Genomic DNA, 55,893 nt, shown 5'->3' with positions numbered 1-55,893 from the left:
TCCTCGCCGCCGCGCACGCGGCCTTGACCGAAGCAGGCTGATCAAGGACGGCGTCAGGAGGGGGAACTTGCCATTGAGGCTATCCGCGAAGCCCAGGACCGGGCCGAGCTGAAGGTCGACGATGTCCTGGCAGAGCTGATGGACAGTGATGCGGAGATCCTGGACTACCTGAAGTGACCGAAGTGCGCTACCTCCAGATCGACGAGATTCTGGCCATCGCCCGGACGGTCAACGGTACTGCGCACAGCGTGCGTGACATGGGACTTTTGGTATCAGCCATCGACCGGCCCCGCACCGACGTGTTCGGAATCGAGCGGTATCCCACACTGCACGAGCAGGCGGCGGCACTGCTGCGCACAGCGTCTGGCGGCCTGGTTCCCAGCGCCCTGACGTTCGACGTCGTGTCATCCGGCAGCGCTATCCGGGTCCGCGCCGATCTCCGCCGCCGGGATGAGCACCTATACCACTCCGGTCCGACGCCGGGAACTACCAGGCTGCGACAGCCTCTACACGGGCGGGGAGCTGTCCGCCGTTGAAGTTCCTGTTGAGGAGGGGCACCGGAGTGGAACGGTGGGACCGGATGGGGCGGCGCTGGCTCTGACGCCCTATTTTGTAGCTGGACCGGGGCCGGATTCCTCGTGTCGATCCTGCCGTACGCCCTCCTCGGCGCACTGCTGGACGCCGCCCGCAATGGCCCGACGCACAGCAGCGACGACTCCGCCGTGCCCGGCTGGGAAGCCGCTCTGATCCAGTTCAGCTTCATCGGAATGGGCCTGGGACTGACCCTCGCGCTCCCCGCCTACCTGCGGCGGCGCTGGCCGGAAGCATTCACCGCGCCCGTCGCGGACGCTGCCCGTACCACCGCACGGTGGGCCGCCGTCATCGCAGCCGTCGTCGGATACACCTGGACCTACTGGGCAGTTGGCGGCACGTTCGGAATCACCCACCCCGCGGAGCGGGACACCAATGGGTACCTGCTGACGGGCCTGGGCGCGCTCTGGGCGCTCAGTGCAGCCGCCGCCGTCTGGACACTCGCCCGACAACGCCCCGCCCGCGTGCCCCACGGGCTCCTGCTGACACTCGGCTGGCTCGGGTCGGGCTCACTCTTCGCCTGGAGCGGCTGGAAACTGCCCCTCACACTGTTCGTGGCTGTGGCCCATCCCGGCGACGTCACCATGCCGGAGAACGCCGCAGTCGCCGCGGTGCGCCACCTCGCCGCCATCGTGGCGGGCGTGGGCATGCTGAGATCACTCGTCGGCCCACGCCCCAGCGCCCTACCGAACCAACTGAGCCGCATGAATGGACCATTGCTCGGTGTAGCTGGAAAAAGAAGGGGGCCGCCGCCACACTGGCGGCGGCCCCGGGTCGTTGGGGTGCTTCGTTCAGGTGCGGGTCCAGCGCTGGTTGCTGCCGTTCGAGCAGGTGTAGAGCTGGATCTGGGTGCCGTTGGCCGTGCCGGCTCCGACCGCGTCGAGGCAGAGGCCGGACTGGACGCCGACGATGGACCCGTCGGAGTTGAGGCGCCACTTCTGGTTGTCGCCGCCCCAGCAGCCGTAGATCTGGACCTTGGCGCCGTTGCCGGTGCCGGCGGCGTCCAGGCACTTGTTGCCGTAGACCCTCAGCTCGCCGGCGTCGGTCTGGGTCCACTGCTGGTTGGTGTTGCCGTTGCAGTCGTACAGCTGGACCTGCGTGCCGTCGGTCGTGCTCGCGTTGGGCACGTCCAGGCAGCGGCCCGAGCCGACGCCCTTCACCGCGGTGCCGTCGCCGGGCTCCCCCGGGTCGCCGCCGCTGCCGCCGTTGAGGGCGTTCAGCACGGCGGTGTACGCCGCCTTCTTACTGCCGTCGTTGTTGAACAGCAGCGGGGTGTCGCCCGAACGCCACGAGTCGCTGTCCCGCACGCCCCACACGGTGATGCCGAGGCAGCGCGAGACCGCCAGGCAGTCGTTGGTCACGGCCGCGTAGGTCGTCGGGGACGCACCCTGGATGTCGAGTTCGGTGATGGCCACGTCCACCCCGAGGGCGGCGAAGTTCTGCAAGGTGGTGCGGAAGTTGCTGTTGTACGGGCTGCCGCTGTTGAAGTGCGACTGGAAGCCGACGCAGTCGATCGGCACGCCGCGCGACTTGAAGTCCTTCACCATGTTGTACATGGCCTGGGTCTTGGCCCAGGTCCAGTTCTCGACGTTGTAGTCGTTGTAGCAGAGCTTGGCGGACGGGTCGGCGGCGCGCGCGATGCGGAAGGCGACCTCGATCCAGTCGTTGCCGGTGCGTTGCAGGTTGGAGTCCCGGCGGGCTCCCGAACTGCCGTCGGCAAACGCCTCGTTCACCACGTCCCACTGCACGATCTTGCCCTTGTAGTGGGCCATCACGCCGTTGATGTGGTCGATCATCGCCTGGCGCAGCGCGCTGCCGCTGAGGCTCTGCATCCAGCCCGGCTGCTGGGAGTGCCAGGCCAGGGTGTGGCCGCGCACCTTCTTGCCGTTCTGCACCGCCCAGTTGTAGACGCGGTCGGCGGAGGAGAAGTTGAACTGGCCCCGCTGCGGCTCGGTGGCGTCGATCTTCATCTCGTTCTCGGCCGTCACCATGTTGAACTCACGGGAGGCGATCGACGTGTACGCCGAGTCGCCGAGCTTGCCCGAGGCGATGGCGGTGCCGAAGTAGCGGCCGCTCTGCGCCGCCGCGGCACCGAGTGTGCTCTCGGCGGCGTGGGCGGGTTGCGGCGCCACCAGTACGGTGGCCGTCCCGAGGACGCCGACGGCCAGCGCCAGCAGCAGGCTGCGCGCCTTCCGGCGGACATCGGGTCTGGGAAGGGCGTATGAGCCCATGGCTGAGCCTCCAAGGTAGTAGTCACGGGAGGACTGGAGCGCGGGGATGTGCGTCGGCGCACCTGTTCGGCATATCGGTCGGCGAGCGGTTTCCCAGACACGGATGATTGGGGTGTTGACGATGTCCGGTCAATACTCCGCACAAGAAAAGTTTCTGTTTTTCTTCGAAAGTTTCGACATCGGCTGAGCTTGGGCAGGTCCGCGACGGGTGCGGGGTGTCGGTGGCTTGTTCCGTACGGTGTGCAGGATTGCGGGCATTGGTTCCCATAAATATTTCGGAATGAATGGCGAACGTGCGAGAAGTGTTGACGGCGTTCGTCGGCTCCCTATGATGCAGAACGCTCGACATTCCGACCGATGTTCGTTATCTCGAACATGCGGTGTCGCACGGCAAGGAACCACCCACCCAAGTCGAGGGAGTTCCCATGCACAGAGGAAGTTTCCGCCGCGGGCGCGCGTCCGCGGCGCTCGCCGCCGTGGTCGCGGCTCTGGCCGCGCTGGCGGCGATGCTCGTCGCCACCCCGGCCCAGGCGGCCGGCAGCGGCGCCCTGCGCGGTGTCGGTTCGAACCGGTGTCTCGACGTGCTGGGCGGCAGTCAGACCGACGGCGCGCTCTTGCAGATGTACGACTGCTGGGGCGGGACCAACCAGCAGTGGACGTCGACCGACAGCCAGCAGCTCACCGTGTACGGCAACAAATGCCTGGACGTTCCGGGGCACGCCACCGCGCCCGGTACCCGGGTGCAGATCTGGTCCTGCTCCGGCGGCGCGAACCAGCAGTGGCGGGTGAACTCCGACGGCACGGTCGTCGGAGCGGAGTCCGGGCTGTGCCTGGAGGCCGCGGGCGCCGGTACGGCCAACGGCACGGCGGTGCAGATCGGAACGTGCAACGGCGGCAGCAACCAGAAGTGGACCGGCCTGACCGGGACGCCGCCGACGGACGGATCGTGCTCCCTTCCGTCGACGTACCGGTGGTCCTCGTCGGGCGTGCTCGCGCAGCCGGCGAACGGGTGGGCCGCGGTGAAGGACTTCACCACCGTCACGCACAACGGCAAGCACCTGGTCTACGCCTCGAACGTGTCGGGGTCGTCCTACGGCTCGATGATGTTCAGCCCCTTCACGAACTGGTCGGACATGGCGTCGGCCGGCCAGACCGGGATGAGCCAGGCGGCGGTGGCGCCCACGCTGTTCTACTTCGCGCCCAAGAACATCTGGGTGCTGGCGTACCAGTGGGGTGCGTGGCCGTTCATCTACCGCACGTCCAGCGACCCCACCAACCCCAACGGCTGGTCCGCTCCGCAGCCGCTGTTCACCGGCAGCATCTCCGGCTCCGACACCGGACCGATCGACCAGACCCTGATCGCCGACGGCCAGAACATGTACCTGTTCTTCGCCGGTGACAACGGCAAGATCTACCGGGCGAGCATGCCGATCGGGAACTTCCCGGGCAACTTCGGCTCGTCGTACACGACGGTCATGAGCGACACCAAGGCCAACCTGTTCGAGGGCGTGCAGGTCTACAAGGTCCAGGGCCAGAACCAGTACCTCATGATCGTCGAGGCGATGGGCGCGAACGGGCGCTACTTCCGCTCCTTCACGTCCTCCAGCCTGAGCGGCTCGTGGACCCCGCAGGCCGCGAGCGAGAGCAACCCGTTCGCGGGCAAGGCCAACAGCGGCGCCACCTGGACCAACGACATCAGCCACGGTGACCTGGTCCGCAACAACCCCGACCAGACCATGACCATCGACCCCTGCAACCTGCAATTCCTGTACCAGGGCAAGTCCCCGACCGCGGGCGGCCCCTACGACCAGCTGCCGTGGCGGCCGGGCGTTCTCACCCTGCGGCGCTGACCTCCCGCAGGACGCGGGTTCCTGGAGCGTCATCTCCTCGCGGCCGCGGTCGCCGTCGCGGTCGCGGCCGTCTTCGTCGGGCTCGGTGAGTCGTCCGACTTCGTTCCGTGGGAACCTTCGGCCGGGTGCCGGACACGGACGGAGTATGGAACTGAACGACGCTGGTCCCGACGAACCGGTCGGCGGGACGTCCGACCGGGAGCTGTGGGCGAGGGCCGTCGACGGCGATCGCGAGGCGTTCGGCCGGATCTTCGACCGGCACGGGAAGGCCGTCTACAACCACCTGTTCCGGCGGACGGCCGACTGGTCCGAGGCCGAGGACCTCACGTCGACGGTCTTCCTGCACGCCTGGCGACGGCGCTCGGAGACGGTGCTCGACCGCGACTCGGCGCTGCCGTGGCTGCTGGGCATCGCCAACGGCCTGTTGTCGAACACCAGGCGGCGGCTGAGGCGGGCCGAGGCGTTGCTGCACCGGCTCGTCTCGCACGAGGAGTCGGTGGGCGACCACGCGGACCGGGTCGCCGGGCTGGTGGACGACGAGCGCCGTATGTCGGAGATCCACCGGGCGCTGGCCCGGCTGCCGCGGCACGAACGCGAGGTCGTCGAGCTCTGCGTCTGGTCGGGCCTGGACCAGCAGGCGGCCGCCGCGGTGCTGAAGGTGGCGGTCGGGACCGTGAAGTCCCGGCTGCACCGGGCGCGGCGGAGGCTGGGGGCCGACCTCGGCGGAGCCGGGGCCGCGCCGCCGTTCAGTTCCAGGAACCCCGTCAACGCGAAGGAGGTCGCACGATGAAGGACACGCAGGGCGTCCCCGCGGCTCCTTCCGATCGTGATCTGCCGAACCATCGGCGGACCCGAGAGGAACTACTCATGAAGATCGGTCCGCAGCACCACGGGGCTTCGCTGCGACGCAGGTGGGGAGTGCCGCTCGGCGTCGCCACCGGTGTGACGGCGGTGAGCCTCGCGGCCGTGGTCGTCCTGGACGGGACGGGGGACGCCGGGCAGCCCCGGGGCGCCGGTCCCGCGCACAGCGGGGGAGGCCCGGCCGCCGCCACGGCACCGCCGAGTCCCAGCGCGCCGTCCTCGCCCGGCGGGAGGTCGACCGAGGCCGGCTTCACCATCACCGACGCGACGACGACCCCGATCGACGCCGGGACCGTCACCAAGATCCTCTCCTCCTGCCTGGGGTCCGACGCGTCGCGGTACCACCCCGTCGTCGCGGTCCGTACGCCGCTCGCCTCGCCGGACTCGGACGGCGTGGTCGTCGCCGTCGACTCCGCCGGCCAGTACGTGCAGTGCCAGGCGAAGGGCGACAAGGGCACCAGCCCGGACTCCCCGCCCACCTTCATCAACGACCGCCTGTGGGGCACCGGTCGTGTCGTCGAGTACTTCGACTCCATGATGGAGCCCGCCGGTCGGGGGAAGTACCTCATGCTGGGCGCCGGGCACTACTCGTCCGACGTCGCCAAGATCACCATCAGTTACGGTGACGACCCGAAGGAGTACCCGGCCCGCATGGCGGGCGGCGCGTTCGTCTACGGGGCCGCGCTCTCCCCGGACACCCCGCCCGGCCCGCGCTACATGGGCCCGAGCCCCTACGTCCACGCCTACGACGCGTCGGGCAAGGAGATCTACGACCAGGCCGAGGACCCGAAGTTCACCGACGAGCAGTAGGCCGGGTGCCCCACCCCCTACCGCGGTAGCACCGCGGGTTGGCTCCCGGGTATGACGCCCGGTACCCGGCCGTCCCCTCACTCTGCACCTCGCCGCCAGGCACCGCCGAAACCGTGTCGGTGCCTTCCCACGGGCGGCCCATGAAGTGAGGGACGTTCATGACGACAACCCTGGCTCCACCGGTCCCCATCGGGAAGGCCGCTGTCGGGGCGCTCGGCTTACTGGCGCTGTCCACCGGTGCCCTGGAATCGGTGGTGACACCGACGATCCCGCTCCTGGAACGCGAACTGGACATGAGCCAGTCCGAGGGGGCGTTGCTCAGCATCGTCCTCCTGATCACCGGCGCCCTCATCACCCCGCTGGCGGGCAAGTTCGGGGACCGCTACGGCGGGAAGAAGGTGCTGATCCGGCTGATGGCCGTGGTCTCGGTCGGCGGCACGGTGTCCGCCTTGGCGCCGAACCTGCCCGTGCTGCTGCTCGGGCAGGTGTTGCAGGGAGCGATGGTGGGCGCGCTGCCCCTGTCGTTCATCGTGGTCCGCAAGCACCTCCCCGCCGGGGAGTCCAAGGTGGCCATCGGCGTGGTGAGCGGACTTTTCGTCGGCGGGTCGATGGTCGGCATGCTGTCGGCCGGTCCGGTGGCCGAACAGCTCTCCCGGCACTGGATGTTCGCCCTGCCGACGATCGCGGTCGGCGGGGCCACCCTCCTGGTGAACAGGCTGATGCCCGGCGACGTGCCCGGCCGGGCGGACGGTGCCGGGATCGACTGGCCCGGCCTGCTGCTCCTGAGCGGGATGCTGGTCACCCTCATGCTCGTCCTCGCGCTGGCGCCCGAAGCCGCCTCGCAACCGCTCGCGCTCCTCGCCCTCGTCGTGCTGCTGGCCGCCCTCGTCACCGGATGGGTGAGGGTCGAACGGCGCGCCGCCGCACCGATGATCGACCTGCGGATGCTGGCCCGGCCCGCGATCTGGAAGGCGTGCGTGCTGACCTTCGTGATCTGCCTCGGCAGCACGATGGCGGTCTATCTGATCCCGCAACTGCTCGACGAGCGCGGCGACGGCTACGGATTCCGGGCCGACGCCACCGAGATCGGCTTCTTCCTGCTGCCCGGCGCCCTCGCCGCGACGCTGGCCGGGCCGCTCGGCGGGATCGGGGACCGGCGGTTCGGCTCGCGCGCCGTGGTCACCACCGGCGTCGTCCTGATGACCGTCGGCCTGCTCGCCGTGGCGGCCGTCCACACCGAGGTCTGGCACCTCGTCGTCGGCAAGGTGCTGATCGCGCTGGCCAACGGCCTGTGCGTCACCGCGATGATGACCAGCACCGCCACCGCCGTCGACCGGAAGGACACCGGCATCGCCACCAGCCTGATCCTGGTGAGCCGCGTGCTCGGCTCCGCCGTCGGCGGGCAGCTCGGCGGTGCGCTCCTCACCGCCGGAACCCCTGCGGGGTCGGAGGTCGCGGCCGAATCGGCCTACGTCACCGGCTTCGTCGTCGCCGGCGTCGTCGTGTCGCTGGCCCTGTTCGTCACCCGCACCATGAGCAAGGGAGTCACCGCATGACCCGCACCGCACCGAGGCGCACCGTCCTGATCTCCGGGGCCAGCATCGCCGGACCCGCCCTGGCCTTCTGGCTCAACCGCCACGGCTACGAGGTCACCGTGGTGGAGAAGGCCGGCACCCTCCGCCGCGGCGGCTACCCCATCGACGTGCGCGGCGCCGCGCTCGACGTGGTGGAGGAGATGGGGCTCCTGCCGCGGCTGCGGGACGCCCACATCGACCTGCGCCGGCTCACCTTCCTGCACGGGGACGGCAGCGAGGTGGCCTCGCTCCACCCGCACGCCGTGACCGGCGGTGCCACGGGACGGGACCTGGAGATACGGCGCGGCGATCTGACCGACGCGCTGTACGCGGCCGTCCGGGACGACGTGGAGTTCCTGTTCAACGACTCCATCGACACCCTCGACCAGTCCGAGCACGGCGTCGACGTCACCTTCCGCGGCGGCGGCAGCCGCCGGTTCGACCTGGTCTTCGGCGCGGACGGCATGCACTCGCACACCCGGGAGCTGCTGTTCGGCCCCGAGGAGCGGTTCCACCGCTATCTGGGTTACTGCTTCGCCGTGTTCACCCTGCGCAACGCCCTCGGCCTCTCCCACGAGACGGTCATGTGGAACACCCCCGGAAGGGCGGCCGCCCTCTACGCCGTGGGGGACGAGGACGAGGTGCACGCCTTCCTCACCTTCGCCCGGCCCGACCCGCCCTCCGACGCCTTCCGGGACCCGCGGGCCCAACGCGCCCTGCTCGACGCGGCCTTCGCCGACGCCGGGTGGGAGGTGCCGGGCATCCTGGCCGCCCTCCACGACGCGGACGACGTGTTCTTCGACGCGGTCGGCCAGATCCGCATGCCCCGCTGGTCCCAGGGCCGGGTCGCCCTGCTGGGCGACGCCGCGCACGCGCCCTCGTTCCTCACCGGCCAGGGCACCAGCCTCGCCCTCATCGGCGCGTACCACCTCGCCGGTGCGCTGGCCGACCGGGACCACGCCGAGGGCTTCGCCGCCTACGAGCACGCCACGCGGGACTTCGTGACCCAGACCCAGGACCGGGTCGGCGAGGGCGGCGGCACCCTGTTCCCGACCACGGCCGGGGCCCTGGAGCAGCGCAACGAGCGGCTGCGCGGCCTCAGCGCCCGAGGAACCCCGCCCACGCCTCGCGCGACACGCGGATGACGGGGCCGGGCACGGCCTTGGAGTCCCGGACGAGTACGGCTTGCGTGCCCGCGGCTATTTCAAGGCACTGGCCGCCTTCGGTTCCGCTGTAGCTGCTCTTGATCCAGGCGACCTCGACGCAGTCGCCGCCTTCGGCTCCGCTGTAGCTGCTCTTGACCCAGATGAGGCCGGACACGAAAGCCGAGGACTCAGCGGTGTTCATAGCTCTCCCAGCAACCTCTCGATGAACCCCAGTGACTCTCGCGGAGTAAGAGCCTGTGATCGGATGATCCCATAGCGGGCGGCTGCGATCGCCGCCTGTTGAGGGTCGGTCTGGAGGGTGCTGGTTCCCTGCGCCTCCGTATAGGCGAACTTCCTGCCGTCATCTCGGGTGACGACAGTGAACGGCCCGTCCACGCCGGCGCTTTCCTCAGCTGCGAGCGGCATGATCTGAATCTCCACGTTGCGCCGCTGACCCGCCAGCAGCAGATGCTCAAGTTGCCCGCGTTGGATGCCCTTCCCGCCAAGCGGACGCCGTACCACCGACTCGTCCATCACGAAGCTCAGCAGTGGTGCGGGCTGGCGATCGAAGATGCCCTGCCGAGCGAGGCGTGCCACCACCCGTTGTTCGATCGTCTCCTGGTTCAGAGGCGGTCGCCGCATGGCGAGCACCGCCCTCATGTAGTCCTCGGTTTGTAGCAGGCCCTTGACCAACAGAGTGTCGTACGCGAGCAGTTCGATGGCCTCCTTCTCCAGCGTCGCCATCCCCTGGAAGAACACCGGATACTGCGCCCGCTCCACCTGCTCCTTCCACACCGTCAGCAACCCGCCCGCGTCCAGGACCTCGTCCGCCCGCTCGATGGTCCTGGGCGACGGAATGCGCCGTCCCTGTTCGTACGACGCGACCGTGGCCGCCGAGTAGCCGATCCGCCGCCCGAACTCCTCGCGTTCCAGGCCCGCCCGCACCCGCAGCGTCTTCATCGTCTGCCCGAACGCGACGACCACCGGCTGCCCCGACGTGTCCGCACCCTCGCTCATTCCCCACCGCCTCCCTGCCCCAACGCCCCGCACGCGGGCCCGTCACGCCGCGCGCCTCGTACCCGTACCGACACCGCGCGTACAGCGGGCCGCGTCGGTGCGTCACCACTGGTCACGCTACGCGACCGGCGTCACCGTTGTCGGCATGACGAACCAACCCGTCCTCGCCGACGGCACCTTGGGGCGCACGTTCGAGATGCGCTTCACCTCCACCCCGCGCGGCGCCCGCCTCGCGCGCCGACTGGCCGCGCACCGGCTGGACGCCTGGGGCGTCCCGTACGGCACCCGTGCGCACGAGGAGATCGTGCTCGTGCTCGGCGAGTTGACCGCGAACGCCGTGCGGCACGGTCACGTCCCCGGCCGGGACTTCCACCTGCTCCTGCACAGGACCGCGCCCTGCGGCACCGTGCGGATCGAGGTCAGCGGCAGCCGTGGCGAGCGCATGCCGCCGCAGCCGGAGGAGACGCGGGCTCCCGACGACGAGGACACCGGCGGCCGGGGGTTGCTTCTGGTCGCCGCGCTCGCCGAGCGCTGGGGGTGGCACCCGCGGCCCGGGGGGCCGGGCAAGACGGTGTGGGCGGAGTGCGCGTCCCTCGGCTAGGCCCGGTCGGCGCGCGTCCGCAGGAAGAGCGCGGCGACCGCGACTCCGAGGAGGACCAGGGCCGCGTTGACCGCGATGGCGGTCGTGACCCCGTGGTGGACGGCGCCGGCCGTGGCGGCGCCCGCGGTGCCGGCGGTGACCACGGCGGACATGATGGGCGTTCCCATGGTGATGCCGACCTGCTGGGACATCGAGGCCAGCCCGGTGGCCAGGCCCTGTTCCGCGTCCGGCAGCCCGCTGGTGGCCGTGACCATGAAACCGACGATGACGAGCATGTTGCCGACCCCGCCGAAGAAGGTGGCGGGCAGTAGCAGGGCGAGGGACGCGCCGGTGGTCGTGCCGAGGAAGAGCAGCGCCGCGGTGAAGGCCGCCTGGACGAGACCGCCGCCGACGAGCACGGTCACGGTGGACGTTCTGGCGAGCAGGCGGGGGGCGAGCAGGCCGCCGACGACGGTGCCCGCGCCGAGGACGCCGAAGGAGACGCCGGCCGCCAGGGGGGAGAAGCCCAGGGTCTTCTGGAGGTACAGGGTGAGCAGGTAGACCAGCGAGGTCTCGGTGAGGAAGGCGAGCAGGCCCAGCAGGTTGCCCCAGGCCACGGTGCGGCGTCCGAGCGTGGCGAGCGGTACCAGCGGCGCGGCCACCGCGCGCTCGATCAGGACGAACGCGGCCAGGAGGAGCACGCCTGCGGCCAGCCCGCCGAGGGCGTGCGGGTGGGTCCAGCCGTGCTCTCCGGCCTGGGTCATGCCGTAGACGAGACCGAGCAGGCCGAGGGTGACGGTGAGCGCGCCGGGCAGGTCGAGGCGGGGGCGGGTGGCGGGCCGGGACTCCTTGATGACGGCCGGGCCGACGAGCACGACGGCGAGCGCGACGGGCACGTTGACCAGGAACGCCCAGCGCCAGGAGAGCAGGTCGGCCAGGACGCCGCCGAGGATCGCGCCGGTCGTGAAACCGGCCGACATCAGCGCCCCGTTGATGCCGAGCGCCTTCTGCCGCAGGGGGCCTTCGGGGAACGAGGTCGTCAGCAGGGACAGACCTGCCGGGGTGGCGGCGGCGGTGGCCAGGCCCTGGGCGACCCGGGCGGCGAGCAGGGCCTCGGGGCTGGTGGCGAGGCCGCCGAGCAGGGAGGCCAGACCCAGCAGGGCGAGACTGCCGATGAAGATCTTCTTGCGGCCGATCAGGTCGCCGATGCGGCCGAAGAAGAGGGTGAAGCCCGCGGCCGACAGGGCGAACGAGGTGGCCACCCATTGCAGGTCGGCGAGGGAGAAGCCGAGTCCGTCGCCGATCGCGGGCAGTGCGACGTTCAGGATCGAGAAGTCGACGGCCAGCATGAACTGGGCGACCAGCAGGACCGTCAGGAGCAGTTTCGAACGGCCGGTCAGCCGCTGCGGATCGGTCTCGGCGCCGGGCGGGCCGGAGGCCGGGCCCGGACGTGCGGTCGACCGCGGCGCATCTTCTGTCATGGACATGGCGTTCCCCTCGGAGTCACTTACGGATCTGCTGACGAGTCGCTAACGGGTCTGTGGTTCCGTTACGGCTCGGAAGGTAGCACGGTGGGGGCGGTAAGGGAACTGCGGTTCCGATAAGGTGGGTCTTCGCAGTCGGGACAGACGAGAGGGAGCCGTCATGCCGGACACCGCCGCCCCCGGGACCCAGCGCCCCGGAGGCCGCACCGCCCGTATCCGCGAGGCCGTCCTCCGCGTGGCGGGCGACACGCTCGCCGCCGACGGCTTCGACGCGCTGGACCTGGGGGAGGTCGCGCGCCGCGCGGGGGTCGGCAAGACGACGGTCTACCGCCGCTGGGGGAGCCCCGGGGGTCTCGCCGCCGACCTCCTGGCCGACATGGCGGACCAGTCGCTGCCCCGTGCCGACACCGGCACCCTGGAGGAGGACCTCCGGGCGAACGCGCGCCTCGTCGTCAAGACGCTCACCGACCCGCGGCAAGGACGCCTCTTCAAGGCGCTGATCGCGGCCTCCCTCTGCAACGAGCAGGCCGCCGAAGCCCTGCACCGCTTCTACGCCGTACGCGTCGACGAATGGGCCGGCTGCGTGCGGGACGCCGTCGCGCGGGGCGAAGTCCCGGACGGCACCGATCCGCACGGCGTCGTGGCGGCCGTCTCCGCCCCGCTCTACTACGCGCTGCTCAACACCGGCCGGCCCCTCACCGAGGCCGACGCCGACCGGGCGGCACGCGCGGTGGGCACCGCCGCGCGCGCGGGCGTGTGGGTGTCGGAGTGAGCGACGAGTCCTCCGTGCGCGTGGAGGGGGAGGTCAGGGCGTGATTTCCGCCCGGCGGGAAACCTGAGGCGGCATGGCGAGACTCGGAACACCCCAGTCGGCGGACACCCCGGACACCCCGGCGCTCAAGCGGGCGCTGACCACCCCGCTGCTGTACTTCTTCATCCTGGGCGACGTGCTCGGCGCGGGCGTCTACGTGCTGGTCGGGCAGGTGGCCGCCGACGCCGGGGGAGCGGTGTGGGTGCCGCTGGCCGTCGCGCTGCTGCTGGCGATGCTGACCGCCGCCTCCTACGCCGAGCTGGCCACGAAGTACCCGCGGGCGGGCGGCGCCTCCCACTACGCCACCCGCGCCTTCGGACCGTTCGCCGGATTCGTCGCCGGCTTCTGCATGCTCGCCGCCGGCATCGTCTCCGTGGCCGCGCTGGCCCGCGGCTTCGGGGGCGACTACCTGTCCGCCTTCGTGACGCTGCCGGTCGGGCTGGTCGCCGTGCTGTTCCTCGCCCTGCTCGCCCTGGTCAACGCCCGGGGGATCAAGGAGTCGACCCGCGCCAACGTCGTCGCCACCGTCGTGGAGGTCGGCGGCCTCCTCGTCATCGTCGTCCTCGGCGCCTGGCTGCTGCTGCGCGGCGACGGCGACCTGGGCCGCCTCGGGCAGCTCGGCACGCCGGAGAAGGGCGCGGCGGCGGCCGTCCTGAGCGGCTCCGTGCTGGCGTACTACTCCTTCGTCGGCTTCGAGACCTCGGTGAACGTCGCCGAGGAGACCCGCGACCCGCGGCGCTCCTACCCGCGTGCCCTGTTCGGCGCCCTCGTCACCGCGGGCGCCGTGTACGTGCTGGTGGGCCTCGCCGCGTCCGCCGCGGTACCGACGGACCGGCTGGCGGAGTCGAGCGGGCCGCTCCTCGAGGTCGTCGAGGAGGCCGGGGGCGTCCCGACCCGGCTGTTCAGCGCGATCGCCCTCGTCGCCGTGGCCAACGGGGCGCTGCTCACCGGCATCATGTCCTCCCGCCTGGCCTACGGGATGGCCCGGGACGGGCTGCTGCCCGCCGCGCTGACCAGGGTGCTGCCCGGCCGCCGCACCCCGTGGGTCGCGATCGCCGTCACGACCCTGCTGGCGATGCTCCTCGCGCTCACCGGCAGCGTCGCCACCCTGGCGTCCACCCTGGTCCTGCTGCTGCTCATCGTCTTCCTCATGGTCAACACGTCCGTACTCGTCCTGCGGCGCGACGCGGGCGAGGCGGACCACTTCCGCGCCCCGACCGTGCTCCCTGTACTGGGCGCCGCGTCCTGCGTCGCGCTCGCCACGCAGATCGAGGCCCAGGTGTGGCTGCGCGGCCTGCTGACCGTGGCCGTGGGGATGGTCCTGGCCGCGGTCGCGGCCGTCCGGCGCAGCAGGGCCGCGGACCCGGCCGGGCGTAGCTAGGGGTTCACCGTCCCGGCGGGTCCGGCACCGCATCCGGCCAGGGCGAGGCCGACGGCGGGACCGCTCTTCCCGGTGGCGTTCTCGGTGTCCTGCTCGTCGCGCCCCCCGTGCCAGAATGGACGACCACGCTCCCGCCGCCCACCCCCCCCGCACCGTCCCGCCCGAGGTTCCCGTGACCAAGCCCGTCGCCCGTGAGCCGCAGCGCCGCAACGCGCGGTCGAACCGGGCGCGCATCCTGGCCACCGCCCGCCGGGAGCTGGGACGGGACCCGGACACCACCCTGGAGGAGCTGGCCCGCGCCGCCGGTGTCGTACGGCGCACCCTCTTCGGCCACTTCCCGGGGCGCGCGGCGCTCCTGGAGGCCCTCGCCGAGGAGGCGTCCGAGGTGCTGCGTACCGCGATGGCCGACGCGGCCGGACCCGACGAACCGGCCGACCGGGCGCTCGCGCACTTCATGCTGCTGATGTGGCCCGTGGGCGACCGTTACCGCATGCTGCTGGCGCTGGCCCGGCACGATCTGGGCGTGGAGCGGGTGGCCGAGATCCTGGCCCCGGCGCGCGCCGAGGTCACCGCGATCCTGGAGCGCGGCCAGCGGGACGGGGTCTTCCCCGCCCACCTGCCCCCCGCCGTGCTGAGCGCGGGACTCGAAGCGATGGTCGTGGCGCTCCTCGAGCAGGTCAACACCGGAGCCCTGGAGGACGACGGCACCCGGGCCGCCGCCGCGCTTCTCATGGCCGCCGGGGTGCCGGAGGGGCCCGCACGGGCCGTGGTCGAGAGCGTGGGTCCGGCGCAGCCGGCGACATCCCTCCCGGCCGAGTAGGCCACCCCCCCTTTTTTTTGGTCAGTAGGCGCCCCCGGTTGGTGGGCGCCTTATTTGCACGCGCGTGGGCAACAAACTACTCTTTCTCTTGTCTGCTCATCTATGGGCAATTAACTTGCCCCCGCTCGTCTCCGGGAGCCCTCATGCCCCTACTGGCCACCACCCCCGTCGAGAAGATGCCCGGGCCCTACCCCCGGCGCTGGTGGGCTCTGCTGGTGCTCTGCCTGAGCCTGCTGATCGTCGTCATGGCCAACACGTCCCTGATCGTGGCCGCCCCGGACATGACGGCCGACCTGGGTCTGAGCAGCAGCGACTTGCAGTGGGTCATCGACGGCTACACCGTCCCGTACGCCGCGCTGATGCTGGTGCTCGGCGCGATCGGCGACAAGTACAGCCGTCGCGGCGCCCTGGTCACCGGCCTGGTGATCTTCGCGGGCGGTTCGGTGATGGGCAGCCTGGTCCACGAGACGGGGCTGGTCATCGCGGCCCGGGCGGTCATGGGCGTCGGCGCCGCAGTCGTCATGCCGGCCACGCTGTCCCTGCTGGTCGCGGTCTTCCCGAAGGGGGAGCGGGCCCGCGCCATCACGGCCTGGACCGCCACCTCGGGACTGGCCATCGCGGTCGGGCCGCTGGTCGCCGGCTGGCTCCTGGAGAACCACGCCTGGGGCTCGACCTTCCTGGTCAACGTCCCCATAGCGGTCCTCGCCGTGGTCGGCGCGCTGGTCCTCGTACCGCCGTCCCGGGCGGCCGGCATGGGCCGCATCGACTACGTCGGCGGGCTGCTCTCCATCGTCTCCGTCGGCAGCCTGGTCTACGCGACCATCGAGGGCCCGCACTTCGGCTGGGGCGCGGGACCGATCGCCGCGGCCGTCGTCGCCGGGGTCGGCCTGATCGCCTTCGTGGCCTGGGAGCTGCGCCACCCGCACCCCATGCTGGACGTGCGCAGGTTCCTGCTCCGGCCGTTCAGCGGCTCGATGCTGGCGGTGCTGTTCTTCTTCTTCGGCACCTACGGCGCCATCTACTACGCCACGCAGTTCCTGCAGTTCGTGCTCGGCTACGGCGCGCTGGAGACCGGCGTACGGCTGCTGCCGCTGGCCGGTGCCGTGTTCGTCGGCGCCGCGGTGACCGGGCGGCTCACCCCGAAGCTCGGCGTGCGGGCCATGGTCGGCTCCGGCATGGCGATCGGCACCGTCGGTGTCTTCCTGCTGGTCCTGATCGACCAGGGCTCCACCTACGCCGACTTCCTCGCCCCCATGCTGCTGCTCGGCCTCGCCATCGGCCTCAGCGTCTCCCCGGCCACCGACACCATCATGGGCTCCTTCCCGGAGGGCGAACTGGGCGTCGGCGGTGGCGCCAACGACACCGCGCTGGAACTCGGCGGCTCTCTCGGCATCGCCGTCCTGGGCTCCCTGCTCGGCACCGCCTACCGGGACGAACTGGCCGGCCTGGTGGGCGACCGGCTCCCGGCCGCCGCGCTGGACACCGCCCAGGACTCGGTGGGCGGTGGACTGGCCGTCGCCGAACGCCTCGCCGGCAACCCGTCCGCCGGACCCGAGCAGGCGCAGGCCCTCACCGACGCCGTGCACAAGGCCTTCGCCCACGGCGTCTCGACGACCAGCCTCGTCGGCGGCATCATCATGGCGGCCGGCACCCTGATCGTCCTCGCCGTCCTGCCCGGCCGCCGCGCCCGGCAGGCGGCCGAGAACACCGGGGACGACACCGCGGCGAGCGCGGCCCGGGACCAGGACGCCGAGCTGAGCCAGTCCCAGGGCTGAGCCCCTCCCAGGCAGGGTCAGTCCCAGGGCTGAGCCAGTCCCGGGGCTGAGCCACCCCGCCCGCGCCCCGTCACTCCGCCAGCGCCGCCAGCTCCTCCGCCGTACGCGGACCGGTGGCGGAGTCGGGCAACAGCCCCCGCGCCCGCAGCAGTCCGGCCGCCGCGACGCCCCACGGGAGCCGCAGCCCGGCCTGCCGCAGCAGGTCGGCGCGGGCCAGCGTCGGGGCGGTCGGGCCGGTGCGCACACCGTCCGGGGTGAGCAGGGCGGCGTCGTCGGACCAGCGCAGGGCGAGGTCGACGTCGTGGGTGGCCATCACCACGGTGGTGCCGCCCGCGCGTAGCCCGTCCAGGGTGGCCAGCAGCCGCTCCTGCCCGTCCGGGTCGAGACCGGCGGTCGGCTCGTCGAGGATCAGCACCCGGGGCCGCATCGCGACCGCCCCGGCGATCGCGGTGCGCTTGCGCTGCCCGTACGACAGCAGATGCGTGGGCCGGTCGGCCAGCGCCGCGATGTCCAGCGCGGCGAGCGCTTCCCCGACCCGGGACCTGACCTCCGCGTCGGGCAGCCCCAGGTTCAGCGGACCGAAGGACACGTCCTGGCCGACCGAGGCCGCGAAGAGCTGGTCGTCCGGGTCCTGCACCACCAACTGCACCGTGGTCCGCAGCCGGGTCAGACCCTTGCGGTCGTACGTCACCGGCTCCCCGCCGAGCGTCAACGACCCCGTGCGCGGCCGCAGTCCGCCGCTGAGCAGCCGCATCAGCGTCGTCTTGCCGCTGCCGTTGCGGCCGAGCAGCGCCAGCGCACGCCCCTCGCGCACCGCGAAGTCCAGGCCCACCAGCACGTCCGGGCCCTCCTCGTACCCGAACGACGCGCCCCGCAGGGCGACCAGGGCCGGTTGTGCTGACCGCGCCGGTCCGTTCACGACAGGGGTCCTTCCAGTACGAGGGTGAGGCAGGCCAGCGCCGCCAGCAGGGCGACGCTCGCCGCCGTGAACGGCACCGAGACCCGGGCCTCGGGCACCAGCACGCGCAGGGTGCCGTCGTAACCGCGCCCGGCGAGCCCCGACTGGAGCCGCGCCGCCCGGTCGAAGGCCCGCACGAACGCGGTGGCGCCCAGCCCGCCGAGCGAACGCCAGGCCGCCGTCCGGGTGGTGTGCCCGAGCCGCGCGGCCTGCGCCTCCCGGATACGCCGTACGGCGTCCAGCAGCAGGAAACTCATCCGGTACGTCACCAGCGCCACGTCCACGACCGGCGCGGGCACCCCGGCCCGCACCAGGCGCGGCAGCAGGTCGGACATCGGCGTGGTGAACGCGAACAGCAGCACCCCGAGCGAGGCCGCCGAGGTGCGCAGCAGCAGCTCACCCGCGCGCACCGCACCGCCGTCGGCCGCCGACAGGAACCCGTCCGGGCCGCCGACCTGCACCAGCAGCGGCAGCGCCCCCGTCACGCAGAAGCCCAGCGGCACCCGGTACGCCCGCCACAGCCGGCGCCCGGGCACCCCCGCCGGGCCGAGCAGCACCGTGAGCGCCGCCACCAGCACCAGGGCCGCACCCGGCCAGGGCGGCAGCGAGATCGCGAGCACGGTCAGCCCGAGACCGAGCACCGCCTTGTCCACGGGATGGCGGCGCCGCCAGCGACTGGCGTGCGCCGCCGCGTCGATCGGCAGCACTCAGTCCCCTTCGGGGGTGTCTCGCGGTACCGCCGCGGCCCCGGAAGCCGCCGACGCCCGCTCCTCGCCCTGCCGCCGGCCCCGGCGCAGCCCGAAGTAGTACGCCAGCACGCCCGCGCCGAGCGCGGCCTGGAGGGCGAACAGCGCCGACTCGACCTCCCCGGACGGCGGTTCGTACAGCGGGGAGAACCACGGCTCGTAGTCCGGTTCGATCTCGGTGATCGCCGTCTCGGCCTCCGCGTCGGCCCCGGTGAACGGCTCCTTCTTGTGGTCGCCGAGCCCCAGCACCAGCGGCAGCACCGCCAGCGCGGCCACGGCGAGCAGTAGCAGGGCGTTGATCTTCGCGTTGCGGCTCATCGGGCCGCCACCTCCTGCTTCCGCTCGCCGGAACGGGTCAGCAGCACGCCCAGCCGGGTCAGTTCGCCCTCGCTGGACTGCACGAGCAGCCGCATCACGATCACCGTGAGCAGGCCCTCGCTCACCGCCAGCGGGATCTGGGTCACGGCGAAGATGGACCCGAACTTGCCGAGCGCGCCCAGGAACCCGCTGCTCGGGTCCGGAAAGGCCAGCGCCAGCTGCACGCTGGTGACGCAGTACGTGGACAGGTCGGCGACGAACGCCCCGAAGAACACGGTGACCATCAGCGGCACGTCGAAGCGGCGCAGCAGCCGGTAGACGCCGTACCCGGCCCAGGGGCCCACGATCGCCATCGAGAAGACGTTGGCGCCCAGCGTGGTCAGCCCGCCGTGGGCGAGCAGCAGCGCCTGGAAGAGCAGGGTGATGGTGCCCAGGACCGCCATGATCGGCGGCCGGAACAGGATCGCGCCCAGGCCGGTGCCGGTGGGGTGCGAGCAGCTTCCGGTGACGGACGGCAGTTTCAGGGCCGACAGGACGAACGTGAAGGCTCCGGAGGCGCCGAGGAGCAACGTGCTCTCCGGGTGCTCCCTGACCTCACGGGTGAGTGACCGGACTCCGTGGACGACGAACGGCGCGGACGCGACACCCCAGGCGATCGCGTGCGCCGGTGGCAGAAAGCCCTCGGCTATGTGCATGGCTCAGCAGACCCTCTCCAGCACCTCGTGGATGGACGACGCGCCTTGGCCGGTCTCCTGGCTTACGGGTACCACCGCCCGTGCTCCGCCTTCCCGGATCGCAAGCGATCCAGTGGCTGCCCGCGAGGGCCGGAGCCGGACTTCCCGATTCACAGTGGCGAGGGCCGCACCGGCATCACACCGGATTTCCCGTTCACCAAGGCGTGGCGACAGTAGTGCTCCCACGGGGGCGGGCACAAGCGGGCCTCGGGCCCGGCGGGCACCCCGCCGGACCGCCGAACAGGCCTCAGGGCTGCGCGAACGCCCGGCGCCGCCGGTCCGTCAGCTGCCGCCGCTCGTCCTCGTCCATCGTGGCGAAGATCTCCGCGCGCCTGTGGTGCAGGGCACGCAGCTCCTCCTCGCCGAGCGACTCGGCCCAGCGGCGCCGCGCGTCGCTCATGCGGGCCACCTCTTCCGGCGTCAGGGGACGCTCCATGGCCGTCATCTCCTCGATCACCTCCAGATAGGCCTCGGCCGAGCCGTCCACCGCGGTGTCCAGCGCGCCCAGCACACCGAGCAGCCGGGCCCGCAGCTCCGCGGTCCGCCGCAGCCGTTCCTCGACGACGTCGAGCTGCCGCCGGATCAGCTCCGCCGGGTCGTGGTCCGGCTCGGCGTCCAGCACCGCGCGGATCTCGGCCAGCGGGAGCCCGAAGCTGCGCAGCGCGAGTACGCGGTGCAGGCGCCGGACGTCGTCGGCGTCGTAGCAGCGGTGGCCGCCCTCGCTGCGGGCGGACGGGGTGAGCAGGCCGAGCCGGTCGTAGTAGCGCAGGGCGCGGATGCTCAGCCCGGTCTCCCGCGCGAGTTCGCCGATGCGCCGGGTGCCGTCGGTCGCGTGTGTCATGGGGCTCCTCCACGAGTGTGCGACCGAGGCTAGAAGGTGACGCCGCGGCAGCTTCAAGCCCTCGGCCGGGCCGCGCCGCCGTCAGTGGGACCGGCCGCCCCGTTCGGGCCGGCGGACCACCATGCTCCGCATGCGGGTGGTCAGCGCGGTGGCGGCGGCGGTGAGGAAGACGAAGCTGTATGTGATCTGGAGGATGGTCACCACTCGCGCCGCCTGGCCCCGCGGGGTGATGTCCCCGTACCCGACGGTGGCGAGCGTCACGACGGTGAAGTACAGGGCGTCGATCCGGGTGTGCAGTCCGCTGAACTCGCCCGGCGACTTGGCCAGGGCGTAGTACGTGGCCGAGAAGACGTGCACGGACAGGACGATCAGCAGCGAGATGACCACCCCGGGCCGGCTGTCGGGGTGGTCGAGGAGGACGTGCCGGATCTGCCGCAGCAGCAGTACGGCCACGACGGTCAGCAGCAGGGCGAACAGCACCCAGCTCAGCACCGGCCGCCGCGGGCCCAGGTGGTCGAGGGGGAGCAGGAAGTAGGCCACGACCACGGCGGCCGCGATCCCGACCCGTACGAGCCAGGGCCGGAAGGTGTCCCAGCCGGTACGGGGGTGCGGGCGCGGGCTGGGGCTCGGGTTACGGCCCGGGGGTGAGGTCCGGCGGTCCCTCATCCCGCCGCTCCCGTCGTCGGCGCCCCGCTCGGCGCTCCGCCGGACGCCTGGCCGGCCTCCGGCTCCGTCCGCCGCACCAGCTGGGCGACGATGAACGCGACGACCGACGCCATGACGATGAGCGGTGTCTGGTCGTGGGCGTCCCGGCCCATCAGCAGCACCGTCAGGACCGAGGCGGCCAGCGGCAGTCCCGTCACCGCGGCCGCCGCGGCGGCGATGCCGAGGGCGAGGGCCGGGGTCGCGCCGAAGCCGGGCAGCCCGGAGCAGGCCAGCGCCGTCGCCGCGCCCAGCAGAACCGACGGGAAGATCGGGCCGCCGCGCAGCGCGCCCAGCGCGATGCCCCAGGCCAGCCCCTTGCACACGACCAGCGCGACCAGCGCCCCCACGGACCAGGCGTGCGGGTGCGCGGCGAGCTGGGCGAGGGCGGCCTGGCCGGACAGCGCCGCCTCGGCCGGGGAGCGGCCGGTGATCAGCGCGTACGCGGAGACGCAGACGCCGACCGCGGTGGCGCACACGACGGTGCGGGCGGCCGTGCGGTGCCGCGTCCAGGTGACGGTGCGGCGGCCCAGCTCACGGCCCAGCGTGACCAGTACGGCGATCAGGGCGGCGGTGGGCAGGCCCCACAGGAAGTCGCCCGCGTCCGGACCGGCCTGGGGCGGCAGGTCGGGCAGGGCCAGCGCGCCGATCTCGAGGCCCGTCCACTGACCGAAGCCGGTGAAGACCAGGGCACCCGCCGCGCTGGCCAGCAGACAGGGCAGCAGCAGCGCGACCAGCCGGGTGCCGGCCAGTCCCGCCCCCTCGATGAGCAGGACCGCCGCCGCCACCGGACCGCCGAGGATGGTGGAGATCGCGGCGGTGGAGCCGGCCGTGGCGAGGATCGCGCTCGCCCGCTGGTCGCCGCCCGCGCCCGCCCGCCGCACCGCCAGCAGGGCGAGCCCGCTGCCGACGGCCATGAGCGGGGCCTCGGGACCCAGCACCACGCCGAGCGGCAGTGTGGCCAGCGCGGCCAGCACCGCGCCGGGCAGCGCGCGGGGGCCGACGGGTGCCCCGCCCAGGCCGTTCACCGGGAGGTGGCCGCCGCCGCCCGGCATCCGGGTCACGATCGGCGCCAGGATCAGCCCGGCAAGCAGCAGCGCGGGCAGTGGCCACCACCAGGGCGGGGTGTCGTAACCGGCCGCCTTCGGCAGCGAGGTCCACACCCAGTGCTGCATCTCGTGCTGGAGCCCGACGAAGAAGAAGCAGGCCAGCGCGATGGGCACGCCCAGCAGCACGCAGAGCACCAGCAGCCGCCGGTAACCCGGACTGAGCAGCGTCTGCCGCAGCGACTGCTCCGCCCGCCCCGCAGCGGCGCCCACCGACGCGGTCACGAAACCCGCCCGAGCGGCCCGCCCCGCGGCAGCGTGCCCCGCCAGGACAGCGGCTCCTTCCAACACAGCACGCCAAGCCGGAACCCCGGGCTCCGCCGGGACAGCGGGTCCCGCCGGGAGTTCGGGCTCCGCCGGGACAGCGGGTCCTGCCGGGGCAGTGGGTCCCGCTGGGTCAGTGGGCTCCGCCGGGACAGCGGGTCCCGCCGGGACTTCGGGCTGCGCCGGGGCAGCTGGTCCCGCTGGGGGAGTGGGCTCCGCCGGGACAGCGGGTCCCGTCCGGGCAGCGGCCGACTCGTCACACGACCTCCTTTTTTCGCCCCGCGTTCCGTCGGTCGCCGGGGGGCGCGGGTGTCCTCAGTCAACGTGAGGCGGCGGGCGCCCGCATGTGCGCGCCCGGTGCGCGATTCACCCGTACGGCGGGCCCGCGTGGCCGGGGGGCCCGGCTGCGCGCAGGCTCTGAACGACCTGTCGGTGCCGTCGGCGCCGGTGGGCAGCTGCCCCGTACGGGGGACACAGAAAGGACTCCGCTCATGAGCCAGCACGCCGAACCCACTCCCGGCCGGCCGTCCCGCGGCGGCGACGCCTCCTGGGCCCAGCGCTCGGGCGACCGCACCAGCGGCTGGGTGACCGGCGGTGTCGTCTTCGCGGGCGTACTGCTGCTGCTGAACGGCGCGCTCGCCGTCCTCCAGGGCATCGCGGCCATCGCCGAGGACGACGTGTACGCCCGTATCGGCACCTACGTCTACGAGATGAGCCTGACCGGCTGGGGGGTCGTCCACGTCATCCTGGGCGCCCTCGTGTTCGTCACCGGGTTCGGACTGCTCAAGGACATGGCGTGGGCGCGGGTGGCGGGCATCGTCCTCGCCTCGCTGAGCCTGATCGCCCAGTTCCTGTTCCTGCCGTACTCGCCCGTCTGGTCCGTGATCATGATGGCGATCGACGTGTTCGTGATCTGGGCCCTGGCCAGCCGCCAGGACAACCCGTCCCGAGCCTAGACCCCACGCCCACGACGGACGGTCGCCCCGCGCCCGCGGGGTGACCGTCCGTCGTGTCCGGGCTCAGCGGCGGCGCAGGCTCCGGGCCAGTGCCGTCGCCGCCGCCGCGGTGCCCACGGCGGCCGCCGCCGTGCCCGCGAGGGCCAGGGCGCGGGCCCGGGGACCGGGAGCGGCCGGACGGGCGCCCGGCGCGGTGCCGTACGCGCTGCCCGGCGTCCCGGAAGCGGCCCCGGTGCCCGGCAGGGCCGAGGCCAGCAGTTCCGCCAGGTGCACGCCCTCGTGGCCGCCGCTGTCGAACTCGTGGATCTGGGTGCGGCAGCTGAAGCCGTCCGCGAGGACGACGGTCGACTCGTCCTCCTCCCGCAGCCGCGGCAACAGCACCCGCTCCGCGCACGCCTCGCTGACGTCCAGGTGACCGCGTTCGAAGCCGAAGTTGCCGGCCAGCCCGCAGCAGCCGGAGTCCAGGCGCTCCGCGTCCACCCCGGCGCGGCGCAGCAGTTCCTGGTCGGCCTCCCAGCCGAGCACCGCGTGCTGGTGGCAGTGCACCTGGGCCAGCGCCCGCGCGGACCGGTCCGGGACTCGCGGTGGCCGGTACCCGGGGGAGTGCTCGGTGAGCAGCTCCGACAGCGTCACCGTCTGCTCGGCCAGCCGCCGCACGTCCTGGTCGCCGGGGAACAGCTCCCCCGCGTCGGCCCGGAACACGGCCGTGCAGCTCGGCTCCAGCGCCACGACCAGGCCGCCCGCCCGCACATGGCCGGCCAGGCCGCGCACCGTGCGGCCGAGGACCTTCTGCGCCGTGCCGAGCTGTCCGGTGGAGATCCAGGTCAGCCCGCAGCACAGCGGCTCGTGCGGCAGCTCCACCCGCCACCCGGCGTGTTCCAGGACCCGTACCGCCGCCCGTCCGATGTGCGGGTGGAAGTGGTTGGTGAAGGTGTCCGGCCACAGCAGCACCGACCCGCGGTGCCCGTCGCCCTCCGGCTCGTGGTCCGCGAACCACTGCTCGAAGGTCCGCTCCGCGAACAGCGGCACCTCCCGGTCCGCCACCCCCGCCACCAGCACCGCCGCCTTCGACAGCAGCGGGGCGTGGGTGAGCGCGTTGACGACCGGCCCCAGCCGGGTGCGGCCCACCACCCGGGCGAGCGCCGGCAGCCAGCCCATCGACCAGTCCGAGCGCGGCCTGCGCCACGGCCGGCCCTCGTAGTGGTGGGACAGGAACTCCGCCTTGTACGTGGCCATGTCCACGTCCGCCGGACAGTCCTTCTTGCAGCCCTTGCAGGCCAGGCACAGATCGAGGGCGTCCTTGACCGCCTCCGAACGCCAGCCGTCCCGGATCGCGCCGTCCCCGTGCCCGTCCAGCATCTCGAACAACAGCCGGGCCCGGCCCCGCGTCGAATGCTCCTCCTCGCGGGTCACCTGGTACGACGGGCACATCACCGTGCCGTCGCTGGTGTGCTGCCGGCACTTGCCCACCCCGACGCAGCGGTTGGCCGCCTGCGCGAACGAACCCCCGTCGTGCGGGAACCGGAAGCGCAGGTCGCGGGGCTCGAACGGGGCCCAGTCACCGCCCAGCCGGAGATTCTCGTCCAGCCCGTACGGAGCGACGACCTTCCCCGGGTTCATCCGGTTGAGCGGGTCGAAGACCGCCTTCAGCCGCCCGAACGCCTCGACCAGCCGGTCCCCGAACATCCGGGACAGCAACTCGCCCCGGCTCTGCCCGTCCCCGTGCTCGCCGGACAGCGAGCCCTCGAACTCGACGACGAGGTCGGCCGCCCGCTCCATGAATCTCCGGTACGTCGCCACCCCGTCCGCGGTGTAGAGGTCGAACGGGATGCGGGTGTGCACGCACCCCTGCCCGAAGTGGCCGTACAGGCTCGGGCCGGTGTCGCTCAGGTACCCGAACTCGTCGAACAGCGCGCGCAGCCGGCGCAGGTAGTCGCCGAGGCGTTCGGGCGCCACCGCCGAGTCCTCCCAGCCCTCGAAGGTGTCGGGCCTGCCCGGGATGTGCGCGGTGGCACCCAGCCCGGCCTCGCGCACCTGCCACAGGTCCTGCTCGTGCGACGGATCGTCCAGGAACGCGCAGTCGGCGTCGTGCTCGAAGCGGTGCACGGCCGCCAGCAGCCGGTTCGCCCGGCGGTCCGCCTCCTCGACGGTGTCCCCTCCGAACTGCACCATCAGGTAGGCGTTGCCCTCCGGCATCTGGGCCAGTGCCTTCGGGTTCAGGTGCTTGATCCGCTCGTCGCGGACCAGCCGGGCGTCGACGCCCTCCAGCGCGATCGGGTCGTGCGGCAGGATGTCGGGCACCGCGTCGGCGGCCTTGTCGATGGTGTCGAAGCCCAGGACCAGCAGGGTGCGTTCCTGCACCACCGGTACCAGTTCCAGCTCCGCCCGCAATACCGTGACCAGCGTCGACTCGCTGCCCACCAGCAGACCGGCCACGTCGAAACCGTGCTCCGGCAGCAGGGAGTCCAGGTTGTAGCCGGAGACCCGGCGCGGGACGTCCGGGAACCGGCGGCGGATCTCGTCCCCGTAGGTGTCGCGCAGCGCGCGCAGCCGCCGGTAGACGGTCGCCCGCAGATCGCCCTGCCGTTCGATCTCGGCGTACTCCGCGTCGTCCGTCCGGCCGCACCAGAAGCGGGTGCCGTCGTAGAGCAGCACCTCCAGCCGGGCGATGTTGTCGACGACCTTGCCGTGCGCCTGCGCGGTGGCGCCGCAGGAGTTGTTGCCGATCATGCCGCCGAGGGTGCAGTTGGCGTGGGTGGCGGGTTCGGGACCGTAGCGCAGCCCGTGCGGCGCGAGCTGCCGGTTCAGGTCGTCGAGCACGATCCCGGGCTGGACGACGCAGGTGCGGGCGTCGGGGTCCACCGACTCGATCCGGGTGCAGTACTTCGACCAGTCGAGGACCAGGCCCGCGTTGGTGCACTGCCCGGCCAGGCTGGTGCCGCCGCCGCGCGACAGCACGGGCGCGCCGAACTCCCGCGCCACGGCCACCGCCCGGGCCCCGGCCTCCGGGGTACGGGGGACGACCACGCCGAGGGGTGTCTGGCGGAAGTTCGACGCGTCCGTGGAGTAGGCGGCCCGGCTCCCGGCGTCGAACCTGACCTCACCGTCGACCCGCTCGCTCAGCGCGGCCCGGAGCGAGGCGGTGTCGACCGGCGGCGGTGCCCCTTCGCGCGTGACGGGCTCGGGCAGATCCAGCGCACCCATGGGCACTCCTTCGCGGGTCGGCGTACGGCCGTCGGCGCGACAGCGGCGTCCGCGAGGTCCGCGAGGGCACGACGGCCGTCGCTGAGTACCCGGCCCGGTGCCGGACAATCACCGGACACGGAGCGTCGCCAACCGTGTCGCTGTTGGGCCGAACGGGTGACTTGACGTAAGAATTGGCTGGTGCAGGCAATGAAGGCGAGTGGAACGGGGGAGCCGGTGAACAGCCACGACGTCACCGATGAACAGTGGGAAGGGCTCGCCCAGGTCGTGCCGCTGCGTGGGCGCGACGCCTGGCCGTCGGCGGTCGGTCACCGGGCGATGCCGGAGGCGGAGACGGAGCGCCGCCGTCGTTTCGTCGTCCTGAGGGTCAATGTGTTCGCGGACGCCCGCGAGGTCGCCGAGACGCTGATGGCGGGAATCCCGGTGCTCCTGGACCTCACCAGCGCCGAGGGCGAGGTCGCCAAGCGGGTCCTGGACTTCAGCACCGGCGTCGTCTTCGGCCTGGCCAGCGGGATGCACCGGGTGGACCGCAACGTCTTCCTGCTGACCCCGGCGGGCACCGAGGTGAACGGGCTGATGGAGAGCGCGGTGGGGGTCCCGGGAGAGTGACGGTCCCCCGATCGTAGGAAAGCCGTCCGGGCAAAACGGTTCACCGTCCGGCGCGGCCCTACGGTCCGCATATGGCAGCGTCACCTGCGTCCTCCGCGTCACCCGCGCCGTCCGACCCGCCGGGGGCGCCCGCGCCCGCCGCGCCGCTCCCCGGCCGTCCCCGCGTCACCCAGCTGCGGCTGTCCGCCTTCGCCGGGCACCGGCGCGCCGTGCTGACGCTCGGGCCGCTCACCGTGCTCGCCGGGCCCAGCGGCAGCGGCAAGACCAGTGCGCTCAGGGCGTACGACGCCCTGGCCCGGCTCGGCGGCGGCGCGGAACTCGGCGCGGTGTTCCCGGACCCGGCCGCCTGCGTGCCCGAACGGGCCCGGCCCGACGCGCAGCACCGCCGGGGTTTCCGCATCGGCTGCACGGCCGACGGCGCCGAGGGGCCGGTGCACCTGGACGTCGCCGTACAGGCCGAGCCCGAGCTGCGCATCGTGGGGGAGCGGCTGACGGTGGACGGCGTCGTGCTCCTGGAGACGGCGCTGCGCGACCCCGGCCGCCGTGCCGTGCAGGCGGCCTGGCACACGGCCGGGTCGGCGCCCGTCACCCGCGCCCCGCTGCCGGACGACCGGCTCGGCACCCCGCTGCTGCCGCTGCGGGTGGCCGGCAAGACGGACGGGCAGCGCAGGGTGCTCGCGGCGGCCGAGCAGATGGTGGTCGCCCTGCGCTCCGTCTTCGCCTGCGACCCCAGGCCGGGCCGGATGCGGGAGCCCGTGCCCACCGGCTCCGGACGCCTCCTCGGCGGCTGCGACAACCTCGCCGACGTGCTGTGGCGCACCCGCGCCGAGTGCGGCCGGCGGCACGCGCAGTTCGTCGCCGCGGTGCGCACCGGATGCGCGGGCCCCGTCGAGGACGTCCTGGCCGAACCGGTCGTCGGCGGTGTGGTCCGCGCGCTCCTCGACCGGGGCGACGGCGTCCGCACCGGCCTGGCCCGCCTGGGCTACGGCGAGCTGCGCTACCTCGCCCTCGCCCTGGTGCTGTTCACCGGGCCCGGGGTGCTGGAGGTCGACCCGGCCGGCGAGGTGCCCGCCGCGCTCCAGACGCTCACCGTCCTCGCCGACGGCTTCGACCGCGGCCTGGACGTGCGCCAGCGCGCCGAACTGCTCCGGCTGGCGGCGCGGATGTGCGACCGGGGGCACATCCGCTTCGTCGGAGCGGTCGCCGACGCGTCGTGGGTGGCAGGGGCGGCCGGGACGGCGGGGGAGGCGGGGGAGGGAGGGGCGGGCGGCGTCACGGTGGTACACCTGAACCCGTGACCGATCATCCCCGTGACCTCGCGGCACTGCGGCGCAGGCTGGCCGAGTTCGCCGCCGCGCGCGACTGGCAGCCGTACCACACCCCCAAGAACCTGGCCGCCGCGCTGAGCGTGGAGGCCTCCGAACTCCTGGAAATCTTCCAGTGGTTGACGCCCGAGCAGTCGGCCCGCGTCATGACCGACCCGGACACCGCCCCCCGGGTGCGGGACGAGGTCGCCGACGTGCTGGCGTATCTCCTCCAGTTCTGCGAGGTGCTCGGCGTCGATCCGCTGGCCGCGCTGGAGGCGAAGATCGAGCGCAACGAGTCCCGGTTCCCCGTGGCGGGCGCGCCGGAAGACTGACCCCGGGGGAGCCAACCACTCCGTTATCACTCTCCGCAGTCAAAATCCGGCCACAAATCAATATCGTGTCCGAAGATTTCCGCCTTCCTCTGGCTTTTCGTCCCACACGCCTTCACTCTGGGTAGTGAATAACGGAGTTCGGGCGGACGCGTCACGAGCGCGTCGGAACAGACGGGGGCAGCGCATGGACGCTGTGCGGCTCATCGTGACGAGTGGGCGTGCCCTGGCCGCCGGTGGCGAGGTACCGGATGTGCTGAAGGAGGTGTGGCAGGTGCAGGCCCTGGCCCAGGCGATCGGCAGTCGGCTGGCGGTCTACGGCCCGCCCGAACTGCGCGGCGAGGCCATCGGTTTGACCGAGCTGGCGGGCCGCGGCTGCGGAGTGCTGCGCACCCCGGAGCTGGCCCAGGGTGAGCTGCGCGCCGCCCAGCTCACCGAACTGGGCGACGCCCGGCAGGCCCTGATGCGCCTGGGCACCCTGCTCGGCGAGACCGGCATCGCGCTCGTGGGCGTGGCCTGCGCCGCGGCCGACGAGGCGACGTACTGGCAGTGCATGGAGGCCATCGACGCGGCCGACGAGTCACGGGACCGGGTCCTGGAGATGCTGCGCAAACTGGCGGACCGCGACGCACACTTACCCGAGCGGGAGGCAGGCTAGGACGCCCGCGCGCCGCGCGCCGCGACCGGAGCCTGTGCCGGACACCCGCGCCGAGCAGGCAGGATGGGAGACATGGATCTCCGTATCTTCACCGAGCCCCAGCAGGGGGCCACCTACGACACCTTGCTCACCGTGGCCAAGGCCACCGAGGACCTCGGCTTCGACGCCTTCTTCCGCAGCGACCACTACCTCCGCATGGGCGCCGTGGACGGCCTCCCCGGCCCCACCGACGCCTGGATCACCCTGGCCGGCCTGGCCCGGGAGACCAAGCGCATCCGGCTCGGCACCCTCATGACGGCGGGCACCTTCCGGCTGCCCGGCGTCCTCGCCATCCAGGTCGCCCAGGTCGACCAGATGTCGGGCGGCCGCATCGAGCTGGGCCTGGGCGCCGGCTGGTTCGAGGAGGAGCACAAGGCGTACGGCATCCCCTTCCCGAAGGAGAAGATCGGCCGCCTGGAGGAGCAGCTGGCGATCGTCACCGGCCTGTGGGCCACCGAGACGGGCAAGACCTTCGACTTCCACGGCAGGTTCTACGACCTCACCGACTCGCCCGCGCTGCCCAAGCCCGCGCAGGCCAAGGTGCCCGTGCTCATCGGCGGCCACGGCGCCACCCGCACCCCGCGGCTGGCCGGGCAGTACGCCGACGAGTTCAACATGCCGTTCGCCTCGATCGAGGACACCGAGCGGCAGTTCGGCCGGGTGCGGGCCGCCGCCGAAGAGGCCGGCCGCGGCGCGGACGCCCTCACCTACTCCAACGCCCTCGTCGCCTGCGTCGGCAAGGACGACGCCGAGGTCGCCCGGCGCGCCGCCGTCATCGGCCGCCAGGTCGACGAGCTGAAGGCCAACGGCCTCGCGGGCTCCCCGGCCGAGGTCGTCGAGAAGATCGGCCGCTACGCCGAGGCCGGCGCCCAGCGGATCTACCTCCAGATCCTCGACCTCGACGACCTGGACCACCTGGAGCTGATCTCCTCCCAGGTCCAGTCGCAACTGGCCTGAGACCGCCCGCCCGTCGGACGGCCGAATAACCGAAGGCGCCGGTCACCCGCCCTGTGCGAGGGTGTGACCGTCGTCCTGCCGGAGCCCCCGGGGAACACCCCCTGGGGGCTCTCGCGCGCACGGCACCCAGGCAGACGTCCGTTGCACCGCCGACCCGGCCGGAGAGGCCCATGTTCCTGACCATCACCACCACCGGTACCCCCGAGCACCCCGCGACCGACCTCGGTTTCCTGCTGCACAAGCATCCAGACAAGGCGCAGGCGTTCTCCACCTCCTTCGGCACGGCCCACGTGTTCTACCCCGAGGCGGAGGAGCAGCGCTGCACGGCGGCGCTGCTGCTGGAGGTCGACGCGGTGGCGCTGGTCAGGCGCGGCAAGGGCAAGGGCCGCGGCGGCGCCCCCGACGCGGCACTCGCGCAGTACGTCAACGACCGTCCGTACGCGGCCTCCTCCCTCCTCGCCGTCGCGCTGAGCAACGTCTTCTCCAGCGCGCTGCGCGGCGTGTGCAAGGCCCGCCCCGAGCGCGCCGCCCGGCCGCTGCCGCTGCGCGTGGAGATCCCGGCGGTGCCCGCCCGCGGCGGCCCCGACCTGGTACGGCGCCTGTTCGAGCCGCTCGGCTGGGCGGTCGCCGTCGAGGCCGTGCCGCTGGACACCCGGTTCCCCGAGTGGGGCGACTCGCGCTACGTCCGGCTCGTGCTGGAGTCGCGGTCCCTCACCCTCTCGAACGCCCTGCGCCACCTGTACGTCCTGCTCCCGGTGCTCGACGACGCCAAGCACTACTGGGTCTCCCCGGACGAGGTCGACAAGCTGATGCGGGCCGGCGAGGGCTGGCTGCCCGGCCACCCGGAGCAGAAGCTGATCACCAGCCGCTACCTGTCCCGCCGCTGGTCCCTGACCCGCGAGGCGATGGACCGGCTGGAGCTGATCCGGCTGGCCGAGACCGACGACAGCGAGGTCGAGGAGATCGACAACGCCGTCGAGGCGGACGCCGAGCAGGAGGCGAGGCCCACCCCGCTGGCCGTGCACCGCCGCGAGGCGATCCTCACCGCCCTGCGCGAGACCGCCGCCGCCCGCGTCCTCGACCTCGGCTGCGGCGAGGGGCACCTGGTGCGCGAGCTGCTCAAGGAGCCGCGCTGCACCGAGATCGTCGGCGTGGACGTGTCGGTGCGCGCCCTCACCATCGCCTCCCGGCGGCTCAAGCTGGACCGCATGGGCGAGCGGCAGGCCGCGCGCGTCCGGCTCTTCCAGGGCTCCCTCGCCTACACGGACAAGCGACTCAAGGGCTACGACGCCGCCGTGCTCAGCGAGGTGATCGAGCACCTCGACCTGCCGAGGCTGCCCGCCCTGGAGTACGCCGTCTTCGGCTCGGCCCGCCCCCGCACCGTCGTCGTCACCACGCCCAACGTCGAGTACAACGTGCGCTGGGAGAGCCTGCCCGCCGGTCACGTCCGCCACCGCGACCACCGCTTCGAGTGGACCCGCGAGGAGTTCCGCACCTGGGCCCGGGCGGTCGCCGAACGGCACGGCTACGGCGTGGAGTTCCGCCCCGTCGGCCCCGACGACCCCGAGGTGGGCCCGCCCACCCAGCTGGCCCTGTTCACCCTCGGCACGACCGAGGCCCCGACCGAGAAGGAGGCGAAGGCCGCATGAGCACCACCGGCACCACCGACACCGTGCGGGCCCGCGCCCTGCCCGTCACCGACCTCTCCCTCGTCGTGCTGATCGGCGCCTCCGGCTCCGGCAAGTCCACCTTCGCCCGGCGCCACTTCAAGCCGACCGAGGTCATCTCCTCCGACTTCTGCCGGGGCCTGGTCGCCGACGACGAGAACGACCAGAGCGCCAGCCGCGACGCCTTCGACGTCCTGCACTACATCGCGGGCAAGCGGCTCGCCGCCGGCCGCCGCACCGTCGTCGACGCGACCAACGTGCAGCAGGACGCCCGGCGGCAGCTGATCGACCTGGCCAGGAAGCACGACGTGCTGCCCATCGCCATCGTCCTCGACGTGCCCGAGCAGGTCTGCGCCGAGCGCAACGCCACCCGCACCGACCGCGCCGACATGCCCCGCCGGGTCATCCAGCGCCACACCCGCGAACTCCGCCGCTCCCTGCGCCACCTGGAGCGCGAGGGCTTCCGCAAGGTGCACGTGCTGCGCGGCCCGGCGGAGGTGGAGCACGCCACCGTCGTCACCGAGAAGCGCTTCAACGACCTCACCCACCTCACCGGGCCCTTCGACATCGTCGGCGACATCCACGGCTGCGCCGCCGAGCTGGAGACCCTGCTCGCCAAGCTCGGCTACACCGACGGCGTCCACCCCGAGGGCCGCACCGCCGTCTTCGTCGGCGACCTCGTCGACCGCGGCCCGGACAGCCCCGGCGTGCTGCGCCGCGTGATGTCCATGGTCAGGTCGGGCAACGCGCTGTGCGTGCCGGGCAACCACGAGAACAAGTACGGCCGCTTCCTGAAGGGCCGCAACGTCCAGCACACCCACGGACTCGCCGAGACGATCGCGCAGATGGACGGCGAGAGCGAGGAGTTCCGCGCCGAGGTACGGGAGTTCATCGACGGCCTGGTCAGCCACTACGTCCTCGACGGCGGCCGGCTCGTGGTCTGCCACGCCGGTCTGCCCGAGAAGTACCACGGCCGCACCTCCGGCCGGGTCCGCAGCCACGCCCTCTACGGCGACACCACCGGCGAGACCGACGAGTTCGGCCTGCCCGTGCGCTACCCGTGGGCCGAGGACTACCGGGGCCGCGCGGCGGTGGTCTACGGCCACACCCCCGTCCCGGAGGCCACCTGGCTGAACAACACCATCTGCCTGGACACCGGCGCCGTCTTCGGCGGCAAGCTCACCGCGCTGCGCTGGCCGGAGCGCGAGCTGGTCGACGTACCCGCCGAACGGGTCTGGTACGAACCGTCCAAGCCGCTGCGGACCGAGGCGCCCGGCGGGCACGACGGCCGCCCGCTGGACCTGGCCGACGTCCAGGGCCGCCGGACGGTGGAGACCCGGCACGCCGGGCGGATCACCGTGCGCGAGGAGAACGGGGCGGCGGCCCTGGAGGTCATGAGCCGCTTCGCCACCGACCCTCGCCTGCTGCCGTACCTCCCGCCGACCATGGCACCGACCGCCACCTCCGGGGTGGACGGCTACCTGGAGCACCCGAAGGAGGCCTTCGCGCAGTACGCGGCGGACGGCGTGGCACGGGTGGTGTGCGAGGAGAAGCACATGGGCTCGCGGGCGGTGGTCCTGGTCTGCCGCGACGCGGACGCGGCCCGCGCCCGCTTCGGGGTCGACGGCCCCACCGGGTCCCTCTACACCCGTACCGGCCGCCCCTTCCTCGACGACGCGTCGCTCACCGAGGAGATCCTCGACCGGCTGCGCACCGCGATCGGCGAGGCCGGCCTGTGGGACGAACTGGCCACCGACTGGCTGCTCCTGGACACCGAGCTGATGCCCTGGTCGCTCAAGGCGTCCGGCCTGCTGCGCTCCCAGTACGCCGCCGTGGGCGCCGCCTCCGGCGCGGTGTTCCCGGGCGCGCTGGCCGCACTGGAGGGCGCCGTGGCGCGCGGCGTCGAGGTGCGGGACCTCCTCGGCCGCCAGCGCGACCGGTCCGCCGACGCGGCCGCCTTCACCGACGCCTACCGCCGCTACTGCTGGCCCACCGACGGCCTGGACGGCGTCCGCCTGGCCCCGTTCCAGATCCTCGCCGTCCAGGGCCGCAGCCTGGCCGCGCTGCCCCACGACGAGCAGCTCGCCCTCATCGACCGGCTCGTCGAGCACGACGGCAGCGGCCTGTTGCAGACCACCCGCCGTCTCTACGTCGACACCGGCGACCCCGAGTCGGTGGCGGCGGGCATCGACTGGTGGCTGGAGATGACCGGCCGCGGCGGCGAGGGCATGGTCGTGAAGCCCGTCGGCGCCCTGGTCCGCGACGGCAAGGGCCGTCTGGTGCAGCCCGGCATCAAGTGCCGCGGCCGCGAGTACCTGCGGATCATCTACGGCCCCGAGTACACCCGCCCCGACCACCTCGCCCGGCTCCGGCACCGGTTCCTGAACCACAAGCGGTCCCTGGCGATCCGCGAGTACGCGCTCGGCCTGGAGGCCCTGGACCGCCTCGCCGACGGCGAGCCGCTGTGGCGCGTGCACGAGGCGGTGTTCGGGGTGCTGGCCCTGGAGTCGGAGCCGGTGGACCCGCGGCTGTGACCCTCACTCGCCCCGTCCCGGTCCCTCGGCACCGCCCTCGGCGGCCGCGTACGGCTGCACGGCGGTGGTGCCGGGGACGACCGGTACCGCGGGGCGGTCGCGTGCCGCCAGGTGGCGGGTCAGCGCGAGCAGCGGCTGGGTCAGCAGGGTCGTGGTGAGCGCCATGAACACCAGGACCGTGTAGAGCGGCGCGCTGACCAGTCCCGCCTCCAGGCCGGCGTTGAGGGCGATCAGCTCGGTCAGGCCCCGGGCGCTGAGCAGCACCCCGACGGTGCGGGCGTCGTGCCGGTCGAGACCGCCGAGCCGGGCCGCCACCAGCCCGCTGCCGACCTTCGTGGTGACCGCGAGCACCGTCACCACCAGCAGCACCGTCCAGCCGGTGCCGGTCATGCTGTTCAGGGCCACGGACTGCCCCGAGAGCACGAAGAAGAACGGCAGCAGCAGGGAGCTGATCTCGTGCAGCGGGCGCAGCAGGTCCGGGTCGAGGGTGCCGCTCTCCTCCCGCGGCGTCACCAGACCGGCGAGCAGCGCCCCGAAGATCACGTGCAGCCCGAGCCAGTGCGTCACCCAGGCCGACCCGAGGGCGAAGCCGATCAGCAGCGCCAGCCGCAGCGAGGGCTCCAGGCGCGTCCGCCACAGCAGTCTGCGCAGCACCGGCCGGGCCGCCAGCGCCATCACGGTGACGAAGCCGACGGCGAGCGCCGCACGCCACGGCCAGTCCAGTGCCGCCTCGCCCGCCCCGCTGTCGATCATCGCGCCCGCCAGCACCGTCCAGCACACCGCGTCGAGGACCCCGGCCGCCGAGACCGCCACCACCCCGGGCACGGTGCGGGTGAGGCCGTTCTCCCGCACGATCGCGGTCAGCACCGGCACCGCCGTTATCGACAGGGCGATGCCCGCGAACAGCACCGTGGCGGTCGACGGTTCCCAGCCGCCGCCCAGGTCGCGCACCGTGTTCCGGAACAGCAGGGCGGCGCCGCAGCCCACCGCCATCGGCACCGCGAACGAGGCCAGGGCCACGGTCACCGAGACCCGCGCCCGGTCGCCGAGGATCTTCAGGTCCAGCTCGTAGCCCACCGCGAACAGGAACACCACCAGGGAGAACTGGGAGAACCCGGTCAGCGCCGGGCCGATGGCCGCCGGGAAGAGGGCGTCGTACGCCCGGGGGGCGAGGCTGCCGAGGAGGGAGGGGCCGAGGGCGATGCCCGCCGCCAGCTGGCCCACGATGTAGGGCTGCCCGAGCCGCCGGGCCAGCCCGCCGCCCGCATGCGCGGCGACCAGGATCAGAGCCGATGCGCCCACCAGGTGGGCGATCAACGCGTCAGGACTCAAAGTGTCTCCGCACGCTCCGGTGTCCGATGCCGGCCTCGTCGGGAGCCGGCCGGCACTGCCAACCTCCCCAGGATGGTCGCGGCCCGGCGTCGCATCGCAGGTCGTACACCGGCCCCCGCCCGGAGCACGGGAAGCACGGACGGCGGCCGTCCGCACACGGTGCACCGGCGTTCGCGCCGTGGACCTCGCCGCGCCCGAGGGGCGCCTCCCGGCCGGCGCGTAAGGGCCCGGAGCGCACAGGCCCGCGAAAGCGGGGGGTGAACAGGCGCCCGAGTGGTCAGGATGGAGGCATGGGATTCCACGTCGACTCCGAAGCCGGGCGGCTCACCCGCGTCATCCTGCACCGGCCGGATCTCGAGCTCAAAAGGCTCACCCCCAGCAACAAGGACGCCCTTCTCTTCGACGACGTGCTGTGGGTGCGCCGGGCGCGCGCCGAGCACGACGGGTTCGCCGACGTGCTCCGCGACCGCGGGGTGGCGGTGCACCTCTTCGGCGACCTGCTCACCGAGACCCTGGACGTCCCGGCCGCCCGGCGGCTCGTCCTGGACCGGGTCTTCGACGAGAAGGAGTACGGAGTGCTGGCCACGGACCACCTCCGGGCCGCCTTCGAGACCCTGCCCGCCCACGAACTGGCCGAGTGGCTGGTCGGCGGCATGACCAAGCGGGAGTTCCTGGACGCGCACCCGGAGCCGACCTCCGTGCGCTTCCACGCCATGGAGCTGGACGACTTCCTGCTCGGCCCGCTGCCCAACCACCTCTTCACCCGGGACACCTCGGCCTGGATCTACGACGGCGTCTCCATCAACGCCATGCGCTGGCCCGCCCGGCAGCGCGAGACGGTCCACTTCGAGGCGATCTACCGGCACCACCCGCTGTTCCGCGACGAGACCTTCCACCTCTGGTCCGAGGGGCAGGCCGACTACCCCTCCACCATCGAGGGCGGCGACGTCCTGGTCATCGGCAACGGCGCCGTGCTCATCGGCATGAGCGAGCGCACCACGCCCCAGGCCGTCGAGATGCTCGCCCACAAGCTGTTCGCCGCCGGGTCCGCCCGGACCATCGTGGCCCTCGACCTGCCCAAGCGGCGGGCCTTCATGCACCTGGACACGGTGATGACCATGGTCGACGGCGACACCTTCACCCAGTACGCCGGGCTCGGCATGCTCCGCTCCTACACCATCGAGCCGGGCGCCGGGGAGAAGGACCTGAAGGTCACCGACCATCCGCCGGAGCACATGCACCGCGCGATGGCCGCCGCCCTCGGCCTCGGCGAGATCCGGGTCCTCACCGCCACCCAGGACGTGCACGCGGCCGAGCGCGAGCAGTGGGACGACGGCTGCAACGTCCTGGCCGTCGAGCCGGGCGTCGTCGTCGCCTACGAACGCAACGCCACCACCAACACCCACCTGCGCAAACAGGGCATCGAGGTGATCGAGATCCCGGGCAGCGAACTGGGCCGGGGCCGGGGCGGGCCGCGCTGCATGAGCTGCCCGGTCGAACGCGCTGCCGTATAAGAATTCGGCAGCTCGTATATACTTCCAGGCGTCCCTCGTTCCCGTCCCGCACCTCTGGAGCGCCCTCATGGCGACAGTCCCGACCGCCCTCGCCGGCCGCCACTTCCTCAAGGAGATCGATTTCACCGAGGAGGAGTTCCGCGGCCTGGTCGAGCTGGCCGCCGAGCTGAAGGCCGCCAAGCGCGCCGGGACCGAGACGCGGTACCTCGCCGGCAAGAACATCGCGCTGATCTTCGAGAAGACCTCGACCCGCACCCGCTGCGCGTTCGAGGTCGCCGCCGCCGACCAGGGCGCCTCCACCACCTACCTCGACCCGGCCGGCTCCCAGATCGGCCACAAGGAGTCCGTGAAGGACACTGCCCGCGTGCTGGGCCGGATGTTCGACGGCATCGAGTACCGCGGCGACAGCCAGGCCAAGGTCGAGGAGCTGGCCGCCTTCGCCGGAGTCCCCGTCTACAACGGCCTGACCGACGACTGGCACCCCACCCAGATGCTCGCCGACGTGCTCACCATGACCGAGCACAGCGACCGCCCGCTGCGGGAGATCGGCTTCGCCTACCTCGGCGACGCCCGCTTCAACATGGGCAACTCCTACCTGGTCACCGGCGCCCTGCTCGGCATGGACGTGCGCATCGTCGCCCCGAAGGCCTACTGGCCCGCCCAGGAGGTCGTCGACCGGGCGCAGCGGCTCGCCGCGGCCAGCGGGGCGCGCGTCACCCTCACCGAGGACGTGGCCGAGGGGGTGCGCGGTGCCGGGTTCGTCGTCACCGACGTCTGGGTCTCCATGGGCGAGCCCAAGGAGGTCTGGGCGGAGCGGATCAAGGCGCTGGCGCCCTACGCCGTGACCATGGACGTGCTGCGCGCCACCGGCAACCCGGACGTCAAGTTCCTGCACTGCCTGCCCGCCTTCCACGACCTGGGCACCAAGGTCGGCCAGGAGATCTTCGAAGCGCACGGGCTCGACTCTCTGGAGGTCACCGACGAGGTCTTCGAGTCGGAGCACTCGGTCGTCTTCGACGAGGCGGAGAACCGCCTGCACACCATCAAGGCCGTCCTCGTGGCCACGCTGGCCTGACCAGCACCGTTATGCTGACCGGCGGCTCCGGAGCCACCCCTTCCGGTGCCGCCCGCGCGACCACCCCCGCGCCCCGCACCACCAGAAACGAGCACCACCCGCCATGCCCGCTTCCCGCGTCAAGTCCCCCCACCTCCTCGTCGCCGAATCCGGCGCCGACCGCGAAGGCCACGGCCTGAAGCGCACGATGGGGCTGTTCCAGCTCGTCTGCTTCGGCGTCGGCGCGATCGTCGGCACCGGCATCTTCGTCGGCCTGTCCGACTCGGTCGCCGAGGCCGGCCCGGCCGTCGTCGTCTCCTTCGTCCTCGCCGCGATCACCTGCGTGTTCACCGCGTTCGCCTTCGCCGAGCTGGGCGGCGCGATCCCGGTCTCCGGCTCCTCGTACTCCTTCGCCTACGCCGGGCTCGGCGAACGCACCGCGTTCCTCGTCGGCTGGTGCCTGCTCCTGGAGTACGGCGTGTCGGTCTCGGCGGTCGCGGTCGGCTGGAGCCAGTACGTCAACGAACTGCTCGACAGCGTCCTCGGCGTCCAGCTCCCGCAGGCCCTGTCCGCGGGCCCCGGCGACGGCGGCGCCGTCAACCTCCCCGCGGTGATCGTCATCGCCCTGGCCTGCGTGCTGCTGGTGCGCGGCGTGCGGGAGAGCGCCCGCGCCACGGCCGCCATGGCCGTCCTCAAGCTGGCCGTCCTGCTCGCCTTCTGCGCCATCGGCTTCTACGCCTTCGAGGACGGCAACCTCACCCCGTTCTCCCCGGCCGGTCTCGGCGGCATCGGCGCCGGCACCACCGCCGCCTTCTTCTCCTACATCGGCTTCGACGCCATCACCACGGCAGGCGAGGAGGCCAAGAACCCGCGCCGGGACATCCCCGTCGCGATCCTGGTCTGCATCGGCCTGGTCACCCTGCTGTACTGCGCGGTCGCCGTCGCCGCGATCGGCGCCGTCGGCGGCGACCGGGTCGCGGACCGGCCCGCCGCGCTCTCCTACGTCGTCGACCGGGTCACCGGCTCCGCGATCGGCGGCGGCGTGGTCGCCTTCGGCGCGGTCGTCGCCATCGCCTCGGTGGTGCTCGCCGTGATGTACGGCCAGACCCGCATCCTGATGTCGATGTCCCGGGACGGACTGATCCCCCGGGTCTTCGAGAAGGTCTCCCCGCGCACCGCCACGCCCGTCGCCGGCACCCTGATCGTCGGCGTGGTCTTCGCCCTCCCGGCGGCCTTCGCCCCGCTCGACGCGGTGGTCAACCTGTGCACCATCGGCACCCTCGCCACGATGGCCGCCGTCAACGTCTCGGTGATCACCCTGCGGCGCCGCGAACCGGGCCTCGCCCGCACCTTCCGCGTCCCGCTCTACCCGGCGACCCCGCTGCTCGGGGTCGGCTTCTGCCTGTACCTGATGTACGAGACGGGCGGCGCCACCTGGCTCCAGTTCGCGGTGTTCCTCGCGGTGGGCCTGCTGGTGTACACGGCCTACGGGCGCCGGCACTCCCGCCTGGCCGCGGGCGCCCCCGTCACTCCTGAGGGCGACGCGGAGCGGGTACCGCAGGAAGCCTGAACCAGACCGCCTTGCCCGCCCCGGTGGGCCGGTGACCGCAGGACGAGCTGAGGGCGCGGATCAGAAGCAGGCCGCGCCCGTCCTCGCGCCACGGGTCGGGCGGCTCCACGTCCGGCCGGGTGAGATCGGCCGGCGGCGACGGGTCCGGGTCGTGCACCTCGACCTGGCAGCCGGTCGGCCGCAGCTCCACCACCAGCTCGATCGGCGTCGGGCCGACCGGCGTGTGCTCCACCGCGTTGGCGACCAGCTCGGCCGTGAGCAGCTCCGCGGTGTCGCCGTCGGCCGTGTGGTCCAGCTCGGCCAGGGCGTTGCGCACCAGGGCACGCGCCACCGGCACGGCCGCGGCGGAGTGCGGCAGTGCGATGCGCCAGGAGGCGGGGGCGGGGGAGTGATCGTGCACGGCAGTCCGTTTCGTGGAGCAGGGGAGTCCTGTCCTGCTTTCAACCTTATGAATGGTACGGGGCGGCCCGGCAGAGCCGTTCGACGGGCGCCCCCGGGACCTTCGGCCCGAGCCGCCGAGCCCCGAGCCTTGTCGCCCCCGACTGTTATCGCGTACCCGTGACGACAGTGACAGATGAGTGATAACTTCGAGTGTCATGAGTCCCTTCACCGGCTCCGCCGCCCCCACCTCCGACTGGCGGCACCTGCGGGTCGAGATCACCGACGGCGTCGCCACCGTCACCCTCGCCCGCCCCGACAAGCTCAACGCGCTCACCTTCGAGGCCTACGCCGACCTGCGCGACCTCCTCGCCGAGCTGTCCCGCGGCCGGTCCGTGCGGGCCCTGGTGCTGGCCGGTGAGGGGCGCGGCTTCTGCTCCGGCGGCGACGTGGACGAGATCATCGGCGCCACCCTGTCCATGGACACCGCCCGGCTGCTGGACTTCAACCGGATGACCGGCCAGGTGGTGCGGGCGGTACGGGAGTGCCCGTTCCCGGTGATCGCCGCGCTGCACGGGGTCGCCGCGGGCGCGGGCGCGGTCCTCGCCCTGGCCGCCGACTTCCGCGTCGCCGACCCGTCCGCCCGCTTCGCCTTCCTCTTCACCCGCGTCGGCCTCTCCGGCGGCGACATGGGCGCCGCCTACCTGCTGCCCCGGGTCGTGGGCCTCGGCCACGCCACCCGCCTGCTGATGCTCGGGGACACGGTCCGGGCACCCGAGGCCGAGCGCATCGGCCTGATCAGCGAGCTGACCGAGGAGGGCCGCGCCGACGAGGCCGCCCACACCCTGGCCCACCACCTGGCCGACGGCCCGGCCCTGGCCCACGCCCAGACCAAGGCCCTCCTGACGGCCGAGCTGGACATGCCGCTGGCGGCAGCGATGGAACTGGACGCCTCGACCCAGGCCCTGTTGATGACAGGCGAGGACTACGCCGAGTTCCACGCGGCCTTCACGGAGAAACGCCCCCCGAAGTGGCAAGGGAGGTAAGGGGATGCTCTCGTCCCAGGGGAGTCCAGTTGCCCTAGGGGCGCGGGGAACTGCGCGAGCAACCACGACGAACCCGCAGCCGCCCGCGAAGACAAGCCACCCCCTACGAGTCGCGATCATCGGCGGAGGCCCCGGCGGCCTCTACACCGCCGCCCTCCTCAAACGCCTCGCCCCCGACCGCGAGATCACCGTCTACGAACGAGGCGCCCCCGACGACACCTTCGGCTTCGGCGTCGTCCTCTCCGACGAAACCCTCGGCGGCATCGAACACGCCGACCCGGTCGTCTACGAGGCCCTCAGGACGCACTTCGTCCGCTGGGACGACATCGACATCGTCCACCGAGGCACCCGCCACACCTCCGGAGGACACCGCTTCGCCGCCCTCGGCCGCCGCCGCCTCCTGGAGATCCTGCACGAGCGCTGCCACGACCTCGGCGTGGACCTCCGTTTCCGCACCGAGGCACCGCCCCCGGACCGCCTCGCACGGACCCACGACCTCGTCGTCGCCGCCGACGGAGTGCACAGCGCCACCCGCGAGGCGTACCGCGACGTCTTCCGGCCGCACCTCACCCCCCACCGCTGCCGCTACATCTGGCTCGCCGCCGACTTCGCCTTCGACGCCTTCCGCTTCGAGGTCGCCGAGACCGAGCACGGCGTGATGCAGCTGCACGGCTACCCCTTCGCGCCCGACGCGTCGACCGTCATCGTCGAGATGCGCGAGGAGGTCTGGCGGGCGGCCGGTTTCGACGCACTGGACGAGGCCGAGTCCATCGCCCGCTGCGCCAAGATCTTCGCCGACGCGCTCGGCGGCCGGCCGCTGCGCTCCAACAAGTCGGCGTGGACCACCTTCCGCACGGTCGTCAACGAACGCTGGTCGCACGGCAACGTCGTCCTGCTCGGCGACGCCGCCCACACCGCCCACTTCTCCATCGGCTCCGGCACCAAGCTCGCCGTGGAGGACGCCCTCGCGCTCGCCGCCTGCCTGGAGGAGCGGCCCACTCTCCGGGAAGCGCTCAGTGCGTACGAGGAGGAGCGGCGTCCCGTCGTCGCCTCCACCCAGCGGGCGGCCAAGGCCAGCCTGGAGTGGTTCGAGGACCTGGACCGCTACCTCGGCCAGCCGCCCCGCCAGTTCGCCTTCAACCTGCTCACCCGCAGCCGCCGGGTCACCCACGAGAACCTGCGGCTGCGCGACGCCGGCTTCACCGGCGCGGTGGAGCGCGAGTTCGGCTGCCCGCCCGGCACGCCCCCGATGTTCACCCCGTTCCGGCTGCGCGGCCTGACCCTGCGCAACCGCGTCGTCGTCTCCCCGATGGACATGTACTCCGCCACCGACGGCGTCCCGGGCGACTTCCACCTGGTCCACCTCGGCGCCCGGGCCCTGGGCGGCGCCGCACTGGTGATGACCGAGATGGTGTGCGTCAGCGCGGAGGGCCGCATCACCCCCGGCTGCGCGGGCCTCTACACCGGCCGGCACGCCGAGGCGTGGCGGCGGATCACCGACTTCGTGCACGACGGCGCGCCCGGCACCGCGATCGGCGTGCAGCTGGGTCACAGCGGCCGCAAGGGCTCGACCCGGCTGATGTGGGAGGGCATGGACGAACCGCTGCCCGACGGCAACTGGCCCCTCGTGGCGCCCTCCCCGCTGCGGTACCGCCCCGACAGCCAGCTCCCGCGCGAGCTGTCCCGGGCGCAACTCACCGATGTGCGCCAGCAGTTCAGGGCCGCCGCCGAACGGGCCGCGCACGCCTGCTTCGACCTGCTCGAACTGCACTGCGCCCACGGCTATCTGCTCTCCGGCTTCCTCTCCCCGCTCACCAACCACCGCACCGACGCCTACGGCGGCTCACTGGAGAAGCGGCTGCGCTTCCCGCTGGAGGTCTTCGACGCGGTACGCGAGGTGTGGCCCGGTGAGCGGCCCATGACCGTACGGATCTCCGCCACCGACTGGGCCGAGGGCGGCACGAGCGCCGAGGAGGCGGTGGAGATCGCGCGGGCCTTCGCCGCGCACGGGGCCGACGCCATCGACGTCTCCACGGGCCAGGTCGTCGCCGGTGAACGGCCGGAGTTCGGGCGGTCCTACCAGACGCCGTACGCGGACCGCATCCGGCACGAGGCGGGCGTCCCGGTGATCGCCGTCGGCGCGATCTCCTCCTGGGACGACGTCAACTCGCTGATCCTGGCCGGACGCGCCGACCTGTGCGCCCTCGCCCGCCCCCACCTCTACGACCCGCACTGGACCCTGCACGCCGCCGCCGAGCAGGGGTACGACGGTCCGGGCGCCCGGTGGCCGGCGCCGTACCGGGCGGGCAGCCGCCCACCGCGCACCGGGCGCACCGACGCCCCCAAGCCGAGGCTCACGCTGCACGGCCCGCGTCAGGACGGGTAGCCCCGGGCCGCGGTGCAGTTCCTCCCACGTCGCGTGCGAGCGCGACTCACTTTCCGGAGGGTGTGGCCGGCCCCATCGCCGCGTAGTGCGCGCCCGCGTCCCGCAGCCGCTCGTGCAGTGCCCGGAAGACGGCCGCCGACCGGGTGCCGGGCCAGCCCTCGGGCAGCAGCCGGGCGGGCAGCCCGGGGTCCGTGTAGGGCAGGTGGCGCCAGGAGTCCAGGGCGAGGAGGTAGTCGCGGTACGCCTCCTCGGGCGGCGTGTCCGTCCGCCGCTCCCAGGCGCGCAGCACGCGCGCGTGGCGGTCGAGGAACGCCTCGTGCTCCTTGGCGATCGCGGCCAGGTCCCACCAGCGGGCCACCGCCTCGGCGGTCGGCGTGAAGCCCAGGTGCTCGCCGCGGAAGAAGTCCACGTAGGTGTCCAGGCCGAGGCGGCCCAGGGTGTGCCGGGTCTCCGCGTACAGGCGGGCCGGGGCGATCCACACGCCGGGGGCCGCGGTGCCGAAGCCGAGACCGGCCAGGCGCGAACGCAGGACGTGCCGCTTCTGGCGCTCCGACTCGGGCACGGAGAACACGGCGAGCACCCAGCCCTCGTCCCCGTGGGGCGCGGTGGCGTAGACGCGCCGGTCCCCGTCGTCCAGCAACTGACGGGCCTCGGCGGAGAGTTCGTAACCGGCCGCACCCTCGGTCGTACGGGCCGGCAGCAGCAGCCCGCGGCGCTTGAGCCGGGACACCGACGAGCGCACGGAGGGCGCGTCCACCCCGACGGCCGCCAGCAGCCGGATCAGCTCGGCGACGGGCACCGGGCCCGGCGCGAAACGGCCGTACGCGCCGTAGAGCGTGACGATGAGGGACCTCGGAGCGTGCTGTACGTGCTGGTCGGACACGTTGATCATCTTATGTCGTCGGCGTCGCGCCCGGCCGCCCAGGGGACCCGGACGGATCGAGGAGGCGGTAGCGCTGGAGCTTGCCGGTCGCCGTGCGCGGCAGCGCGTCCAGGAAGACGATCTCCCGCGGGCACTTGTACGGCGCCAGCTCCGACCGCAGGAACGCGCGCAGCGCGTCCGCGTCCCGCTCCGCACCCTCCCGCAGCACTGCGTGCGCCACCACCACCTGCCCCCGGCGCGGGTCGGGACGGCCCACCACCGCCGCCTCCACCACGTCCGGATGGCGCAGCAGCGCGTCCTCCACCTCGGGACCGGCGATGTTGTACCCGGCGGAGATGATCATGTCGTCGGCGCGTGCCACGTACCGGAAGTACCCGTCGGGCTCGCGGACGTAGGTGTCCCCGGTGATGTTCCAGCCGTCGCGCACGTACTCCCGCTGGCGCGGATCGGCCAGGTACCGGCAGCCCACCGGCCCGCGCACCGCCAGCAGCCCGGGCTCCCCGTCGGGGACGGGCGTGCCGTTCTCGTCCTGCACGCGCGCCTGCCATCCCGGCACCGGGACGCCCGTCGTGCCGGGCCTGATGGCGTCGTCCGCCGCGGACACGAAGATGTGCAGCAGCTCGGTGGCGCCGATGCCGTTGATGATCCGCACTCCGGTGCGCTCGTGCCAGGCCCGCCAGGTGGCCGCGGGCAGGTTCTCGCCCGCCGAGACGCAGCGCCTGAGGCTGCTCACGTCGTACCCGTCCAGCTCGTCGAGCATCGCGCGGTACGCCGTCGGCGCGGTGAACAGCACCGACACCCGGTGCTCGGCGACGGCCGGCAACAGCTGTTTTGGGCCCGCCTGTTCCAGCAGCAGCGCGCTCGCCCCGGCCCGCATCGGGAAGACCACGAGGCCGCCGAGTCCGAAGGTGAAGCCGAGCGGCGGGCTGCCCGCGAAGACGTCGTCCGGGCGCGGCCCCAGCACGTGCGCGGAGAAGGTGTCGGCGATCGCCAGCACATCGCGGTGGAAGTGCATGCAGCCCTTGGGCCGCCCGGTGGTGCCGGAGGTGAACGCGATCAGCGCCACGTCGTCCGCGGCGGTGTCGACGGCCCGGTACGGCGTCCCGGGCACCCCGTCGGACGCCGTACGGCGGTGCAGGTCGTCCGGCGCGTCCCCGCCGTACGTGGTGACGGCCAGGCCGGCGATCTCCGCCTTGGCGAGGTCGTCGACGGCCCGGACGTCGCACAGCGCGTGCCGCACCCGCGCGATCTCGCAGATCGCCCGCAGTTCGTGCGGACGCTGCTGGGCCAGCACCGTGACCGCCACCGCGCCCGCCTTCAGCACCGCCAGCCAGCACGCGGCCAGCCACGGGGTGGTGGGGCCGCGCAGCAGCACCCGGTTGCCCGGGACGACACCGAGGTCCCCGGTGAGCACGTGCGCGATCCGGTCGACGCGCTCCCGCAGGCCGCCGTAGGTCCAGGTGTCCCCGGACGCGGTGCGGAAGACCGGGCGGTCGTCGGGCGGGCCGGTGAGCAGCTCGGCGGCGCAGTTCAGCCGCGCCGGGTAGCGCAGCCCGGGCAGGTCGAAGAGGAGCCGGGGCCACTGCTCGGGGGGCGGCAGGTGGTCGCGCGCGAAAGTGTCGACGTGGGCGGAGCGGTGCGGGTCCGCGTGGCGCGGATCGGCCATGGCGGTTCGCCCCCTTTGTCGTGGTGGGCTCGCGCAACGAGCGTATCGTGTTGGTGACGGCAGTCAACGGGGCGCGATAACCTCGGTCGTGGCCCGGCGGCGCGTCCGGTGGGCAGGGGCAGCAGGGGAAGGGACCGGCGATGACCGCATTCTCGCTCGAACCGGCACAACTCACCTGGTGCGACGAGCTGCGCACCCTCGCCGCCGAACGGCTGCGCCCGCTCGCGGAGAAGGGCGAGCCGGGCCGCGTCAACCGCGCCCTGGTCGCCGAACTGGGTGCCCTCGGCCTGCTGCCCCGCCTGTTCACCTCGGGCGCGCTCGACCTGTGCCTGATGCGCGAGTCCCTCGCCCACGCCTGCACGGAGGCCGAGACCGCCCTCGCCCTCCAGGGCCTGGGCGCCCACCCCGTGCACGCCCACGGCACCGCGTCCCAGCGCGCCCGCTGGCTCCCCCGGGTGAGCGCGGGCACCGCGGTGGCCGCCTTCGCCCTCAGCGAGCCCGACGCCGGCTCGGACGCGGCGGCCCTCTCCCTCCGGGCGGAACCGGAGGCGGAAGACGCACCGGACGCCGGGCGGGACCCCGCCGGTCGCGGCGGGGAGACCGGTCCACCCTCGCCGGACGCCGGGCCACGCGCCGCCGCGCAGGCGGGGCCCCGCTACGGTGGGCGGCCCGGCGACGGCGAGGCGGGGCCCGGCGCCGGGCGGGCCGCGGCGGCGCGCACGCCCGGTGCCGGGACGGCCCCCGTCCCCCTGGCCGCCGATGCCGACGGGCCCTCCGCCTGGCGGCTCACCGGTGAGAAATGCTGGATCTCCAACGCCCCCGAGGCCGACTTCTACACCGTGTTCGCCCGCACCACCCCCGGCGCCGGAGCCCGCGGCGTCACCGCCTTCCTCGTGCCCGCCGACCGCCCCGGCCTCGGCGGCACCCCGCTCGACATGCTCTCGCCGCACCCCATCGGCGCCCTCGCCTTCGACGCCGTGCCCGTCACCGCGGACGACGTGCTCGGCGCACCGGACCGCGGCTTCCGGGTGGCCATGGACACCCTCAACCTGTTCCGCCCCAGCGTCGGCGCCTTCGCCGTCGGCATGGCACAGGCCGCCCTGGACGCGACCCTCGCGCACACCACCGCCCGCGACGCCTTCGGCGGCAAGCTGCGCGACCTCCAGACCGTCTCCCACCAGGTCGCCGAGATGGCCCTGCGCACGGAGGCGGCCCGGCTGATGGTGTACGCGGCGGCGACGGCGTACGACGCGGGCGCGCCGGACGTCCCCAAGCGCGCCGCGATGGCGAAACTCCTCGCCACCGAGACCGCCCAGTACGTCGTCGACCAGGCCGTCCAGCTGCACGGCGCCCGCGCCCTGCGCCGCGGCCACCTCCTCGAGCACCTCTACCGCGAGGTGCGCGCCCCGCGCGTCTACGAGGGCGCGAGCGAGGTGCAGCGCGGCATCATCGCCAAGGAGCTGTACCGCACGCCGGACGCGACGACGAAGGAGCCCGGAGCATGACCGCCGAACGGGTCAACCCACCCGAACTGTCCCCGCCCACCGGCTTCTCCCACGCCGTCGTCGCCACCGGCACCCGCGTCGTGTTCCTGGCCGGGCAGACCGCCCTCGACCCCGACGGCAAGGTCACCGGCGACACCCTCCCCGCCCAGTTCGAGCGGGCCCTCACCAACCTCCTCACCGCCCTGCGCGCCGCCGGCGGCACCCCCGCCGACCTCGCCCGCGTCACCGTCTACGCCACCGACGTCGCCGCCTACCGCACCCACGCCGCCGAACTCGGCCGCATCTGGCGCGAGCTGGCCGGCCGCGACTACCCGGCGATGGCGGTCGTGGAGGTCGTACGGCTCTGGGACGAACGGGCCTCGGTGGAACTGGACGGGTTCGCCGTACTGCCGTAACCCGCCCGCGGCCCCTACCATTCGGGCATGCCGGCCATCGAACTGAGCGCGGGAAGCATCGAGTACGAGGACACCGGCGGCGACGGCCCGGTCGTCGTCCTCCTCCACGGCCTCGTCCACGACGCCACCGTGTGGCGCAAGGTCCTCGCCGACCTGCGCACCGACCACCGGGTGATCGCGCCGACCCTGCCCTACGGTGCCCACCGCCGCCCGATGCGCCGGCCACCCACCCCCGACCTGGTCGTCGAGCTGATCGCCGAGTTCCTCGACCGCCTCGACCTCACCGACGTCACCCTCGTCGAGAACGACTGCGGACGGGCCCAGACGGTGGCCGCCCGGCACCCGGAGCGGCTCGCGCGGCTGGCGCTCGTCGCGTGCGAGGCGTTCGACAACTACCCGCCGGGACTGCCCGGGAAGCTGATCGGCCTCGCCTGCCGGTCCCCCGGCGGCGTCTCCCTGCTGGTGCGCACTCTCGGCCTCAAGCCGCTGCGCCGCCTCCCGGTGGGCATCGGCGCCCTCACCAAACGGCCCGTGCCGGACGCGGTCGTCGACGGCTGGCTGCGCCCGCTGCGCACCGACCCGGCGATCCGGCGCGACTTCCGCCACTACGGCACGCACGTCCGCCGCGACGAACTGCTCGAAGCCGCCCAGGGCCTGCGGACGTTCGACCGGCCCGCGCTCGTCGTCTGGGCGACCGAGGACCTGATGATGCCCCGCGCCCACGGCCGGCGCCTGGCCGAACTCCTCCCGCAGGGGCGGCTGGTGGAGGTCGAGGACAGCCGGACGCTGATCCCCGAGGACCAGCCGGAGCTGCTCGCCTCCCTGCTGCGGGAGTTCGTCGCCGAGAAGCACTGACCCCGCCGGCTCCGCCGCACGCCGCCGGACTCGATGGTGCGGAAGCGGTCAGGCCGCCATGGCCAGGCGCCCGCCCGGCACCCGGTGCGGGGCGACGACCAGACCGTCGGGGCGCAGCTCGCCGGTGTCGTCGAAGACGATCGTGCCGTCGCACAGCAGGTTCCACCCCTGCTCCGGGTGGGCGGCGACGGTGTGCGCGGTGACGGCGCGCGCCGCGGGGGAGTCGGCTGCGGGGCAGGAAGGCCGGTGGGTACACATGGCGCACCTCCACGTCGGGAGACCGTCCCTTCGTCGGGACCGTCGCATGGACAGACGGTGCGCCCGCCGGGAAGTCATCGCCAAGACCCGGGCGGCAGGCGTGACAACACCCGGACACGTCGGCGACGGTTCCACGACGGCCGACGCGGACTCGCCACCGAAGGGGTGACGGTCACCGCCGTCGGCCCCTTGGCCCGGTACCAGTGGAACCCCTCGTTCCGAACTACCGGGAGGTTCCCATGCCCGTACGGTCCGCCGCACTCGCCACGGCCGCCGGCGCCGCCCTGCTCCTGCCGGCCGCGCCCGCCGCCACGGCCGCACCCCACGACGCCCGCCTCGTCGCGGAGTCGGTGACGGTCGACCCGACCGGCCGCCTCGCCGCCGACGGCAGCGTCACCCTCTCCGGCACCTACCGCTGCACCGGCGGCACCGGCCCGGTCTACGTCAGCTCCACCGTGAGCCAGAGCGACCCGTCCGTCCGGTACGGCGTCGGCGGCACCCGAGCGGTCTGCGACGGCCTGGAGCACCGCTGGGTCAACACCGGCACGCCCGACACGGTCGCTTTCAAGCCCGGCGCGGCCCACGTCGAGGCCACCCTGATGGAGCTGCGCCCCATGGGCATCGTGCCGCTCCCGACCTTCCACGCCCGGCAGGCACAGGACGTGACCCTGACGGCGGGCTGACCCCACGCGGGTGGCCTTCCGGACCCGGCCCGGGCACGATCCGCGACGCATTCCGCATTCCCTTTTCCGTGCATCCTCCGGAGGGAATGGAAGCCCGTTTCGGCCCCCGTGTTCCGCTCCGGGTCAGGTTCGTTTTCCGGGGCCGGTGCCGGGCCGCGGGGAACGGACCAGATTCTGCCGCTGCTGCGGAAGCGACACCGGATCGGCGGCCGCCTTGCCCGCCGGATCATCACCCTGCGTGACCGCGGCGCGTTGCCGGTGGCGCGGCACCGCACGCCGGGGCGGGCGGGTGAGCGTGATCTGCCGGATGACCTGCTGGAAGCAGACCAGCGAGGCCAGGCCGGGCAGGGCGGCCGCCGCGGCGTCGCTGACGGTTCTGGGCGCCTCCGCGACGCACAGCAGCATCGCGATGGCCGAGAACAGCAGGACGACGGCCCAGGAGTGCACCGCGCGGCGCTGGTGCAGCGCCGCCCGCAGCACCGCCAGCGAGGCCACCAGCCAGGGCCCGTAGACCAGCAGCGGCCACCAGGACACGACGCTGCCGCGGGTGCGGGTCACGGCGGCCAGACGCAACGGCTCGTAGGCCACCATGCCGCCGAACAGGCTCACGGAGGCCGCGATGACCGCGGCGAGCGCGGCGACGAACAGGCTCGCGGCCCGCAGCCGGCTCACCTTTCTCCCTCTGCGGACCCTGCGGTGACTCGTCGGGGACTCCCTCAACGGGGGCAACTCCGCCGTGATCTCCTGCAAATTGCTCAGCGGGGTGCCCGGGACGGGTGCGAGCGCCGAGGTGTCCGTCGCGTGCGGGACGCCCGTCTGCTGCTCCCTCGCATCCTGGAGCAGGAACGCGAGTTCCTCGGCAGGGTCCCAACCGGGTTCGGGCGGAACCAGGGTCTCCTGGAAGGCCGCTTCGGCCGCACGGTGCCGGCCGGTGCCCGTGGTGCGGAACGGACCTTCGCCGTACGGCATGTCGGGGTGAGCCTGTTCTTCGTACACGAGGCGCCGGTCACTCCGCCCGGGTGTACGTCAAGGAGCCCTGCGTACGGCCCCACCGTTCGGCGAGGCCGGTCTCCAACTCGGTCATGACGTCCAGGAAGCGCTGCAAGACGGGTTCGGTCACCCGGAGCGGGACGGGGTGGCCGCCTCTGGTCAGAGTCCCGTCACCCGGTGACGGACAGTGATCTCTGCCGGGCCTGTAGGTGTACGGGCCGAGCGCCGTCAATTCCCCGTTTTCCTCGGTCATATCCGAAGTAACGTCTGCCTACTCCGTCGGATGCGCGGCAGTCGAGTGAACGATTCCTGCGATCCTTACCCAATCCAGAATTCACACCGGTCCGCCCGGGTCGTTGTGCGAAAAGCGCGAACGGGTGCGCACTCCGCGCGGCGCCTCGACCGGGGGGGGGGGACTCCCGCATGTGCGCCGCGTGTGCGTCCGTCCGTCCCTGTGCTGTGCGGCGGTTGAACATGCGCGGCGAAGGATGGGCGCACGGGCCACGGGATGTGAGCGACGTCCGGCGGCCCGGACGACACGACGGACAAGGGGAGGAGGTGACAAGCAAATGAACCTGGTTCGCGCCTGGAAGGACCCGGAGTACCGGGCCACTCTCAGCGAGGCCCCGGCCAACCCCGCCGGACTGGTCGAGCTGGAGGACGACCAGCTCGACGGAGTCGCGGGCGGCACCACATGGGCCTGCGCCACGATCACGCTGACCGTGACGGTGTGCTCGCCCACCGGAACGCTCTGCGGCAGTTGCCAGATGGGCACACGCGGCTGCTGCTGAGCCGCCGCAACCCACTTCAAGGAGTGATGTCAGTGGACATAGTCAGGTCCTGGAAGGACGCCGACTACCGGCTGTCCCTCGGGAGTGAGGCCCCCGCCCATCCGTCGGGCGACGGCCTCACCGCAATCACCGATGAGGAGTTGACCGAGGTCAACGGAGCCGGCTCCGGAGTCCTCGGCACCCTCGGGTGCTGCTCGTGCCTGCCGTGGTACTCGGGTTGGACCGTCTGCGGTCTGGCCTGCAACCCCGGCAAGCCCTGCCAGAACTAGCAGCAGCTTACCGAAGAAACGACGCGACCGGCAGGGCAGTCGTCCGACCCCTGCCGGTCGCGTTCATGCTCAGGAGGGGAACCAGCAGATGTCCGCTGAGGCAACCGATGGCACCACCGTCCCGCCGGGCAGGGCAGCCCTGCCGTGGCAGCGGGCGGCGACCCTGGCAGAGAGACTGGGCGGACGTCCGTCACGGACGGACCCGATCCGCGGCGACAAGCGCCTGGCCATGTGGACGGAGCTGGCACCCTTCAAGGGCGAGCGCGCCACGCTGGACGAGCGGCTGTCCCCCTTGGGAGCGACGGCCGGCGAACTGGCCGCGCTGCTCGGCGAGACCGAGCCGTCCCTCACCGCACGGCTGGGGGACGAGCCGGAATGGCACCGGACGTTCACGCGCTGGTGGGCCGTCGGCCGGGCCGCCACCGGGACCACCCGGCGGCTCGACGCCGACATGGGCCTGCTGGAGGTGATGCGGCCGCTCGTCGAGGGTGCCGTGCACGAACTCGACGCACTCGTGCTGCGCTGCCTGGAGGGCTCCGACGACCCCGTGCTGGCCGACGCGGGGCACGTCCTCGACGTCGTACGGGCCACGGCGCCCGCGGCGGATCTGCTCAGCCAGGTGCAGCGGACCCTCGTCCTCGAACTCAACATCGCCCGGGTCGAGGACCGGCTCGACGGAGACACACCCGAGGCGCGCTTCACGTCGTACGTCCACCTGCTGCGCGACGAGGGGAACGCGCTGGCGATCTGGCGCGAGTACCCGGTACTGGCCCGCCTCGTCGTCCACCAGTTGCGGTTCTGGATCGACACCCGCGTGGAACTCGTCCGGGCGCTGGCCGCCGACCTGCCCGTGCTGCGCACGAGCATGCCGGCCCACCGGGCGCCCCGGCGGCTGGAGCGCCTGGAGTTCGGCGCCGGCGACAAGCACCGCCGCGGCCGGTCCGTCGCCATGGTGACCTTCGACACCGGCACGGTCGTGTTCAAGCCCCGGTCCCTGGCCATGGACGTCGCCTTCGACGGACTCCTGGAGTGGGTGAACCGACGACGCCCGCCACACGCACTCGCCCGCATCACCGTCCTGGACCGCGGCGAGCACGGCTGGGTCGAACTCGTGGACACCTCCGCGACCACCGACGCGGCCGGCGGCGACCGCTACGCGTGGCGGCTGGGCGCGCTGACGGCGCTGCTCTATCTGCTGCACGCCACCGACTTCCACTTCGAGAACGTCCTCGCGGCGGGCGAGCACCCGGTCCTGGTCGACCTCGAAGCCCTGCTGCACAGCGACAAGACGGCCGCGGTCGTCAAGATCGACGGCGAGACCGACATCGCGGCGGTCACGCTCGCTGGCTCGGTCCAGTCGGTCGGCATCCTGCCCAACCACCTTCTGGTGCGGGGCGAGGACGGCACCTTCGGCCTCGACGTCAGCGGTCTGGCCGGGCACGGCGGCCAGCTGACGCCCATGCCGGTGCCGACCTGGGAGGACAGCGGCACGGACCGGATGCGGCTGGTCAAGCGCCGCATGGAGATGGACGCCGAACGCAACCACCCGATGACCGCCGACGGCGAGCCCATCGATCTGGTGAGCCGCGTCGACGCGTTCGTCGACGGCTTCACCCACGTCTACCGGCTGCTGGAGGCGGGGCGGGACGAACTGCTCGCCCCGAGCGGCCCCCTCGCCGCGTTCGCGCCCGTCCGTACCCGGCTGATCGCCCGCCCCACCCACATCTACGGCCGGCTGCTGCTGGAGAGCACCCATCCGGACTTCCTGCGCGACGGACTCGACCACGCCAGGTCGCTGGCCCGGCTGGCCGGCGGCCACATCGAGATGCCGGAATCCCGCGACGCGATGATCCTCGACGAGATCGCCGAACTGTCGGTCGGGGACATCCCGCTGTTCACCGTCGACGCCAGGACCGGGACCCTGCGCGGGGGCCCGGAGGGGACCCCCATGGGCACCCGGCCCTCGCCCCTGACCGCCGTACGCGACCGGCTCGCCGCACTGGGGGACGACGACCTCGCCTTCCAGGAGCGCGTGATCCGGTCCTGCGTCGCGGCCACGGCCATGGGCGAGAGCGAGGCGCGCTGGCCCAACTGGCACCGGGCACGCCTCGACACCGGAGCCGACCCCGGGGCGTTCGCGGAGGAGGCCCTGCGCGTGGCCCGGCGACTGGCCCACCTGTGCGTCCGGGACGACCACGGGCTGGGCTGGATCGGCCTCGACCTGGTCGACGAGACGTACTGGCAGTACGCTCCCGCCCCGATCGGCCTCTACACCGGAACCGCCGGCATCGCGCACGCCCTGGACGCGGTCGCCGCCGTGACCGGCGACGCCGAGACCGGCGAGCTGGCGCGGGCCGCGTTCGACCAGGTCGCCAAGCGGGCGATCCTGATAGCCGAGACGCTGGCCGGGCTGGACAAGAAGCCGGGAGCCGCCGAGTTCGGGATCGGCGCGTTCGGCCCCTTCGGCGGAACGATCTACGCCCTGGCGCACGCCGCCGTGCGGCACGACCGCCCGGACTACGCGGCGGCCGCCACCGCACTGCTGCCCGCGATCGGCGAACTCGTCGACGAGGACCCCCTGTTGGACGTGGTGTCCGGGTCGGCGGGAGCCATCCTGGCGCTGCTGTCCCTGGAGGCCGCCGTACCGGACGGCGGCGCACTCCGGCTCGCCGCGCGCTGCGCCGACCGGCTGCTCGCCGTACGGCAGCCGGCCGGCGACGGCTGGGGCTGGGTCACCCCGATCAACCCCGAGGCGCCGCTGGCCGGGTTCTCCCACGGCGCGTCGGGCATCGCCTACGCGTTCGCGCGGCTCCATCAGGCGGCGCCCCGCCCCGAGTACGTGGAAGCGGTGCGGCACGCGCTGCGCTACGAGGCGACCGTGTACGACGCGGAGCTGCGCACCTGGCGGGACCTCAGGCCGGCCAACCTCGGCGGGCGGACCGTGATGAACGCCTGGTGCCACGGTGCCCCGGGCATCGCGATGGCACGCGCCGAGCTGGAGCGGACGGGCATCGTGCCGGAGACGGCCGAGCTGATCGAGCGGGACCGGCACCGGGCGGTGCTCGCCTCCATCTCCACGGGACTGGACCTCGACCCGGTGTCCGGCCTGGGCAACCACAGCCTGTGCCACGGAGACGTCGGCAACCTCCTCGTGATCGGGACGTCCTGCAAGCCCGACGCGGAACCGGAGGTGGCCGAACTGCTGCCCCGGGTGTGGCACACCCTGCTGCACGAGGGCCGTGAGAACGGCTGGCTGTGCGGCGTCCCGAACGGAGTGGAGACACCCGGCCTCATGACCGGACTCGCCGGCATCGCGTGGGGCCTGGCGCGGATGGCCGATCCCACGCGGGTGCCGGACCTGCTGCGGCTCGCCGGCCCCGCCACGGCGGGGAGCGCGCGATGAGTTCCGCGACCTCGCCGCCCGCCGGGACGGACGGAGCGCTCGCCGAGGGCGTGTAC

51 protein-coding genes and 1 riboswitch (2 of these 52 running past the window's edge) are annotated in these 55,893 nt (G+C 73.0%); of the genes, 33 read left to right on the top strand and 18 right to left on the bottom strand.

Translation table 11 applies throughout. From position 1 onward, the window contains the following. Window positions 1-41, top strand: partial view of a TetR/AcrR family transcriptional regulator gene (locus tag ACIRGB_RS28455; protein WP_403870960.1) — the 3' end only. 520 nt of this gene lie to the left of the window's left edge; 41 of the gene's 561 nt are visible here — the last part of the coding sequence; its start codon lies beyond the left edge, outside the window; the stop codon is at window positions 39-41. A gap of 132 nt (window positions 42-173) precedes the next feature. Beyond that, window positions 174-536, top strand: a complete 363-nt coding sequence (locus tag ACIRGB_RS28450; protein WP_403870957.1) for a hypothetical protein — start codon at window positions 174-176, stop codon at window positions 534-536. Between the two features lie 846 nt (window positions 537-1,382). Here the strand turns inward: ACIRGB_RS28450 and ACIRGB_RS28445 are convergent. Next, entirely contained in the window at window positions 1,383-2,822 is a 1,440-nt protein-coding gene (locus tag ACIRGB_RS28445) for an endo-1,4-beta-xylanase (protein WP_403870954.1), read from the bottom strand. Window positions 2,823-3,247: 425 nt separating this feature from the next. Between ACIRGB_RS28445 and ACIRGB_RS28440 the strand changes: the two genes are divergently transcribed. The 5 genes from ACIRGB_RS28440 to ACIRGB_RS28420 all read left to right on the top strand — a co-directional run bounded on the left by ACIRGB_RS28440 (window position 3,248) and on the right by ACIRGB_RS28420 (window position 9,062). Beyond that, window positions 3,248-4,672, top strand: coding sequence for a non-reducing end alpha-L-arabinofuranosidase family hydrolase (locus ACIRGB_RS28440; protein ID WP_403870951.1), 1,425 nt, complete (start codon window positions 3,248-3,250; stop codon window positions 4,670-4,672). A gap of 145 nt (window positions 4,673-4,817) precedes the next feature. Continuing rightward, window positions 4,818-5,462: an RNA polymerase sigma factor gene (locus ACIRGB_RS28435; RefSeq protein WP_403870949.1), complete on the top strand. Its 645-nt coding sequence runs from the start codon at window positions 4,818-4,820 to the stop codon at window positions 5,460-5,462. 77 nt (window positions 5,463-5,539) lie between these two features. Next, complete coding sequence (locus ACIRGB_RS28430) at window positions 5,540-6,343, top strand: hypothetical protein (RefSeq protein ID WP_403870946.1); 804 nt, start codon at window positions 5,540-5,542, stop codon at window positions 6,341-6,343. A gap of 158 nt (window positions 6,344-6,501) precedes the next feature. Continuing rightward, window positions 6,502-7,899: an MFS transporter gene (locus tag ACIRGB_RS28425; RefSeq protein WP_403870944.1), complete on the top strand. Its 1,398-nt coding sequence runs from the start codon at window positions 6,502-6,504 to the stop codon at window positions 7,897-7,899. Continuing rightward, the gene (locus ACIRGB_RS28420; RefSeq protein WP_403870941.1) at window positions 7,896-9,062 is read left to right on the top strand and encodes an FAD-dependent monooxygenase; all 1,167 of its coding nucleotides are present in this window, start codon (window positions 7,896-7,898) and stop codon (window positions 9,060-9,062) included. Before ACIRGB_RS28425 ends, ACIRGB_RS28420 begins: the two co-directional genes overlap by 4 nt. On the opposite strand, the gene ACIRGB_RS28415 is transcribed toward ACIRGB_RS28420, so the two are convergent. Together ACIRGB_RS28415 and ACIRGB_RS28410 are read right to left on the bottom strand one after the other, a co-directional pair. Then, on the bottom strand, window positions 9,016-9,264 hold the full coding sequence (locus ACIRGB_RS28415; protein WP_403870938.1) for a DUF397 domain-containing protein: 249 nt from the start codon (window positions 9,262-9,264) through the stop codon (window positions 9,016-9,018). The genes ACIRGB_RS28420 and ACIRGB_RS28415 overlap by 47 nt on opposite strands. Next, window positions 9,261-10,079, bottom strand: coding sequence for a helix-turn-helix domain-containing protein (locus ACIRGB_RS28410; RefSeq protein WP_403870935.1), 819 nt, complete (start codon window positions 10,077-10,079; stop codon window positions 9,261-9,263). Before ACIRGB_RS28410 ends, ACIRGB_RS28415 begins: the two co-directional genes overlap by 4 nt. Before the next feature lie 145 nt (window positions 10,080-10,224). Here ACIRGB_RS28410 and ACIRGB_RS28405 point away from each other — a divergent pair, with 145 nt between their 5' ends. After that, window positions 10,225-10,680: an ATP-binding protein gene (locus ACIRGB_RS28405; protein ID WP_403870932.1), complete on the top strand. Its 456-nt coding sequence runs from the start codon at window positions 10,225-10,227 to the stop codon at window positions 10,678-10,680. On the opposite strand, the gene ACIRGB_RS28400 is transcribed toward ACIRGB_RS28405, so the two are convergent. After that, on the bottom strand, window positions 10,677-12,140 hold the full coding sequence (locus ACIRGB_RS28400) for an MFS transporter (protein WP_403871381.1): 1,464 nt from the start codon (window positions 12,138-12,140) through the stop codon (window positions 10,677-10,679). The genes ACIRGB_RS28405 and ACIRGB_RS28400 overlap by 4 nt on opposite strands. 163 nt (window positions 12,141-12,303) lie before the next feature. Here ACIRGB_RS28400 and ACIRGB_RS28395 point away from each other — a divergent pair, with 163 nt between their 5' ends. From ACIRGB_RS28395 to ACIRGB_RS28380, 4 genes are all read left to right on the top strand, one after another. Then, on the top strand, window positions 12,304-12,915 hold the full coding sequence (locus tag ACIRGB_RS28395) for a TetR/AcrR family transcriptional regulator (protein ID WP_403870930.1): 612 nt from the start codon (window positions 12,304-12,306) through the stop codon (window positions 12,913-12,915). A 73-nt stretch (window positions 12,916-12,988) separates the two neighbouring features. Beyond that, window positions 12,989-14,335: an APC family permease gene (locus ACIRGB_RS28390; protein ID WP_403870927.1), complete on the top strand. Its 1,347-nt coding sequence runs from the start codon at window positions 12,989-12,991 to the stop codon at window positions 14,333-14,335. Between the two features lie 172 nt (window positions 14,336-14,507). Then, window positions 14,508-15,155 (top strand): TetR/AcrR family transcriptional regulator, encoded by a 648-nt coding sequence (locus ACIRGB_RS28385; RefSeq protein ID WP_403870925.1) that lies wholly within the window; start codon window positions 14,508-14,510, stop codon window positions 15,153-15,155. Window positions 15,156-15,298: 143 nt separating this feature from the next. Continuing rightward, window positions 15,299-16,930 (top strand): MFS transporter, encoded by a 1,632-nt coding sequence (locus tag ACIRGB_RS28380; protein ID WP_403870922.1) that lies wholly within the window; start codon window positions 15,299-15,301, stop codon window positions 16,928-16,930. Between the two features lie 70 nt (window positions 16,931-17,000). Here ACIRGB_RS28380 and ACIRGB_RS28375 read toward each other — a convergent pair whose 3' ends face one another. The 7 genes from ACIRGB_RS28375 to ACIRGB_RS28345 all read right to left on the bottom strand — a co-directional run bounded on the left by ACIRGB_RS28375 (window position 17,001) and on the right by ACIRGB_RS28345 (window position 22,560). Continuing rightward, window positions 17,001-17,849, bottom strand: a complete 849-nt coding sequence (locus ACIRGB_RS28375; protein ID WP_403870919.1) for an ATP-binding cassette domain-containing protein — start codon at window positions 17,847-17,849, stop codon at window positions 17,001-17,003. Further along, on the bottom strand, window positions 17,846-18,595 hold the full coding sequence (gene cbiQ, locus ACIRGB_RS28370) for a cobalt ECF transporter T component CbiQ (RefSeq protein WP_403870916.1): 750 nt from the start codon (window positions 18,593-18,595) through the stop codon (window positions 17,846-17,848). The genes ACIRGB_RS28375 and cbiQ overlap by 4 nt, the downstream gene beginning before the upstream one ends. Beyond that, window positions 18,596-18,952: an energy-coupling factor ABC transporter substrate-binding protein gene (locus ACIRGB_RS28365; protein WP_403870913.1), complete on the bottom strand. Its 357-nt coding sequence runs from the start codon at window positions 18,950-18,952 to the stop codon at window positions 18,596-18,598. Beyond that, the gene (locus ACIRGB_RS28360) at window positions 18,949-19,647 is read right to left on the bottom strand and encodes an energy-coupling factor ABC transporter permease (RefSeq protein WP_403870910.1); all 699 of its coding nucleotides are present in this window, start codon (window positions 19,645-19,647) and stop codon (window positions 18,949-18,951) included. The genes ACIRGB_RS28365 and ACIRGB_RS28360 overlap by 4 nt, the downstream gene beginning before the upstream one ends. Before the next feature lie 29 nt (window positions 19,648-19,676). Further along, window positions 19,677-19,863, bottom strand: a riboswitch (cobalamin riboswitch). 70 nt (window positions 19,864-19,933) lie between these two features. Then, on the bottom strand, window positions 19,934-20,527 hold the full coding sequence (locus tag ACIRGB_RS28355; protein WP_403870907.1) for a MerR family transcriptional regulator: 594 nt from the start codon (window positions 20,525-20,527) through the stop codon (window positions 19,934-19,936). A gap of 81 nt (window positions 20,528-20,608) precedes the next feature. Next, a complete protein-coding gene (locus tag ACIRGB_RS28350) occupies window positions 20,609-21,193 on the bottom strand; it encodes a potassium channel family protein (RefSeq protein WP_403870905.1) in 585 nt (194 codons plus the stop codon). Then, entirely contained in the window at window positions 21,190-22,560 is a 1,371-nt protein-coding gene (locus ACIRGB_RS28345; protein ID WP_403870902.1) for a chloride channel protein, read from the bottom strand. The genes ACIRGB_RS28350 and ACIRGB_RS28345 overlap by 4 nt, the downstream gene beginning before the upstream one ends. 530 nt (window positions 22,561-23,090) lie before the next feature. On the opposite strand from ACIRGB_RS28345, the gene ACIRGB_RS28340 reads away from it, so the two are divergent. After that, window positions 23,091-23,555 (top strand): hypothetical protein, encoded by a 465-nt coding sequence (locus ACIRGB_RS28340; protein WP_403870899.1) that lies wholly within the window; start codon window positions 23,091-23,093, stop codon window positions 23,553-23,555. 63 nt (window positions 23,556-23,618) lie between these two features. Here ACIRGB_RS28340 and ACIRGB_RS28335 read toward each other — a convergent pair whose 3' ends face one another. After that, window positions 23,619-26,759: an FAD-binding and (Fe-S)-binding domain-containing protein gene (locus ACIRGB_RS28335; protein ID WP_403870897.1), complete on the bottom strand. Its 3,141-nt coding sequence runs from the start codon at window positions 26,757-26,759 to the stop codon at window positions 23,619-23,621. A 216-nt stretch (window positions 26,760-26,975) separates the two neighbouring features. Here ACIRGB_RS28335 and ACIRGB_RS28330 point away from each other — a divergent pair, with 216 nt between their 5' ends. From ACIRGB_RS28330 to ACIRGB_RS28300, 7 genes are all read left to right on the top strand, one after another. Further along, complete coding sequence (locus ACIRGB_RS28330; RefSeq protein ID WP_398913800.1) at window positions 26,976-27,368, top strand: cell division protein SepF; 393 nt, start codon at window positions 26,976-26,978, stop codon at window positions 27,366-27,368. A gap of 71 nt (window positions 27,369-27,439) precedes the next feature. Further along, complete coding sequence (locus ACIRGB_RS28325) at window positions 27,440-28,666, top strand: ATP-binding protein (protein ID WP_403870893.1); 1,227 nt, start codon at window positions 27,440-27,442, stop codon at window positions 28,664-28,666. Further along, window positions 28,663-29,007, top strand: coding sequence for a nucleotide pyrophosphohydrolase (locus ACIRGB_RS28320; protein WP_403870890.1), 345 nt, complete (start codon window positions 28,663-28,665; stop codon window positions 29,005-29,007). Before ACIRGB_RS28325 ends, ACIRGB_RS28320 begins: the two co-directional genes overlap by 4 nt. 184 nt (window positions 29,008-29,191) lie before the next feature. Then, a complete protein-coding gene (locus ACIRGB_RS28315) occupies window positions 29,192-29,662 on the top strand; it encodes a DUF6099 family protein (RefSeq protein ID WP_403870888.1) in 471 nt (156 codons plus the stop codon). A 72-nt stretch (window positions 29,663-29,734) separates the two neighbouring features. Next, complete coding sequence (locus ACIRGB_RS28310; protein WP_403870885.1) at window positions 29,735-30,658, top strand: LLM class F420-dependent oxidoreductase; 924 nt, start codon at window positions 29,735-29,737, stop codon at window positions 30,656-30,658. Window positions 30,659-30,828: 170 nt separating this feature from the next. Continuing rightward, window positions 30,829-32,307: a 3' terminal RNA ribose 2'-O-methyltransferase Hen1 gene (locus ACIRGB_RS28305; RefSeq protein WP_403870882.1), complete on the top strand. Its 1,479-nt coding sequence runs from the start codon at window positions 30,829-30,831 to the stop codon at window positions 32,305-32,307. After that, complete coding sequence (locus tag ACIRGB_RS28300) at window positions 32,304-34,859, top strand: polynucleotide kinase-phosphatase (RefSeq protein WP_403870880.1); 2,556 nt, start codon at window positions 32,304-32,306, stop codon at window positions 34,857-34,859. Before ACIRGB_RS28305 ends, ACIRGB_RS28300 begins: the two co-directional genes overlap by 4 nt. Before the next feature lie 3 nt (window positions 34,860-34,862). Here the strand turns inward: ACIRGB_RS28300 and ACIRGB_RS28295 are convergent, their stop codons facing one another. Next, a complete protein-coding gene (locus ACIRGB_RS28295; RefSeq protein WP_403870878.1) occupies window positions 34,863-36,191 on the bottom strand; it encodes a cation:proton antiporter in 1,329 nt (442 codons plus the stop codon). Window positions 36,192-36,481: 290 nt separating this feature from the next. Here ACIRGB_RS28295 and ACIRGB_RS28290 point away from each other — a divergent pair, with 290 nt between their 5' ends. The 3 genes from ACIRGB_RS28290 to ACIRGB_RS28280 all read left to right on the top strand — a co-directional run bounded on the left by ACIRGB_RS28290 (window position 36,482) and on the right by ACIRGB_RS28280 (window position 40,329). Then, the gene (locus tag ACIRGB_RS28290; RefSeq protein WP_403870875.1) at window positions 36,482-37,705 is read left to right on the top strand and encodes an arginine deiminase; all 1,224 of its coding nucleotides are present in this window, start codon (window positions 36,482-36,484) and stop codon (window positions 37,703-37,705) included. Window positions 37,706-37,772: 67 nt separating this feature from the next. After that, complete coding sequence (gene argF, locus ACIRGB_RS28285) at window positions 37,773-38,780, top strand: ornithine carbamoyltransferase (RefSeq protein ID WP_403870872.1); 1,008 nt, start codon at window positions 37,773-37,775, stop codon at window positions 38,778-38,780. A gap of 103 nt (window positions 38,781-38,883) precedes the next feature. After that, window positions 38,884-40,329, top strand: a complete 1,446-nt coding sequence (locus ACIRGB_RS28280; protein ID WP_403870869.1) for an amino acid permease — start codon at window positions 38,884-38,886, stop codon at window positions 40,327-40,329. Here the strand turns inward: ACIRGB_RS28280 and ACIRGB_RS28275 are convergent. Further along, window positions 40,286-40,729: an ATP-binding protein gene (locus ACIRGB_RS28275; protein WP_403870866.1), complete on the bottom strand. Its 444-nt coding sequence runs from the start codon at window positions 40,727-40,729 to the stop codon at window positions 40,286-40,288. The two genes, ACIRGB_RS28280 and ACIRGB_RS28275, sit on opposite strands and share 44 nt — an antisense overlap. A 196-nt stretch (window positions 40,730-40,925) precedes the next feature. Here ACIRGB_RS28275 and ACIRGB_RS28270 point away from each other — a divergent pair, with 196 nt between their 5' ends. Both ACIRGB_RS28270 and ACIRGB_RS28265 read left to right on the top strand, forming a co-directional pair. Beyond that, complete coding sequence (locus ACIRGB_RS28270) at window positions 40,926-41,753, top strand: enoyl-CoA hydratase family protein (RefSeq protein WP_403870863.1); 828 nt, start codon at window positions 40,926-40,928, stop codon at window positions 41,751-41,753. Between the two features lie 4 nt (window positions 41,754-41,757). Then, window positions 41,758-44,139, top strand: a complete 2,382-nt coding sequence (locus ACIRGB_RS28265; RefSeq protein ID WP_403870860.1) for a bifunctional salicylyl-CoA 5-hydroxylase/oxidoreductase — start codon at window positions 41,758-41,760, stop codon at window positions 44,137-44,139. Window positions 44,140-44,185: 46 nt separating this feature from the next. Here the strand turns inward: ACIRGB_RS28265 and ACIRGB_RS28260 are convergent, their stop codons facing one another. Together ACIRGB_RS28260 and ACIRGB_RS28255 are read right to left on the bottom strand one after the other, a co-directional pair. Next, on the bottom strand, window positions 44,186-45,031 hold the full coding sequence (locus ACIRGB_RS28260) for a PaaX family transcriptional regulator C-terminal domain-containing protein (RefSeq protein WP_403870857.1): 846 nt from the start codon (window positions 45,029-45,031) through the stop codon (window positions 44,186-44,188). A 1-nt stretch (window position 45,032) separates the two neighbouring features. Next, window positions 45,033-46,751: an AMP-binding protein gene (locus tag ACIRGB_RS28255; RefSeq protein ID WP_403871378.1), complete on the bottom strand. Its 1,719-nt coding sequence runs from the start codon at window positions 46,749-46,751 to the stop codon at window positions 45,033-45,035. Between the two features lie 77 nt (window positions 46,752-46,828). On the opposite strand from ACIRGB_RS28255, the gene ACIRGB_RS28250 reads away from it, so the two are divergent. From ACIRGB_RS28250 to ACIRGB_RS28240, 3 genes are read left to right on the top strand one after another with little or no spacing between them, the layout of a single operon-like run. Further along, window positions 46,829-48,193, top strand: coding sequence for an acyl-CoA dehydrogenase family protein (locus ACIRGB_RS28250; protein WP_403870854.1), 1,365 nt, complete (start codon window positions 46,829-46,831; stop codon window positions 48,191-48,193). Next, a complete protein-coding gene (locus ACIRGB_RS28245; protein WP_403870851.1) occupies window positions 48,190-48,588 on the top strand; it encodes a RidA family protein in 399 nt (132 codons plus the stop codon). Before ACIRGB_RS28250 ends, ACIRGB_RS28245 begins: the two co-directional genes overlap by 4 nt. 27 nt (window positions 48,589-48,615) lie before the next feature. Continuing rightward, window positions 48,616-49,443 (top strand): alpha/beta fold hydrolase, encoded by an 828-nt coding sequence (locus ACIRGB_RS28240; protein WP_403870848.1) that lies wholly within the window; start codon window positions 48,616-48,618, stop codon window positions 49,441-49,443. A gap of 48 nt (window positions 49,444-49,491) precedes the next feature. Here the strand turns inward: ACIRGB_RS28240 and ACIRGB_RS28235 are convergent, their stop codons facing one another. After that, window positions 49,492-49,701 carry a DUF5999 family protein gene (locus ACIRGB_RS28235; protein WP_403870845.1) on the bottom strand — a complete coding sequence of 70 codons (210 nt, stop codon included), beginning with the start codon at window positions 49,699-49,701 and terminating at the stop codon, window positions 49,492-49,494. Window positions 49,702-49,940: 239 nt separating this feature from the next. Here ACIRGB_RS28235 and ACIRGB_RS28230 point away from each other — a divergent pair, with 239 nt between their 5' ends. Next, a complete protein-coding gene (locus tag ACIRGB_RS28230) occupies window positions 49,941-50,384 on the top strand; it encodes a DUF6299 family protein (RefSeq protein ID WP_403870842.1) in 444 nt (147 codons plus the stop codon). 123 nt (window positions 50,385-50,507) lie between these two features. Here ACIRGB_RS28230 and ACIRGB_RS28225 read toward each other — a convergent pair whose 3' ends face one another. Continuing rightward, window positions 50,508-51,353 carry a hypothetical protein gene (locus ACIRGB_RS28225; RefSeq protein ID WP_403870839.1) on the bottom strand — a complete coding sequence of 282 codons (846 nt, stop codon included), beginning with the start codon at window positions 51,351-51,353 and terminating at the stop codon, window positions 50,508-50,510. Between the two features lie 590 nt (window positions 51,354-51,943). Between ACIRGB_RS28225 and ACIRGB_RS28220 the strand changes: the two genes are divergently transcribed. The 4 genes from ACIRGB_RS28220 to ACIRGB_RS28205 all read left to right on the top strand — a co-directional run. Next, window positions 51,944-52,165 (top strand): mersacidin/lichenicidin family type 2 lantibiotic, encoded by a 222-nt coding sequence (locus ACIRGB_RS28220; RefSeq protein ID WP_356364645.1) that lies wholly within the window; start codon window positions 51,944-51,946, stop codon window positions 52,163-52,165. A gap of 26 nt (window positions 52,166-52,191) precedes the next feature. Next, complete coding sequence (locus ACIRGB_RS28215) at window positions 52,192-52,434, top strand: mersacidin/lichenicidin family type 2 lantibiotic (RefSeq protein ID WP_403870835.1); 243 nt, start codon at window positions 52,192-52,194, stop codon at window positions 52,432-52,434. Between the two features lie 88 nt (window positions 52,435-52,522). Continuing rightward, window positions 52,523-55,837, top strand: a complete 3,315-nt coding sequence (locus ACIRGB_RS28210; RefSeq protein ID WP_403870832.1) for a type 2 lanthipeptide synthetase LanM family protein — start codon at window positions 52,523-52,525, stop codon at window positions 55,835-55,837. Next, window positions 55,834-55,893, top strand: the 5' portion of a protein-coding gene (locus tag ACIRGB_RS28205; protein ID WP_403870830.1) for a hypothetical protein. Its footprint extends 456 nt past the window's final position; the window shows 60 of its 516 coding nt (coding positions 1-60); its start codon is at window positions 55,834-55,836; its stop codon lies beyond the right edge, outside the window. The genes ACIRGB_RS28210 and ACIRGB_RS28205 overlap by 4 nt, the downstream gene beginning before the upstream one ends.

The organism is Streptomyces sp. NPDC102490, assembly GCF_044765285.1.
GTDB lineage: Bacteria > Actinomycetota > Actinomycetes > Streptomycetales > Streptomycetaceae > Streptomyces.
The sequence above is the reverse complement of the archived record's forward strand: the minus strand, read 5'-3'. Positions and strand labels throughout refer to the sequence as shown.

Bases quoted from the DNA above. Each gene is read 5' to 3' on its own strand.
- ACIRGB_RS28445 (WP_403870954.1), bottom strand. From the start codon at position 2,822: ATGGGCTCATACGCCCTTCCCAGACCCGATGTCCGCCGGAAGGCGCGC.
- ACIRGB_RS28440 (WP_403870951.1), top strand. From the start codon at position 3,248: ATGCACAGAGGAAGTTTCCGCCGCGGGCGCGCGTCCGCGGCGCTCGCC.
- ACIRGB_RS28435 (WP_403870949.1), top strand. From the start codon at position 4,818: ATGGAACTGAACGACGCTGGTCCCGACGAACCGGTCGGCGGGACGTCC.
- ACIRGB_RS28430 (WP_403870946.1), top strand. From the start codon at position 5,540: ATGAAGATCGGTCCGCAGCACCACGGGGCTTCGCTGCGACGCAGGTGG.
- ACIRGB_RS28425 (WP_403870944.1), top strand. From the start codon at position 6,502: ATGACGACAACCCTGGCTCCACCGGTCCCCATCGGGAAGGCCGCTGTC.
- ACIRGB_RS28420 (WP_403870941.1), top strand. From the start codon at position 7,896: ATGACCCGCACCGCACCGAGGCGCACCGTCCTGATCTCCGGGGCCAGC.
- ACIRGB_RS28415 (WP_403870938.1), bottom strand. From the start codon at position 9,264: ATGAACACCGCTGAGTCCTCGGCTTTCGTGTCCGGCCTCATCTGGGTC.
- ACIRGB_RS28410 (WP_403870935.1), bottom strand. From the start codon at position 10,079: ATGAGCGAGGGTGCGGACACGTCGGGGCAGCCGGTGGTCGTCGCGTTC.
- ACIRGB_RS28405 (WP_403870932.1), top strand. From the start codon at position 10,225: ATGACGAACCAACCCGTCCTCGCCGACGGCACCTTGGGGCGCACGTTC.
- ACIRGB_RS28400 (WP_403871381.1), bottom strand. From the start codon at position 12,140: ATGACAGAAGATGCGCCGCGGTCGACCGCACGTCCGGGCCCGGCCTCC.
- ACIRGB_RS28395 (WP_403870930.1), top strand. From the start codon at position 12,304: ATGCCGGACACCGCCGCCCCCGGGACCCAGCGCCCCGGAGGCCGCACC.
- ACIRGB_RS28390 (WP_403870927.1), top strand. From the start codon at position 12,989: ATGGCGAGACTCGGAACACCCCAGTCGGCGGACACCCCGGACACCCCG.
- ACIRGB_RS28380 (WP_403870922.1), top strand. From the start codon at position 15,299: ATGCCCCTACTGGCCACCACCCCCGTCGAGAAGATGCCCGGGCCCTAC.
- ACIRGB_RS28365 (WP_403870913.1), bottom strand. From the start codon at position 18,952: ATGAGCCGCAACGCGAAGATCAACGCCCTGCTACTGCTCGCCGTGGCC.
- ACIRGB_RS28360 (WP_403870910.1), bottom strand. From the start codon at position 19,647: ATGCACATAGCCGAGGGCTTTCTGCCACCGGCGCACGCGATCGCCTGG.
- ACIRGB_RS28355 (WP_403870907.1), bottom strand. From the start codon at position 20,527: ATGACACACGCGACCGACGGCACCCGGCGCATCGGCGAACTCGCGCGG.
- ACIRGB_RS28350 (WP_403870905.1), bottom strand. From the start codon at position 21,193: ATGAGGGACCGCCGGACCTCACCCCCGGGCCGTAACCCGAGCCCCAGC.
- ACIRGB_RS28340 (WP_403870899.1), top strand. From the start codon at position 23,091: ATGAGCCAGCACGCCGAACCCACTCCCGGCCGGCCGTCCCGCGGCGGC.
- ACIRGB_RS28335 (WP_403870897.1), bottom strand. From the start codon at position 26,759: ATGGGTGCGCTGGATCTGCCCGAGCCCGTCACGCGCGAAGGGGCACCG.
- ACIRGB_RS28325 (WP_403870893.1), top strand. From the start codon at position 27,440: ATGGCAGCGTCACCTGCGTCCTCCGCGTCACCCGCGCCGTCCGACCCG.
- ACIRGB_RS28315 (WP_403870888.1), top strand. From the start codon at position 29,192: ATGGACGCTGTGCGGCTCATCGTGACGAGTGGGCGTGCCCTGGCCGCC.
- ACIRGB_RS28310 (WP_403870885.1), top strand. From the start codon at position 29,735: ATGGATCTCCGTATCTTCACCGAGCCCCAGCAGGGGGCCACCTACGAC.
- ACIRGB_RS28305 (WP_403870882.1), top strand. From the start codon at position 30,829: ATGTTCCTGACCATCACCACCACCGGTACCCCCGAGCACCCCGCGACC.
- ACIRGB_RS28300 (WP_403870880.1), top strand. From the start codon at position 32,304: ATGAGCACCACCGGCACCACCGACACCGTGCGGGCCCGCGCCCTGCCC.
- ACIRGB_RS28290 (WP_403870875.1), top strand. From the start codon at position 36,482: ATGGGATTCCACGTCGACTCCGAAGCCGGGCGGCTCACCCGCGTCATC.
- argF (WP_403870872.1), top strand. From the start codon at position 37,773: ATGGCGACAGTCCCGACCGCCCTCGCCGGCCGCCACTTCCTCAAGGAG.
- ACIRGB_RS28280 (WP_403870869.1), top strand. From the start codon at position 38,884: ATGCCCGCTTCCCGCGTCAAGTCCCCCCACCTCCTCGTCGCCGAATCC.
- ACIRGB_RS28270 (WP_403870863.1), top strand. From the start codon at position 40,926: ATGAGTCCCTTCACCGGCTCCGCCGCCCCCACCTCCGACTGGCGGCAC.
- ACIRGB_RS28265 (WP_403870860.1), top strand. From the start codon at position 41,758: ATGCTCTCGTCCCAGGGGAGTCCAGTTGCCCTAGGGGCGCGGGGAACT.
- ACIRGB_RS28260 (WP_403870857.1), bottom strand. From the start codon at position 45,031: ATGATCAACGTGTCCGACCAGCACGTACAGCACGCTCCGAGGTCCCTC.
- ACIRGB_RS28250 (WP_403870854.1), top strand. From the start codon at position 46,829: ATGACCGCATTCTCGCTCGAACCGGCACAACTCACCTGGTGCGACGAG.
- ACIRGB_RS28245 (WP_403870851.1), top strand. From the start codon at position 48,190: ATGACCGCCGAACGGGTCAACCCACCCGAACTGTCCCCGCCCACCGGC.
- ACIRGB_RS28240 (WP_403870848.1), top strand. From the start codon at position 48,616: ATGCCGGCCATCGAACTGAGCGCGGGAAGCATCGAGTACGAGGACACC.
- ACIRGB_RS28235 (WP_403870845.1), bottom strand. From the start codon at position 49,701: ATGTGTACCCACCGGCCTTCCTGCCCCGCAGCCGACTCCCCCGCGGCG.
- ACIRGB_RS28230 (WP_403870842.1), top strand. From the start codon at position 49,941: ATGCCCGTACGGTCCGCCGCACTCGCCACGGCCGCCGGCGCCGCCCTG.
- ACIRGB_RS28225 (WP_403870839.1), bottom strand. From the start codon at position 51,353: ATGCCGTACGGCGAAGGTCCGTTCCGCACCACGGGCACCGGCCGGCAC.
- ACIRGB_RS28220 (WP_356364645.1), top strand. From the start codon at position 51,944: ATGAACCTGGTTCGCGCCTGGAAGGACCCGGAGTACCGGGCCACTCTC.
- ACIRGB_RS28215 (WP_403870835.1), top strand. From the start codon at position 52,192: ATGTCAGTGGACATAGTCAGGTCCTGGAAGGACGCCGACTACCGGCTG.
- ACIRGB_RS28210 (WP_403870832.1), top strand. From the start codon at position 52,523: ATGTCCGCTGAGGCAACCGATGGCACCACCGTCCCGCCGGGCAGGGCA.